This window comes from Motilimonas eburnea, assembly GCF_021295345.1.
Taxonomy (GTDB): Bacteria; Pseudomonadota; Gammaproteobacteria; order Enterobacterales; family CBDFNC01; genus Motilimonas; species Motilimonas eburnea.
Window position 1 is genome coordinate 173014 of sequence record NZ_JAIMJB010000007.1, and the last position, 40719, is coordinate 213732.

The 40719-nt window shown below is 45.6% G+C and carries 33 protein-coding genes, 6 tRNA genes and 1 rRNA gene (1 of these 40 only partly in view); 14 read left to right on the forward strand and 26 right to left on the reverse strand.

Annotated features, from left to right (window positions below):
• Both K6Y21_RS09105 and glgX read right to left on the reverse strand, forming a co-directional pair.
• Positions 1 to 2664, reverse strand: partial view of an EAL domain-containing protein gene (locus K6Y21_RS09105; protein WP_233071521.1) — the 5' portion only. The gene continues 249 nt to the left of window position 1, outside the view; only the first 2664 of its 2913 coding nucleotides appear in the window; it begins with the start codon at positions 2662 to 2664; its stop codon lies beyond the left edge, outside the window.
• A 29-nt stretch (positions 2665 to 2693) separates the two neighbouring features.
• On the reverse strand, positions 2694 to 4751 hold the full coding sequence (gene glgX, locus K6Y21_RS09110) for a glycogen debranching protein GlgX (RefSeq protein WP_233071522.1): 2058 nt from the start codon (positions 4749 to 4751) through the stop codon (positions 2694 to 2696).
• A 264-nt stretch (positions 4752 to 5015) separates the two neighbouring features.
• Between glgX and K6Y21_RS09115 the strand changes: the two genes are divergently transcribed.
• Complete coding sequence (locus K6Y21_RS09115) at positions 5016 to 5672, forward strand: HAD family hydrolase (protein WP_233071523.1); 657 nt, start codon at positions 5016 to 5018, stop codon at positions 5670 to 5672.
• A gap of 309 nt (positions 5673 to 5981) precedes the next feature.
• Here the strand turns inward: K6Y21_RS09115 and K6Y21_RS09120 are convergent.
• From K6Y21_RS09120 to K6Y21_RS09145, 6 genes are all read right to left on the reverse strand, one after another.
• Positions 5982 to 6058: transfer RNA gene (locus K6Y21_RS09120), tRNA-Pro, on the reverse strand.
• Positions 6059 to 6604: 546 nt separating this feature from the next.
• A tRNA-His gene (locus tag K6Y21_RS09125) sits at positions 6605 to 6680 on the reverse strand.
• Between the two features lie 127 nt (positions 6681 to 6807).
• A tRNA-Pro gene (locus K6Y21_RS09130) sits at positions 6808 to 6884 on the reverse strand.
• A 169-nt stretch (positions 6885 to 7053) separates the two neighbouring features.
• Positions 7054 to 7138, reverse strand: a tRNA-Leu gene (locus K6Y21_RS09135).
• Between the two features lie 22 nt (positions 7139 to 7160).
• Positions 7161 to 7236, reverse strand: a tRNA-His gene (locus K6Y21_RS09140).
• A gap of 49 nt (positions 7237 to 7285) precedes the next feature.
• Positions 7286 to 7362: transfer RNA gene (locus tag K6Y21_RS09145), tRNA-Arg, on the reverse strand.
• Positions 7363 to 7580: 218 nt separating this feature from the next.
• Between K6Y21_RS09145 and folD the strand changes: the two genes are divergently transcribed.
• A complete protein-coding gene (folD, locus tag K6Y21_RS09150; protein ID WP_233071524.1) occupies positions 7581 to 8432 on the forward strand; it encodes a bifunctional methylenetetrahydrofolate dehydrogenase/methenyltetrahydrofolate cyclohydrolase FolD in 852 nt (283 codons plus the stop codon).
• 77 nt (positions 8433 to 8509) lie between these two features.
• Here the strand turns inward: folD and cysS are convergent, their stop codons facing one another.
• A complete protein-coding gene (gene cysS, locus K6Y21_RS09155; protein WP_233071525.1) occupies positions 8510 to 9886 on the reverse strand; it encodes a cysteine--tRNA ligase in 1377 nt (458 codons plus the stop codon).
• A 180-nt stretch (positions 9887 to 10066) separates the two neighbouring features.
• Here cysS and K6Y21_RS09160 point away from each other — a divergent pair, with 180 nt between their 5' ends.
• The 3 genes from K6Y21_RS09160 to K6Y21_RS09170 all read left to right on the forward strand — a co-directional run bounded on the left by K6Y21_RS09160 (position 10067) and on the right by K6Y21_RS09170 (position 12125).
• Entirely contained in the window at positions 10067 to 10561 is a 495-nt protein-coding gene (locus K6Y21_RS09160; RefSeq protein ID WP_233071526.1) for a peptidylprolyl isomerase, read from the forward strand.
• 15 nt (positions 10562 to 10576) lie between these two features.
• The gene (gene lpxH, locus K6Y21_RS09165; protein ID WP_233071527.1) at positions 10577 to 11308 is read left to right on the forward strand and encodes a UDP-2,3-diacylglucosamine diphosphatase; all 732 of its coding nucleotides are present in this window, start codon (positions 10577 to 10579) and stop codon (positions 11306 to 11308) included.
• Between the two features lie 220 nt (positions 11309 to 11528).
• Entirely contained in the window at positions 11529 to 12125 is a 597-nt protein-coding gene (locus K6Y21_RS09170) for a Yip1 family protein (protein WP_233071528.1), read from the forward strand.
• A 130-nt stretch (positions 12126 to 12255) separates the two neighbouring features.
• On the opposite strand, the gene purF is transcribed toward K6Y21_RS09170, so the two are convergent.
• The 9 genes from purF to fabB all read right to left on the reverse strand — a co-directional run bounded on the left by purF (position 12256) and on the right by fabB (position 23627).
• Complete coding sequence (purF, locus tag K6Y21_RS09175) at positions 12256 to 13773, reverse strand: amidophosphoribosyltransferase (protein WP_233071529.1); 1518 nt, start codon at positions 13771 to 13773, stop codon at positions 12256 to 12258.
• An 18-nt stretch (positions 13774 to 13791) separates the two neighbouring features.
• Positions 13792 to 14280, reverse strand: coding sequence for a CvpA family protein (locus tag K6Y21_RS09180; RefSeq protein ID WP_233071530.1), 489 nt, complete (start codon positions 14278 to 14280; stop codon positions 13792 to 13794).
• Between the two features lie 124 nt (positions 14281 to 14404).
• Positions 14405 to 15217 (reverse strand): cell division protein DedD, encoded by an 813-nt coding sequence (gene dedD, locus K6Y21_RS09185; RefSeq protein WP_233071531.1) that lies wholly within the window; start codon positions 15215 to 15217, stop codon positions 14405 to 14407.
• 3 nt (positions 15218 to 15220) lie between these two features.
• Positions 15221 to 16459: a bifunctional tetrahydrofolate synthase/dihydrofolate synthase gene (gene folC / locus K6Y21_RS09190; protein WP_233071532.1), complete on the reverse strand. Its 1239-nt coding sequence runs from the start codon at positions 16457 to 16459 to the stop codon at positions 15221 to 15223.
• Positions 16460 to 16468: 9 nt separating this feature from the next.
• Complete coding sequence (gene truA / locus K6Y21_RS09195) at positions 16469 to 17257, reverse strand: tRNA pseudouridine(38-40) synthase TruA (protein ID WP_233071533.1); 789 nt, start codon at positions 17255 to 17257, stop codon at positions 16469 to 16471.
• A 127-nt stretch (positions 17258 to 17384) separates the two neighbouring features.
• Positions 17385 to 19877 (reverse strand): FimV/HubP family polar landmark protein, encoded by a 2493-nt coding sequence (locus K6Y21_RS09200; protein ID WP_233071534.1) that lies wholly within the window; start codon positions 19875 to 19877, stop codon positions 17385 to 17387.
• A gap of 242 nt (positions 19878 to 20119) precedes the next feature.
• Positions 20120 to 21136: an aspartate-semialdehyde dehydrogenase gene (locus tag K6Y21_RS09205; protein WP_233071535.1), complete on the reverse strand. Its 1017-nt coding sequence runs from the start codon at positions 21134 to 21136 to the stop codon at positions 20120 to 20122.
• Between the two features lie 21 nt (positions 21137 to 21157).
• The gene (locus K6Y21_RS09210) at positions 21158 to 22282 is read right to left on the reverse strand and encodes a 4-phosphoerythronate dehydrogenase (RefSeq protein ID WP_233071536.1); all 1125 of its coding nucleotides are present in this window, start codon (positions 22280 to 22282) and stop codon (positions 21158 to 21160) included.
• Positions 22283 to 22415: 133 nt separating this feature from the next.
• Positions 22416 to 23627, reverse strand: a complete 1212-nt coding sequence (gene fabB, locus K6Y21_RS09215; protein ID WP_233071537.1) for a beta-ketoacyl-ACP synthase I — start codon at positions 23625 to 23627, stop codon at positions 22416 to 22418.
• Between the two features lie 121 nt (positions 23628 to 23748).
• On the opposite strand from fabB, the gene mnmC reads away from it, so the two are divergent.
• Complete coding sequence (mnmC, locus tag K6Y21_RS09220; RefSeq protein ID WP_233071538.1) at positions 23749 to 25719, forward strand: bifunctional tRNA (5-methylaminomethyl-2-thiouridine)(34)-methyltransferase MnmC2/FAD-dependent 5-carboxymethylaminomethyl-2-thiouridine(34) oxidoreductase MnmC1; 1971 nt, start codon at positions 23749 to 23751, stop codon at positions 25717 to 25719.
• 34 nt (positions 25720 to 25753) lie between these two features.
• Here the strand turns inward: mnmC and K6Y21_RS09225 are convergent, their stop codons facing one another.
• Positions 25754 to 26353, reverse strand: coding sequence for a DUF922 domain-containing protein (locus K6Y21_RS09225; RefSeq protein WP_233071539.1), 600 nt, complete (start codon positions 26351 to 26353; stop codon positions 25754 to 25756).
• A 362-nt stretch (positions 26354 to 26715) separates the two neighbouring features.
• Between K6Y21_RS09225 and K6Y21_RS09230 the strand changes: the two genes are divergently transcribed.
• On the forward strand, positions 26716 to 27792 hold the full coding sequence (locus tag K6Y21_RS09230) for a response regulator (protein WP_233071540.1): 1077 nt from the start codon (positions 26716 to 26718) through the stop codon (positions 27790 to 27792).
• 2 nt (positions 27793 to 27794) lie between these two features.
• On the forward strand, positions 27795 to 28769 hold the full coding sequence (locus K6Y21_RS09235; RefSeq protein WP_233071541.1) for a sensor domain-containing diguanylate cyclase: 975 nt from the start codon (positions 27795 to 27797) through the stop codon (positions 28767 to 28769).
• A gap of 1 nt (position 28770) precedes the next feature.
• Here the strand turns inward: K6Y21_RS09235 and K6Y21_RS09240 are convergent, their stop codons facing one another.
• Together K6Y21_RS09240 and K6Y21_RS09245 are read right to left on the reverse strand one after the other, a co-directional pair.
• Positions 28771 to 29034, reverse strand: coding sequence for a YfcL family protein (locus K6Y21_RS09240; RefSeq protein ID WP_233071542.1), 264 nt, complete (start codon positions 29032 to 29034; stop codon positions 28771 to 28773).
• Between the two features lie 5 nt (positions 29035 to 29039).
• Positions 29040 to 29579 carry an elongation factor P hydroxylase gene (locus K6Y21_RS09245; protein ID WP_233071543.1) on the reverse strand — a complete coding sequence of 180 codons (540 nt, stop codon included), beginning with the start codon at positions 29577 to 29579 and terminating at the stop codon, positions 29040 to 29042.
• Between the two features lie 286 nt (positions 29580 to 29865).
• On the opposite strand from K6Y21_RS09245, the gene K6Y21_RS09250 reads away from it, so the two are divergent.
• Positions 29866 to 30921, forward strand: coding sequence for a 3-deoxy-7-phosphoheptulonate synthase (locus K6Y21_RS09250; protein ID WP_233071544.1), 1056 nt, complete (start codon positions 29866 to 29868; stop codon positions 30919 to 30921).
• On the opposite strand, the gene K6Y21_RS09255 is transcribed toward K6Y21_RS09250, so the two are convergent.
• The 4 genes from K6Y21_RS09255 to K6Y21_RS09270 form a co-directional block, all read right to left on the reverse strand.
• Positions 30912 to 31922: a succinylglutamate desuccinylase gene (locus K6Y21_RS09255; protein ID WP_233071545.1), complete on the reverse strand. Its 1011-nt coding sequence runs from the start codon at positions 31920 to 31922 to the stop codon at positions 30912 to 30914. The genes K6Y21_RS09250 and K6Y21_RS09255 overlap by 10 nt on opposite strands.
• Before the next feature lie 112 nt (positions 31923 to 32034).
• A complete protein-coding gene (locus K6Y21_RS09260) occupies positions 32035 to 34509 on the reverse strand; it encodes a glycogen/starch/alpha-glucan phosphorylase (RefSeq protein ID WP_233071546.1) in 2475 nt (824 codons plus the stop codon).
• A gap of 458 nt (positions 34510 to 34967) precedes the next feature.
• Positions 34968 to 36614: a phosphoglucomutase (alpha-D-glucose-1,6-bisphosphate-dependent) gene (pgm, locus tag K6Y21_RS09265; protein WP_233071547.1), complete on the reverse strand. Its 1647-nt coding sequence runs from the start codon at positions 36612 to 36614 to the stop codon at positions 34968 to 34970.
• A gap of 21 nt (positions 36615 to 36635) precedes the next feature.
• On the reverse strand, positions 36636 to 37289 hold the full coding sequence (locus K6Y21_RS09270; protein ID WP_233071548.1) for a replication initiation regulator SeqA: 654 nt from the start codon (positions 37287 to 37289) through the stop codon (positions 36636 to 36638).
• 245 nt (positions 37290 to 37534) lie between these two features.
• On the opposite strand from K6Y21_RS09270, the gene K6Y21_RS09275 reads away from it, so the two are divergent.
• The 5 genes from K6Y21_RS09275 (at position 37535) to fur (ending at position 40085) form a co-directional block, all read left to right on the forward strand.
• Positions 37535 to 38302, forward strand: coding sequence for an alpha/beta fold hydrolase (locus tag K6Y21_RS09275; RefSeq protein WP_233071549.1), 768 nt, complete (start codon positions 37535 to 37537; stop codon positions 38300 to 38302).
• Between the two features lie 72 nt (positions 38303 to 38374).
• Complete coding sequence (locus K6Y21_RS09280) at positions 38375 to 38596, forward strand: DUF2788 domain-containing protein (protein ID WP_233071550.1); 222 nt, start codon at positions 38375 to 38377, stop codon at positions 38594 to 38596.
• Positions 38597 to 38608: 12 nt separating this feature from the next.
• Positions 38609 to 38887 (forward strand): LexA regulated protein, encoded by a 279-nt coding sequence (gene ybfE / locus K6Y21_RS09285; protein ID WP_233071551.1) that lies wholly within the window; start codon positions 38609 to 38611, stop codon positions 38885 to 38887.
• A gap of 20 nt (positions 38888 to 38907) precedes the next feature.
• On the forward strand, positions 38908 to 39435 hold the full coding sequence (gene fldA / locus K6Y21_RS09290; protein WP_233071552.1) for a flavodoxin FldA: 528 nt from the start codon (positions 38908 to 38910) through the stop codon (positions 39433 to 39435).
• 227 nt (positions 39436 to 39662) lie between these two features.
• The gene (gene fur, locus K6Y21_RS09295) at positions 39663 to 40085 is read left to right on the forward strand and encodes a ferric iron uptake transcriptional regulator (RefSeq protein ID WP_233071553.1); all 423 of its coding nucleotides are present in this window, start codon (positions 39663 to 39665) and stop codon (positions 40083 to 40085) included.
• Between the two features lie 531 nt (positions 40086 to 40616).
• Here the strand turns inward: fur and rrf are convergent.
• Positions 40617 to 40719 (reverse strand): 5S ribosomal RNA (gene rrf, locus K6Y21_RS09300); the annotation flags it as partial.

Genomic DNA, 40719 nt, shown 5'->3' on the forward strand with positions numbered 1-40719 from the left:
TAGGGTATGGATTGGAAAGCGTTTGAGATAACTGAGCGAGGAATACCCTGTACCAAAGTCATCAAGGGAAATATTGATGCCTTGATGACTAAATTGTTGCATGACGTTAATGGCCGATTCGACATCTTCCATTAACATACTTTCTGTGATTTCCAGCTCTAAGTTGGCCGGCTTAACCCCAGCACGGACGATACTGTCTTGGATAATCTGAGCCAATCGCGCTGACACAAACTGCTTGGGCGACAAATTGATGGCCACCTTGATCTGCTCGTAGCCCATTGCAACCCACTTGGCCGCTTGATTGGCGGCCTCAAAAATAATCCATTCACCAAGGGGGTCAATTAACCCCGTTTCTTCTGCCAAAGGAATAAAGTCGGCGGGAGGAATAAAGCCTAGCTCATCATGTTGCCAACGGATCAAGGCTTCAAATCCCGTGACTTCCCCCGTATTAGGCAGAACCTTAGGTTGGTAATACAATTGCAGCTGATTTTCGGCAATCGCAACATTGAGGGCTTTAGTGAGCTTTTTCTTGTGCTCAATCGCCAAATTCATGTCTTTATGAAAATAGCTAAAGTCTTTGCCTTGAAATTTAGCCTGCTGTAAAGCAAATTGAGCGGCGTTAAGTAACCGCTCTACATTGTCAGCATCATCAGGAAACACGGCAACGCCAAAAGTAGCACCGATACGAATAGACTCCTGTTGGGCCTGAAACGGCTCTGAAAACACCGTTTTTAGCTCAGCGAGCTTTTGTGCTAAGGCAACTTGGCCAACATGAGGGGCTAACAAAGCAAACTCATCTCCGCCTAAACGGGCCAAGGTATCTTGGGCTGATAAGCTGGCGGTTAATCCACTGACCACTTGTTTCAGCAGGGTATCCCCCACCTCCAAACCAAACTGACTGTTAATCTCTTTAAAACGATTTAAATCAATAATAATCAGTGCCACACTCTGATCTGATTTAGCGGCACTGAGTAACCGGTTTTTTAGCCTTTTTTGAAACAAGCCGCGATTGGGGACCCCCGTTAAGGGATCGCGCATCGACAGAAACTTCACTTTTTGCTCAACTTCTTTTTGCTCAGATATGTCAAAGAAAGTAATCACATGGTGACTAATTTCAGCCTGATGTTTGATCACACTGACTTTCACCCACGCAGGAAAAAGTTCGCCATTTTCTCGTTTCGACCAAATTTCCCCTTGCCAGCTTCCTTCGCTGTATAAATGATGCCATAGGGTTTTATAAAACAAAGGGGTATGATGCGATGTAAAAATACAATCAGGCTCTTTTCCTAACACTTCATCCGACGTTAACCCCGTGATCAGGGTAAAAGCAGGGTTCACCTTGATGCAACGATTGCGCTTATCTGTCACCATAATGGCTTCCGACAAGGTATCAAACACCTGACCTGTCAGCTTTAGCTCCTGCTCCAAATTGAATTTACTACTGTAATCACGAAAGACCACGACCACACCGGCGAAGTCGCCATCTTGAAGTAACTCCGTGGCCTCATACTCGATATATAACACCATACCCGTCGGCGTATCTAATTTGGCCACGGTGCGCGGCGAAGCATCACAATGGCGGTAAATAATATCGTCAATCTGTTGATTTGCTTTGCTTGCTTTATCATCAAGATCAATAAACGACAACACTTGGTTGTAAGGCTTATGTAGCAACTGAGCTGGACTCACTCTGAGTAAGGTTAACGCCGCTTTGTTGATAAAACTGATTTGCCCCTGCGTGTCGAGGCCAAACATTGCATCGGCCATGCCGTTAAGTATGGTTTGATTAAAGTCCGATAAGCGTTTGCTGGTCAACTCAGATTGCTTACGCTGCTCGATTTCAAGGGTCATTTGCTGCTGTTTAGCGGCTATCTCCTGTGCTAAGAATGTTAAGGCTTCACTTAACTGATCAAATTCCTGACTCGGGTAACGGGCTGGTTTGGCTGCAAAGTTAAAGTTAGAAAGAGCCATGGCATAATCATTTAACTGTGCAATGGGCTTGGCCAAACGTTGGCTCGTCCTAAAAGACAGCACTAGGGTATAAATAATCAATAAGGAAAGGGCAATTAAAAATGCCTGCTGCGCATTAGCCAGTTTGCCTTGAAAGTCTTCACTGCTAAGACGGATAGCCTGAGTCGCCTGTTCAACCCGTTGCTGTAACGTATTTTGCAATGCTCTGGATTGGGTTAACCAAACTTGATAGGCCGCCGTAAAAGCGTCTTGCTCTTGCTCAAGGATGGACGCTTCTTGCTGCATTAAGGTAAGCAAGCGAAAAGTACCGTCGATAAATTGCCAAATGGGTTGTTGTAAGCTCGACTCGCCCTCTTCTTGTAAAGTGTGTTGGCTTAACGCAAGTTCATGTTGCCAATTTTGTTGCTGAAAGTGTAGTCGAGATAAAGCGTAGCGGACTTCGTCAGCGGCGTATTTCTTAGCTTTAAAGTCACGGCGCAGATGCTGTAACCGTGCCTCACGGGTATTTGATTTGGCTCGCTGCAACAACATATTAATGGCATGAGAGTGATTAATTTCAACAAGGTGATAATTAACCAAGCGGTCGGCATTGGCCTTTAAATCTAAAAAATAGTAAAAGCCCACCAAAAAAATCAATGATGCGAACACCACCACTGACAAGTAGGAAAGCATTAATCGATTTCTAAATTTCATGAAACCCTCACAACCAATACCGCCCTTGGCTAGCTAATCAAGATCACTACACTACGGGGCTCGGCAATATACTTTTCCTTTACCGTTCGCTTGCTGCTACTTAGGGACGAGATGTCATGGGGAGAGGGTAAAGAAGTATCGATAAAACGCGTCCAAAAACCGCGTTTAGGGATGGGCAATTCAAACTCAAGGGGCTCCCAATAGGCATTAAAAATAGCGTACATCCCATAATCTTGACCAAACGGGGTGGTTTCAATGGCGATACTGCGTGACGCAGGCCCCCAGTCAGGTTGATTAAGCCGAGTGCCGTGCCAACGAATGTCAGAACGATGCAACACCTCATTTAGTGGCAATCGATTGGCATTCGTAAAGTCCGTCCTCGCTTGTGCAACTCGTAAATTAATCAGGGCTTTTGAAAATTCAAATAACGCTTTATTGGTTTCAAGTAGCCCCCAATCAAACCAAAAATCCTCATTGTCTTGGCAATACCCGTTATTGTTTCCCTTTTGCGTACGCCCCACTTCGTCTCCCATTTGTAGCATAGGGGTGCCCAGCGATAACAAGGTAGTGGTTAATAAGTTCTTAATCTGTCTTAACCTTAGGCTGTTAATCTCCTCATTGTCCGTTTCACCTTCTTCACCGTGGTTCCACGAGTAATTATCATTGCTTCCGTCTCGATTTTCTTCACCATTCGCCCAGTTTTGTTTTTCGTTGTAACTGACAAGATCAAGTAAGGTAAAGCCATCATGACAAGTCACAAAGTTAATGGTTTTTTCCGGCTCCAGCAGGTGATGGCCATAAATATCAGGGCTGCCAATCAAACGGTTAGCAAACTTGTTGACCATGCCTTCATCGCCCCGAATAAAACGGCGAACGTCATCTCTAAACTGACCGTTCCATTCCCGCCAGCGTTGCCCAGCTAGGTTACCTACCTGATATAGGCCACCGGCATCCCAAGCTTCTGCTATCAACTTAGTCGACGATAGGGCCGGATCCGTGTCTATGCTGTAAAGGGTGGGAGGGCTAACCATGGGCATGCCTTCTTCATCACGAGACAAAATCGATGCAAGATCAAAACGAAAACCGTCAACATGCATCTCTTCAACCCAAAAATGTAAACTGTCGATAATCAAACGCCGACAAACGGAATGCGTCCCGTTAAAGGTATTACCACAACCACTAAAGTTCATATAATCTTGCTTGTTATTCGACAAGATATAATAGTTTTCATTATCAAAACCACGAAAACACAAAGTAGGCCCGCCTACGCCCCCTTCTGCGGTATGGTTATAAACCACATCCAAAATAACTTCGATATCAGCCTTGTGCATGGCCTTAACCATGTCGCGAAATTCATTAAGTGGACCTAACAACGACTGATCAGAGCTATATCCGCGATGCGGTGCGAAAAAGGAGATAGGGCTATAACCCCAATAGTTGGATAAGCCTGCATGATGTTCGTTCTCATCAAATTGATAAACCGGCAACAGTTCTACCGCCGTCACACCAAGCTCTTTGAGGTAAGGTATTTTTTCAATTAACCCAGCATACGTGCCCTTTTTATCCTCACTCACTCCCGAGCTAGGGTGACGAGTAAAGCCCGCCACATGCATCTCATAGATAACGGTTTTACTAAAACTATGGCGAGGGTGTTGATCGCCTTCCCAATCATAATCTTTGATATCGGCCACCACACTTTTCAAACAGTGTGCTTCATTACAACCAGGCTTTGCCGCTAAATGACGATCATAATTGGCTCCTTTAGCAACCAAAATACCATAAGGATCCAGCAGTATTTTCTCTTTATCAAAGGCCGTGCCTTCATAAGGACGATATGGCCCATGAACACGAAAACCATATAATTGGCCTGGTTTTACACCTTCAATAAAAATATGCCAATAATAAGCTGTCCTATTGTCCTCACTCGATAAGCGAAATACATGAGACGCTTCGGTGTCCTCTTCGTGATCAAAGAACAATAGCTCCACTTCGTAAGCTAAACGTGCATAAACACAAAAATTTGCACCGTTAGAGGTTAAAGTAACGCCAAGTTTTTCTGACCAACCAGCCTCAGTTCGAAAAAGCATGATATCTATCCCTTTTTAATGATCCCTTACCTACCCTAAGAACACCAATCAATCACTTACCATTGACTTTTTTAAGTATAAATAAATACAGGAAAAAAACAGTACTTCATCACGCATTTTCTGGCCCTTGCCAACCGCTTGATTCTGCAGGAAACGTTATACCGCTGAGAAACACCAAGGTTGAATTAATCAAGTATTCGTGCCAAGTTGAACACTTTAACGGATGGCAACGGGTGATCAAGCCCCCTAACCTGTGAGCACAAGATGGCGAACGCTTTATATGTCTTCGACTTAGATGACACCTTAATCAATGGTGACTGCGCCACGATCTGGAATGAGTTTCTGGTGGCAAAAGGGATCGTCATAGCACCAAATTTTCTTGAAGAAGACAAACGTTTAATGCACCTATATGCCATCGGCAAAATGGAGATGGACGACTACCTTAGCGTTAGCTTAGCGCCGCTGGCTAATATGCCCATTGAAACTGTAAATGGCTTAGTGACCGAGTGTGTCACTCACCGCATTCTGCCTAAACAATTCAGCCAAGCTAGTGCATTAATTGAGCAACTGCACCGCGATGATATGGACATGCTCATTATTTCCGCTAGCCCTGCTTTTTTGGTTAAACAAGTGGGCCAAGCCTTGGGCATCCCCCATGCGTTAGGTATCGACTTGGTTGAACAAAATGGCTGCTATACACCTAATATACGTGGCGTAGTCAGTTATCGCGCAGGTAAGGTAACCCGCTTAGCGCAATGGCTAGCTAGCCAAGATAAGTCCTACGCTACCATTCATTTTTACAGCGACTCCATAAACGACCTCCCCTTGTGTCAATATGCAGATTACACCTATTTGGTGAATCCATGCCCGCAACTGGCTAAACACGCCAATCAGCCTAATTGGACGGTGCTACAGTGGTGATACACGGATAGCGAGAAACGCCGGACACAGCCCCTGCTCGCTACAGAAAACGTAAAGGATATTTTAAACTTGGCCTCAGCTACACTCGTCATTATTTTAAATAGATAGTGCAAGCTGACTACGTATAGATAAATGCGAATTGAGCTTACTGATATAAGAAGAGGGCTTTAAAACCGAGGTGCCTAATATAGCAGACACAAAAAAACCGCTCATTGAGCGGCTTTTTCGTTTAATTGGTCTGTGATGAGCGCACTTTGAATTAGTGAACTACCGACCTCGAGCTTTGCATGTAAGCTAAACTTGGATAGGTGGTCGGTGATGAGAGATTCGAACTCCCGACCCTCTGGTCCCAAACCAGATGCGCTACCAGGCTGCGCTAATCACCGAACTAAAACCTTCGCTGGTATATTGTAGAGGGTCTAACCCTCTGGTCCCACTCTTTATGAGCTTCGCGACGATGCGCTACCAGGCTGCGCTAATCACCGAACTAAAACTTTCGCTGGTATATTGTAGAGGGTCGAACCCTCTGCTCCCACTCTTATGAGCTTCGCGACGATGCGCTACCAGGCTGCGCTAATCACCGAACTAAAATATTGCGCTGGTATATTGTTGAGGGTCGAACCCTCTGGTCCCACTCTTGTGAGCTTCGCGACGATGCGCTACCAGGCTGCGCTAATCACCGAACTAAAATATTGCGCTGGTATATTGTTGAGGGTCGAACCCTCTGGTCCCACTCTTTATGAGCTTCGCGACGATGCGCTACCAGGCTGCGCTAATCACCGAACTAAAATCTTGCGCTGGTATATTGTTGAGGGTCGAACCCTCTGGTCCCACTCTTATGAGCTTCGCGACGATGCGCTACCAGGCTGCGCTAATCACCGTTGTCTTTAATAACGAATTATCTGTGAGGATGGATCATTATCTAGGAAAGATGGGGCGAATGACGGGGATTGAACCCGCGACAACCGGAATCACAATCCGGGGCTCTACCAACTGAGCTACATCCGCCACTGGTTTCTTTATACTGTCGAGTATAAAAGGATTAATAACCCTTTAAAATTTGTCGGTGATTTGTGCACTTTGAATTAGTGAACTCCCGACACCAAGCTTCGCTTGAAAGCCAAACTTGAATAAGTGGTCGGTGATGAGAGATTCGAACTCCCGACCCTCTGGTCCCAAACCAGATGCGCTACCAGGCTGCGCTAATCACCGAACTAAAACTTTGCACTGGTATATTGTAAAGGGTCGTAACCCTCTGGTCCCACTCTTTATGAGCTTCGCGACGATGCGCTACCAGGCTGCGCTAATCACCGAACTAAATAATTGCTTGGAGGCTTGCTTATGGAGCAAGTTAACGCCTGTCCAACTCATTGACGTTAAATGGTGCGGAAGGAGAGACTTGAACTCTCACACCTTGCGGCACTAGAACCTAAATCTAGCGTGTCTACCAATTTCACCACTTCCGCATTGTATCTTCTTTAAAGAAGATGGGGCGAATGACGGGGATTGAACCCGCGACAACCGGAATCACAATCCGGGGCTCTACCAACTGAGCTACATCCGCCGCTATATCTTTACACTCACCATTTAAAAAGAATTTCATTCAAATTAAATGGCGCACCCTGAAGGATTCGAACCTTCGACCTACGGCTTAGAAGGCCGTTGCTCTATCCAGCTGAGCTAAGGGCGCACATTGTAAGCGCTAGGCTTTGCAACCGCTTAGTGCCTGACAACGGGGCGGGATATTACTGAGTTGAATCGAGTTGGTCAAACACTTTCTGTAAAAAATTTGCTGTTCGCTCAAATGTTGTTCGCCCTGCACAAGCCTTGTACTAATTGGCTGACAAGCTTTCTTTGTTCTGCCACAATATAAGCAGTTTTAATGACAATAAAAGAGTAGCAAAATCAATGTCTGCGCAAATAATTGACGGAACCGCCATCGCTAAACAAATAAGAACAAATGTTGCTGAAAAAGTACAACAGCGTTTAGCGCAAGGAAAAAGAGCCCCAGGATTAGCCGTTGTACTAGTTGGAATGGATCCAGCTTCTCAGGTGTATGTTGGCAGTAAACGCCGAGCCTGTGATGAGGTAGGGTTTGTCTCTAAATCATATGATCTTCCGGCCAGCACATCACAACAAGAGCTATTGTCATTAATTGATAGCTTGAATGACGATGCCGAAGTTGACGGTATCTTAGTCCAGCTACCTTTGCCTCAAGGACTTGATTCAACACAAATCATTGAACGCATCCGCCCTGATAAAGACGTTGATGGTTTCCATCCTTATAATGTAGGTCGCCTTGCTCAGCGCATTCCGCAATTACGTCCTTGCACACCAAAAGGCATCATGACGTTACTTGAAACCACCAAACAGGATCCACATGGCATGCATGCGGTCATTGTAGGCGCCTCTAACATCGTTGGTCGCCCTATGATGCTTGAGTTATTATTGGCTGGCTGTACCGTTACTTGTTGTCATCGATTCACTAAAGACTTAGAAAGTCATGTTCGCCAAGCTGATTTACTGGTTGTAGGTGTAGGCAAGCCGAACTTTATCCCTGGCGAATGGGTTAAGCAAGGCGCCACGGTGATCGATGTGGGTATAAACCGCCTTGAAAATGGCAAGCTGGTGGGTGATGTTGAATTTGAAGTGGCCAAACAACATGCTGACTTTATTACACCAGTACCGGGTGGCGTTGGTCCGATGACGGTTGCAACTTTGATTGAAAACACCTTAGAAGCCTGTGAGTCGTTTGACTAATATCAGTCTAACCAACCCAGACGAGTAACAAAAACGGAGGCCTAAGCCTCCGTTTTTTATTTAAAAGATGAATTATCTTACGCTTTACGCCAAGTGGTACCCGCCGCACTATCTTCTAACACGATATTCATCGCATTAAGCTTGTCACGTGCATCATCGGCACTAGCCCAATCTTTGGCCGCGCGGGCATCGTTACGCTGCTTGATCAAGGCTTCTATCATAGCCACTTCATCATTCGATTCACCGCCTTGCAAGAACTGCTCGGGATCTTGATAAAGTAAACCTAACACCTCTGCATACTTAACCAGCTCAGCAGCAAGGGCTTGTGCTTTATCGCTATCATTTTCTTTGGCTTTATTAATTTCTTTTGCCAATTCAAACAACACAGGCAAAGCTTCCGGCGTATTAAAGTCATCGTCCATGGCCTGTTTAAACTGCAATGCATACTCGCTGTCCACTGGCGCTTGTGATGGCGTCACACCGCGCAGCGCTGTGTATAAACGCTCAAGGGATGCCCTCGCCTGCTTTAAGTTATCTTCACTGTAATTTAACTGGCTACGATAGTGGCCAGACAGTAAGAAATAGCGCACCGACTCAGCGTCATATTCAGCAAGCACATCGCGAATGGTGAAGAAGTTATTCAGCGACTTGGACATCTTCACCTTGTCCACTTGTACCATGCCTGAGTGCATCCAAGTATTCACATACTGACCATTATGGGCACAGCAGGATTGGGCAATTTCATTTTCATGATGCGGAAAGGCTAAATCTGAACCACCGCCATGAATGTCAAACACTTCGCCTAATATTTTGTTGTTCATGGCGCTACATTCTATGTGCCAACCTGGGCGACCAGCGCCCCAAGGCGACGTCCAGCTTGGCTCACCTGGCTTAGACATCTTCCAAAGCACAAAATCAAGTGGGTTGTGTTTGCTTTGCTCGACTTCTACTCGCGCCCCCGCTTGTAACATGTCTAGGTTTTGCTGGCTTAACTTACCGTAATCGGCAAACGAGCCCACCGAGAATAAAACGTCTCCCGTTTCAGATACATAAGCATGCTCCTTGGCAATCAGCTTTTCGATCATCTCAATCACGTCATCCATATGATTGGTCACGCGCGGCTCAAAATCAGGGCGGCTAATGTTAAGGGCATCAAAATCATCGTGCATGGCTTGAGTAAAACGTGCGGTTAAGTCATCACAGCTTTCACCATTTTCATTAGCTCGCTTGATGATTTTATCGTCTACATCAGTAATGTTGCGCACGAAGGTTAAGTCATAACCGGCGTAGCGTAGGTAACGCGCCACTAAATCAAAGGCAACAAAAGTGCGACCATGGCCGATATGACAGTAATCATAAATGGTAACCCCACACACATACATGCCAACTTTGCCGGCGGTTAAAGGTTTAAATTCCTCTTTTTGACGTGTCAATGTGTTGTATATCTTGAGCATCTGTTCCTCGATACTTAATTGTGGGGGGATAAAAAGGGGCATTCTACCCCTTGCCACTGGGAAATTCACCTGTTACTGCTTAATTTACTGTCATTGCCAATCGCCGACGGTTTTCCCATCGCGTTGCTTAGGTTAGAATAGCCGCCACATTCAACTTGAAGCTAATTCCAAGGTAATATAATGATCACGTTAACAACCAACCACGGCGACATCAAAATTGAACTTGATTACGAAAATGCACCGGTGACAGCCGAAAACTTTGCGCAATACGTAAAAGAAGGCCACTACGATGGCACGATTTTTCACCGTGTAATTGATGGCTTTATGATCCAAGGCGGTGGCTTTGCATCAGGCATGGATGAAAAACAAACCCGCGCACCCATTAAAAATGAAGCAAACAACGGTTTATCAAACCAAACCGGTACCTTAGCCATGGCCCGCACGATGGATCCCCACTCTGCTTCTGCACAATTTTTTATTAATGTGAACAACAATACTTTCCTTGATTTCAAATCAGAAACCACGCAAGGCTGGGGTTACTGTGTGTTTGGTAAAGTCGTTGAAGGTATGGATGTCGTTGAGGCCATTAAAGGCGTATCTACGGGTAACTATGGCATGCATCAAGATGTACCACTCGAAGAAGTAGTGATCACCAAAGCCACTATCGCCGAATAAGCACATTACTCGATCATGGTCACTTATTTCATCGCTGATTTACATCTCACTGAAAACCGCCCTGACATTACGGCGCTGTTTTTGCGTTTTATTGCCAATGAGGCAAGAGAAGCAGATGCTTTGTATATCTTAGGTGACCTGTTTGAAATATGGTTAGGGGACGACATTCAGTCGCCCCTCACGCAATCCGTTGCAAAGGGGCTATCTGACCTCGTTGATTCAGGAGTGCCCTGTTTTTATATCCATGGTAACCGTGATTTCATGCTGGGTGAGCGCTATGCCCGACAATGTAAAATGCAAATATTACCTGAGTACAGCGTGATCCAGCTCTATGATGAGCCAGCTTTAATCTTACATGGTGATACCTTATGCACCCAAGATGAGGCTTATCAAAATTATCGAAAATGGGTTTATAAGCCTTGGCTGCGCTGGTTGTTTTTAGCCTTACCTAAGTTTGTTAGAGCGCGAATTGGCGAAAAAATACGCGCCAATAGCAAGGCGCAAAGTAAACTCAAGCAACAACACCGTAAGGAAATCATGGACGTTTGTCCTGAGCAGGTCATTGCCGACTGCCAAGAGCACAACGTAGCTTTGATGATCCATGGCCATACTCACCGCCCCGCCATACACCATTTTAATATTCAACAACAGAGCGCAACTCGCATTGTACTTGGTGACTGGTATGAGCAAGGCAGCATGCTGGTGGTCAACCCCGCCGGTAAACAGCTCATCACCCAAGATTTTTGAGTTCGCCCCGATCATTACACCGGTTATTTTTTATACTAATTTGGCTCAAGCTGAGATCCTCGACTAAAGTTAGCTCTATGTGAATGTTGCAAAAATGTAACTTTTACATTTGATCTACCTATATGGGTTATCACGTATTGCCTTGATGTTGACAAGCGCTTTACGGCGTTGAATTCAGTTATTGCAGTACGCACCGATTTACTTGCATGAGGGACGAATTATGATACTGAACCACATTTGGGGCTTATACGCTCATCCTAAAACGGAATGGCACACCATAGATCGCAACCATGAAAGCATCAGCGCGAGCTTAAGCCATATCTTACTGATCGCCTTTGTGCCCAGTGTCTGCATGTTTTACTCTACTGCATTTATTGGTTGGCGTATCGGTGTGGGTGATCCAATTTTCTTATCCACAAGCAGCGCTGCTTTGATGAGCATAGCCACTTACTTTGCATTAGTGATTGGGGTTTTTGCTTTGGCTTACTTAACTAATTGGATGAGCCGTACCTTTGGTGCTGAGCCCAACTTTATCCATGCCTTAGAATTAGCAGCCTATACCGCTACCCCCTTGTTCATGGTTGGCTTCTCTGCACTCTACCCGTCGCCATGGTTTATGATGTTAGTGGGGTTTGCTGGGTTAGCTTGGTCTATTTATTTACTCTACACGGGCGTGCCCATATTAATGCACATCCCTGAAGATCAAGGGTTTATTTTTGCCAGTTCGGTCGTTACCGTTGGCTTAGTGTTACTGGTTGGCATACTTGCCAGTACAGTGATTTTATGGTCTGTCGGCTTTGGCCCAAGCTTTATTTAGCCACGCTAACAACATCAGACAGCACCAATGATAACCACCTACTGAAGTAGGTGGTTTAGGCCTGAAAAGTAAAAGGGGTTGCTAATGCAACCCCTACTTATTTAACCCATCGCTATGCAACTAAATGGCTTTACGCGCCTTCATTGTGCATTTCTAGATTGGCAATTTCTTCCTTTTGCTCACGTAACTCCTTCGCATCATCACTACGCAAGTTATTCAGGTAATCTAAGTAATTTTGATCAATATCTTTGGTGACGTATTCACCGTTAAATACCGACGTTTCAAACTGTTTTATCTCAGGGTTTTGTACCGAGACCGCTTTTACCAAGTCTTTTAGATCTTGGAAAATCAGGCCATCGGCACCGATACTTTGACAAATTTGGTCAACGTCACGGCCATGGGCAATTAACTCATTTGCCGTTGGCATATCGATACCGTAAACGTTCGGGAAACGAATTTCAGGGGCAGCAGAAGCAAAGTAAACCTTTTTCGCACCCGCTTCACGCGCCATTTCAACAATCTGTTCACTGGTGGTACCACGAACAATAGAGTCATCCACCAGCAGCACATTTTTACCTGCAAATTCGGCATCAATCGCGTTTAATTTACGACGTACAGATTTACGACGCTGGGTTTGACCAGGCATGATAAAGGTACGGCCAATGTAACGGTTTTTCACAAATCCTTGGCGGTATGGCAGCTCTAACTGCAATGCGATTTGCAGCGCCACATCACATGATGTTTCTGGGATCGGAATCACTACGTCGATGTCTAGATCTTCCCATTCACGTTTGATCTTATCGCCCAAGGTTTTACCCATTTCTAAGCGAGCACCGTAAACAGAAATATTGTCTATGGTTGAATCTGGACGCGCAAAGTACACATATTCAAAAATACATGGGCAGTAGTTTGGAGCTTTGGCACATTGCTTGGTAAATAGTTCACCTTGCTCAGTCACAAAGATGGCTTCACCCGGTTGCACATCGCGGATGAATTCAAAACCAATGGCATCAAGCGCAACACTTTCAGAGGCGACCATGTATTCCATTTGGCCATCTTCAGCTTCGCGCTTACCTAGAACCAAAGGACGAATACCATTAGGATCACGAAAGGCAATAAGGCCGTGGCCATTTAAAATAGATACCACAGCATAAGCACCACGCGCCTGCTGATGAACTTTAGCAACAGCGGTAAAAATATCTTCGGAATTAAGCTGGTCTTTGTCGACACGGGCTAGCTCATGAGCCAGTACATTCAACAAGGTCTCAGAATCTGATGTTGTATTGATATGACGACGAGAACGAGTTGAAATTTGGGCTAATTCTGGCGCGTTAGTCAGGTTGCCGTTATGGGCGAGAGCCATGCCATAAGGAAAGTTAACGTAAAATGGCTGTGCTTCAGCGGCACTTGAGCTGCCAGCGGTAGGGTAACGCACATGACCGATACCGATATTACCTTTAAGGCGCTGCATATGTTTTGATTCAAACACATCTTTGACCAAACCATTGGCTTTACGTTGCTTAAAGTTACCTTCTGAAATAGTCACTATACCTGCTGCATCTTGGCCTCTGTGCTGTAGCACAGTAAGCGCATCATAGATACTTTGGTTAACAGGGGTAGATCCAACGATGCCGACAATACCACACATGTCTCTTGTCCTTGTATTTTAGGGGCGGTTTAAAAAACTGGATGATGCTTTTACATAGTCAAAGAACCATTCAATGACGATGCCAAATTCCGGTATTAGGATTGACGTTTGCCACCAAGGTGTCGATGGGAAGGCGGTAAACGAATCCATAAAAAACAATATCGCACTCACGATCAAGGCGCCACGAATGGCACCAAAACAAATACCCAACACACGATCGGTTCCTGATAGGCCCGTTTTTGAGACCAGTTGGCTAATAATATAATTGATCAATGCGCCTAAAATCAGAGTCACAATAAATAAAATAGCGATAGCGGCGGCATTGCGGATCAGGGGATCATTGATGTTGGGCAGAAATGTAGCAAGGTCGGTATAAAATTGGCTGGCAACAAAGAAGGCGGCAAACCAGCTGGCGAGAGAAAAAGCTTCTTTAACAAACCCTCGCACTAAGCTAATAATCGCTGACAAGCTGATAATGCCAAGTATGACGTAATCTATCCAGACCATTAATTTACCCAAACGTGGCTGCTCTGTTGCAGCAGCCTAGTTAAAAATCGCCGCGATTCTACCACTCTTGTTAACAAATTGCTTGCAAAAAATAGTATCAGATCACACTTAGAGTGTTTGTATATCACTGCGGATTGTAGGCCACTACTCGGCCATTTAGTTTGGTCAACTGTTTTAATGCAGGCAATTGCTTTTCTAACTTTTGCGCCGAGACATCAGGGCCCACATAGACTTTATTAATGCCCGTTTCGGTGACTACCGCTGGAATGGTGTAAACAGGATGACCAGCCTGACGTAGCTTTTTCACTAGGGCTTTTACATTCGCCGCGTTTCTGAACGCGCCCAGTTGTATCGTCCACGCAGCATCTTTAAACGCCACCTTAGTCACCGGGGCAACTGGCTTAATCACCCCAGCTTTAAGGGGCTCAGGGGTAGGTTTAGGGGCAGCCTTGGCCACATCAATCGGTTTAGGCGTTGGTTTAGGCGTCGCTTTAGGCTTATCGGCGACCTTCACAACGGGCGCAGGGGTCGCTTTTATGACCTCAACAGGCTTAGCCGTCACGACTTTGATCGGCGCAGCACTCGGTTCAGACATTGGCTCTGGAGTCGCTGATGGGGCCTCCTTTGCCGCAACTTCGACGGGCATCTCTTGACTAGACTCAGCTTCAGTGCTTTGAGCAGCCGGATCCTTGGCACTGATTATCACCGCATCGGGAATCGTTTCAATGCTAAATTGAGTGTCCTGCTCCGTCACATCGGCTGGCACTTGGAGTGCTTGCTGCGGCGATTGTTCAACCATTTCAGGTGCGATCGGGATTGCAACGAATTCTTCCCGATAGGTCTCTTTCTGACCATCCAATAAGCTCGGTAAAAACAGCACCGCTAACGCGACAAGAATAATGGTTCCAACTAACCGATTTTGAAACTGAGTGGCCACACGCTAACCTTTTTGTTGTCTATCGATAATTTCCGCTACAGTGTAAAACGAGCCGAATACAATTACCACCGCCTGTGCCTCACTGTCAGCAATCGCCTGTTGATAAGCAAGTTCAACGTTTTTAAACACTTGGGTTGTTTCTGCTGGGGTATATTGGGCAAGAAGCTGCGCACTCGCCGCGCGTGGCCCAGATAAATCAGCTAAGTACCATTGGCTTACAACGCCGTCAAACTTGGCCAATGTCGCTTTAATATCCTTGTCTTTGAGCATGCCAACCACGGCAAGAATAGGGCCGTTTGTCTTAGCTTTGAGCTGCTCAACAAGGTAGCCCGCTGAGTGAGGGTTATGGGCCACATCTAATATCACCGTTGGCGATGTCTGTATCACTTGCATGCGACCTGCTAACTTCGCCTCAAGCACGCCTTGCTTTATATGGGCCTCGCTCACATTCAAATCCAATTGCGCGATAGTGGCTAATGCCGTTGCGGCATTTTGCAGAGGCAGGGAAATCAAAGGTAACCCCGTTAACTGCTTATCCCCCATTTGCCAATCCCAACTCTTAGCCTGAAGGCTCATTGTAAAGGCTTGGTTTGCCAGTAATAATTTGGCACCTATGTGATCAGCATGAGCGATTAACCGCTGTGGTGTATCATAATCACCACAAATAGCTGGCTTATTAGTGCGGAAAATTCCCGCCTTTTCATAACTCACGTCTTCACGATTGTTACCCAGCCATTCAACATGGTCGATGTCGATGGTCGTCACAACTGACACATCGGGCTCGACAATATTGGTCGCATCAAGGCGACCACCCAGCCCCACTTCAAGCAAGATCACATCACATTGCGCCTGCTTTAATAACTGCAATGCAGCCAAGGTGCCAAATTCAAAATAGGTTAGCGCAATATCCCCGCGCCCTTGCTCTATGATGGCAAAAGCATCACAGTGTTGTTGCTCTAATAACTCTTGACCATCCACACGCACCCGTTCGGTATAACGAATCAGATGTGGTGAGCTATACACACCCACACGGTATCCCGCTTGCATTAAGATTGACTCTAACATGGCGCAGGTGGTGCCCTTACCATTAGTGCCGCCCACCAAGACCACTTTAGCGTTGTCAAATTCAGTTAAACCAAGTTGCTCTGCAACCCGTTTCACTCGAGTCAATCCCAACTCAATGTCGCTAGGGTGTAACTGTTCAAGGTGCGATAGCCAGGCTGATAGGGAATTAGGGATCATAAAATGCTCTTATGGGTTATCAATAAACAAAGGACCAATATGGTGGCGAGGTAGCGCAAATTCAGCAGGGTAGTCAACATCGACTAAATATAAGCCACCTGCTTTTGCGGTTGCCGCAGCAATGCTACGATCTTTTTGAGCTAATAAATAGGTTAACCATTCAACTGGTTGCTTACCCTTGCCTATCTCAATCAAGCTACCTGTTATATTTCTAACCATATGGTGTAAAAAGGCGTTCGCCTTAATATCAATAATGATATACGGCCCTTGACGAGTAATTTGAATATGATGGACCTGCCTAACAGGTGAATGGGCCTGACAATGCTTGGCTCGAAATGAAGTGAAATCATGTTCACCAACCAAGGCCTGCGCGGCTTGGTGCATCAGTTTATCATCCAGTGGCTCGTGATAATGACTCAAGCCCTGACTTAAAATGGCGCTGCGCAAATTTGAGTTATCGATAATATAGCGATATCGACGGGCTGTGGCCGAAAAGCGAGCATGAAAAGTATCGGGCACTTCTTTTACCCAGGCCACCGCGATATCATCAGGTAAGTTGGCGTTAACACCTAGGGTCCATGCCCGCGCGTTGCGCTTGGCATTGGTCACAAAATGCACCACCTGCCCGGTTGCATGAACACCCGCATCGGTACGACCCGCACAAAAAGTATCAATTTTTTCATTGGCCACCAAGCTCAAAGCCGCTTCTAGTCGGTCTTGTACCGTATCGACTTCAATTTGCTTTTGCCAGCCATAATAAGCAGCACCATTGTACTCGATACCTAATGCAACATGCATAATGCCTAATGCCCTTCATAAAAAGGGGCAATTATACCCAAACCGATTAAAGATGGAATCTGTCTTGGCCATAAAAAAGGGAGCCACTGGCTCCCTATTTGAACATGACGCCTTAATCGAGCGACGGCTAGCCGAGTCGATTAAGTAGCTTGGTGATTTCAGCGATTTGTTGTTCAGAGCCTTGGCCTTGAATTTCCTCAAGGATGCTCTTAGCGCCTTCTTTATCGTCAATCTCAAGGTAAGCACGCGCAAGATCAAGCTTTTGCCCTATACCACCTTCGTCAATATCAACATCAATTCCGCCGCTTTCAGGCAGTACATCCGGGAACTCATCTAAACCGATATCGAGGTTTGCGCCTTGATAAGCTTCTTCATTAGACTCTTCGCCGCTTTCCTCAAGTAGACGTTCGATATCTATGTAATCTTCTGAGACATCACCCGCGTTAGGAACTTCCACAGGCTCAGTAGGCTCATTAAAGGCAATTTCACCTAGCTGACTCGCCAACAGGTCTGTGTCTTCGATGTCATCGACCTCGGTGATCTCGGTCGCGTCTACTGGCTCATCAACCGTATCAATTTCCGCAAAATCCCACTCTAGATCGTCAATACTTGCGTCATCTTGGCTCGATTCTTCAGTATCAAGACTAAGATCAGCAATGTCATCAACTTTGTCTTCTACTACTTCGGTATTAGCATCAAATTCAAGGGCAGGCTCTGGCTCCTCAGTAGATTCCTCAGACATGTTAAAGTCAAATTCTTCTAGATCCGTTGCGCCCTTGGTTTCTGCTGGGGTGTCGGCCACTTCAGGCTCAGCCGTGGATGCCAAGTCAGCCACTAAGTCATCATCCATTGCCCCAGGTGATAGCTCGTCAAGCAAAATATCATCTTCATCATTAAGCTCAACGATCATCTCATCATCTTGAACTAACTGATTATCTTCTTGTAGTTCAAATAGCGAGTCATCGGCTTCTTCAAATTCGATGTTGGCTAAATCCTCTGCACTGAGAATGTCATCTGGGTTTGTCTCGGCAACTGGCTCTGCCACTGGCTCAACAATGGCTTCTGGCTCATCGATTGCTTCAACAATCGCTTCGTCAGTCGCCTCGGCAATTGCCTCAACCTCAGGCTGCTCAGCCGCCATGTCAAGATCCGAGCCTTGCAGTTCACTCACATCACCCAGATCCAAATCAGCTGACGTTTCGCTGCTAGCAAATAAATCGTCAGCTTCTGCCTCTGTTGCCTCTTCGCTGACCGCTTCGGCTTCATTAAAGTCAAAATCAAAGCTGTCGCTGGCATCCGTTGATTGCTCAGCCAGCATGTCTAATTCTGCACTGATGTCGGCTTCGTTGTCTTTGTTATCTAAATCTAAATCCAGTGCACTGTCACGGTTATCATCGTCACCACTGTCTAGATCGATTTCGCTCATCAAATCGATATCATCAGAAGCCAGATTTGCATTCGTTAGCTCATCCGCTTTCAGATCATCTTCTATCGAGAACTGTGATGCTTCTGGCTGAGTGGCCACTTCCTCATCACCTTGATCACCAGCTAAAAGATCATCATATTCACTCTTTTCTTCCATCAAGGTGCTGGTAGACGTGGCGATTTCTTGTTCTTGCTCTTCCGCTTCACGTTTTGTTTTAGCGCGTAGCCAGAATGAGAGGATCACCAGAATGATAAGAATAGGCAGTGCAATCACCGCCCCAAGATAAAGCCAACTAGAGGTAAGCAGTTTCAGTAAATCGTCAGATTCACCTTGGGCTTCTTGTTGTGGTTGTGCTGGCGCAGAGTTAGCCAGTTGCTGTGATAGTAACGCCTTTATTTCGTGTTGAACTTTTGAATCTTCTTGAAGCTGGTTTTTCAAGCTATCGAGGTCACTTGATAACGCTTCTAACTTCATCTTCATGCGTTGATTTGACTCGGCAACTTGCAGTAATTGCTGGTTAGAGTCGTCAAGCTGAGTTTTCAGTTCATCTAACTCTGCTGAGCCAACATTATTAACAACCTGTGTTGATGCATTGTCAGTGCTAGGCGTAGTTTCCGCTTCAGGTGTCTGCTCAGCCACATCGGGTGCTTCAACCGGTTTAGCCGTCGGCTCGACGGTTGGCTCAGGTGTTGGTGCTTTAGTTGGCGCAGGGGTGGCTTTTGGTGTTTCCTTGGGAGCAACCTTGGCAGCTTGCGTCTCGGCTATAAATTTTTGCTTAGCTGCGTCTTTATCAATGCCTTGAATTTCAGCTAAGGTTGGGATGGTCAGAACCGCACCATTAACCAGCCTGTTGATATCATTATTGAGAAAGGCTTGCGGGTTTTTATTGAAGATGGCCGTCATCATTTGATGCACAGACACACTGCGATTTGGGCGCGTTTTACTGGCGATGGACCACATGGTGTCAGATGACTTCAATGGGCCGTATGTTCCTGAATTAGCACCCGTGCTAGCCGTATTGACAACGGCGGCCTTAGGTACATTACGAATCTCTTGTTTCGTTTCGCCTTTTGGTCCTGTTAGTTCAACATAAAAACCGGGGGCATCTTTAAATACATCTTCTTCAGCAACAATATTGCTCGCAGCAAGCACGAGCGGTAACGCTATTACTGCGCGGGAAATAGAACGTCCCATGTTTAATCCTTTATTTTGATTTGCTCAAAAACCCAGCAAATATAACGCACATGGCGCATATACTTATTCAATAACTCATCACTATAAACCAGCATTGCGGGCTAATCTAGTTACAAAAGAATGGGGAGAGGATACAGGGGCTAGAATTGAGATCCAGCCCCCTATTTTGCTAAGTTTTGACTTAGTCAATAGCGGGTATTTCTAGAAAAACGAGTGCGTTAGCAACTTTTTGCTGCAAAAGCCTACAAATAATACTGACCAAGATGCTCTGCGATTTGCACCATGTTAGTCGCACTGCCTTTTCGCACATTGTCGATGGCAAACCAAAGCGCCAGACCGTTTTCATTGTTAATATCTTTGCGAACGCGATCAACATGCACTAAATCTTGACCAACAGCATGGCTCACACACGTCACCATTTCGTCACCAGGCTCGGCAAGTTCAACCCCCTGTGCATCACGGATCATGGATGTGATTTCATTTATTTCAAGGGGGTAACGGGTTTCAACGTGTAACACGCCAGCTAGGCCATGAAACACCGGCACAATAACGCAGCTCGCTGTCACGCCCACCTCTTGATCATTTAACACCAAAGGTAACTGGTTAGTGATGAGTAACTCATCTTGACTATAACCATTTTCAAGGGCTTGACCCGCCAAAGGTAAGCAGTTAAATGCAATTTGCTGCGCAAAGAAGTTCGGCTCAATGGGTTTAGCATTGAGTAACTTGGCTGTTTGCTCGGCTAGAGCAGCAACGCCTTGCTTGCCGGCTGATGATACTGACTGGTAGCTAGCCATATTAACCTTGTTCAACCCAACTTCGTCCTGTAAGGGTTTTAGCACTAGGCTCGCAGCAATTACCGCACTTGATGGGCTCACCGCAATTCGAGACTGGTGAATATTTGCCAAAGCTCCGGCGTTGATTTCGGGGACAACTTGCACCACATCTGGATCATCCATAAATGCCATTGAACTATCGATAATCAAACACCCTGCCGCTTTCGCCTCCTCTGCATAAGCTAACGCCGCTTCCGTACCGGCACAAAATAAGGCTATTTCAACTTGTGACCAATCAAACTTATCGGCTAATTGCACCCGGTGACGCTTGCCTTTAAACATCAGGGTTTCACCATCGCTGTTGTCAGAGCCAAGTAAAAACAATTGGTTAATTGGGTATTCACGCTCTTCTAGCTGTTCAACAACTGCATTTCCAACGGTGCCTGTGGCGCCTAGTACTGCAATATTAATTAAACGTTCCATTTTATCTCTTCTATTAAAAGTTCAGTCTGCAATGGTAAACCCAAGGGCCGCAAGTAAGCGGGCATCTTGGTTTGCGCCTAAGGAGACCGAAAGGGTCGAAAATTCACGTCGCTCGCGGTAATGCTTGCGCATCAAATCAAAGCCATTTGGCTCATTAATCTCTGCTCGCATGATATGGTCATCACGGCGTACATCGTAGACTAAATGTACCAAAGACTTGATCAGGTTTTGATTAAGCTCAGCATTAATCTGAATGTTATCAACGACTGCCTTAGGTAAATAATCGGCCACTCTTTTCTTACCACTGATGCCTAAATGTTGGCACAGCGCCTGGTACAAAACATCTGTGCCATTGGCTTTCCCTTCTAAGCTATAGCCAGCAATATGTGGGGTAGCAATCGCGGTGTAAGGCAGTAACTCGGTTTCGATATCCGGCTCATTTTCCCAAACATCTAAGATAAGTGTCGGTAAGCAACCTGTTTCAACGCGAGCAAGTAAGGCTTGATTATCAATCACCCCACCTCTTGAGGTATTAATGAGTACTTGTTCGTGGTTAAGTTGACGTAAGCGCTGTTGGTCGAACAAATGCTGTGTTGCGAACTCCCCCTCAGTTGTCAAAGGAACATGTAAGCTAATGAAATCACAATCCATGATGGCCTTCATATCAACAAACTGGCGATTGTCACCGGCTTGTTCAAGTAAGGGATCGCATAATAAACACTTCATGTCTAAGGCGGTGAGTTTTTGCCAAACCGCACTCCCGGTGTTGCCCGCTCCAACAATGCCAACTGTTTTACCTTGTAAGTTTATCAGGTGCTTTTCCGCGTGCACTAATATCGCACTCACTACATATTGAGCAACCGATTCCTTATTACAACCCGGCGCACTGACAAAGGGCACGTTACGGGCAGCCAAATACGCTTTATCTATGTGATCCATGCCAATGGTTGCGGTGCCAACGAAAGTGAGCCCCTTGTTGTTTGACAATAAATCTTGGTTGACTTGCGTAATAGAACGAACCAAAAGCACATCAGCATCAGCAACCTGATCCGGGGTAACCCTTCTCCCCTCAAAAAAGTGTAACTCACCAAGTTCACTGAACATTTCTCTAGCAAAGGGAATATTTGAATCGAGGAATATTTTCATCTTAGAAATCATTTTGCCTAAACAAACTTAAGTTTCGATATCGGCGATCACAGACCTGTTCATTGCCAATCACCAGAAACAAAAAAGAGCAGAGATAACTCCCTGCTCTCGTTATTCACCCTGAGGGGGCCCCTTATAATTTTTGGAAAACTAAGGTCGCGTTGGTACCACCAAAACCAAAGCTGTTAGACATAACCGTCTTCAATTGGGCTTTTTCTGCTTGGTTTTTAACAATCGGTAAGCCTTCCGCTTTCTCATCGGCTTGGTCAATATTAATGCTTGGCGCAACAAACTGGTTCTCTACCATTAGCAAGCTGTAAATCGCTTCGTGCACACCTGCCGCGCCTAATGCGTGACCTGTCATGGCTTTAGTTGCACTGATTTTCGGTGCATTATCACCAAACACTTCGCGAATGGCTTCCAGCTCGCGTACGTCACCCACTGGTGTAGATGTACCGTGAGTATTAAGATAATCAATCTCGCCGTTAACGGTCGCCATCGCTTGTTTCATACAACGCACCGCACCTTCACCTGACGGAGCAACCATGTCGTAACCGTCTGAAGTAGCGCCATAGCCTACAATTTCAGCGTAGATTTTAGCACCACGTGCCACAGCGTGTTCGTATTCTTCGACAACCACCATACCGCCGCCACCGGAAATAACAAAACCGTCGCGGTTTGCGTCATAGGTGCGTGAGGCTTTTTCAGGTGTTTCATTGTATTTAGTTGATAACGCCCCCATGGCATCGAACTCCATCGCCAGTGTCCAGTGCAGCTCTTCGCCACCACCAGCAAATACGATGTCTTGCTTACCAAGTTGAATTAATTCAAGTGCATTACCAATACAGTGGGCACTGGTAGCACAGGCTGAGCTGATTGAGTAGTTCACGCCTTTGATCTTGAATGGCGTGGCCAAACATGCCGAGGTCGTGCTAGCCATGGTTCGCGGTACCATGTAAGGACCTACACGCTTAACCCCTTTGCTGCGTAAGATATCGGCTGCTGCAACTTGGTTTTCTGATGAACCGCCGCCCGAGCCGACGACTAAACCGGTGCGCTCATTAGATACGTCGGTATCCGCTAGGTTTGCATCAGCAATGGCTTGCTCCATTGCAAGGTAGGCATAACCTGCGGCATCACCCATAAAACGCATGACTTTACGGTCAATATGATCTTTTGGCTCAATATTTAATGCGCCCCATACCTGACTGCGTAAGTTAAACTCGGCAAATTGCTCAGAAAAACGAATACCGGACTTGCCATTTTGCAATGAAGCAAGGACTTCCTCTTTATTGTTACCAATACTGGAAATAACACCGATACCTGTGATGACTGCTCTTCTCATTTATAGACCCTGTGGTTCTCTCGTTGCCGCCATTGTATCATTTTAACTATGACAACTGGTCGGCTTTCGACAATATAAGGTAAAATCGGCGCTATCATGCCACAAAATAGCGAAACTTTCTTTGATAAATCATAAACTCGAGAATGCCCAACTAGAATGGAATGCCAACGGCACCCCAATATCCAGTCAGTTTGACGACATATACTTTTCAAATATCAATGGTTTAGAAGAAACTCAACACGTCTTCATTAAAGCTAACGGGCTACCGAGTAGATGGCATAATTTTGCTCGAGATCACTTTGTTATCGCTGAAACTGGCTTCGGCACCGGATTAAATTTCCTGGTTGCTTGGCATACCTTCAATGAATTTAAGCAAGCCTATCCCAATCAAGGCCCGCAACGTCTTTATTTTACGAGCTTTGAGAAGTTCCCTCTCACGCAGCAAGATTTACAATTAGCCCTGGCACAATGGCCTGAATTGGCGCCTTTGGCGGAGCAATTGGTGCAAAACTATCCTAACTGCGTCGCTGGCAGTCATCGAGTAAGCTTACAACAAGGACAAGTGATCCTCGATCTTTGGTTTGGCGATCTCCATGATTCACTGCCGCAATTATACAGCACAACAGAAGGCCTCGTTGACTGCTGGTTTTTAGATGGCTTTGCACCCAGTAAAAATCCGGATATGTGGTCACCTGCCTTGTTCAACGCCATGGGCCGATTAGCCAAGCCTGGAGCAACGGTCGCCACGTTTACCGCTGCCGGTTTTGTTCGCCGCGGTTTAGGTGATGCTGGCTTTGTCATGACTAAGCCTAAAGGTTTTGGCCGCAAGCGCGAAATGCTCGCGGGCCACTACCCCATGACGCCTAAATGCCTCCCTGTGACGAAAGGCGAGAACCGAGAGCCTAGCGCATCAAACGACGCGTCCATCACCCTTGTTGGAGGAGGCATAGCCTCTGCGGCCACTGCGTTAGCCTTGGTCAGAAAAGGGCGAAAAGTCACCCTGTATTGTCAAGATAAGCAGCTGGCTCAACAGGCCTCGGGCAATCGCCAAGGCGCACTCTACCCACTACTTAGCCCGAATAACCCCATCAACACAGAGCTATTCATTCATGCTTTTGATTACAGTCGTCAATTATTAAAGCACGTCTCACACCATGGTCTTCGCCACCAATTTTGTGGTGTGATGGAGCTGAGTTACGACGACAAATCGGCGAAAAAAATTAACCTTATTGAGCAGCAAGGTTATCCCAGCACGCTAGTGAGTCCCCTAACCTCGGAGCAAGCAAATCAAGTCGCTAATCTAGCGATTGACACCCATGGGCTTTACTACCCACAAGGGGGCTGGCTTAATCCGGGAGATTATACGCTCGCCTTGATAGCACAAGCGCTAGAAAGCGGACGACTGACGCTCCATCTTGACAGTGAAGTTGGCGATATTTCGGCTTCATGTGAAGGCTGGCAGTTTAGCGTAAATGGCCAATTACAACACACTGACATTTTGCTACTGTGTATGGGCTCAAACCTACAGCCTTCCGTGTTTTCCGGTTTGCCTATCTTCCCTGTTCGCGGGCAAGTGAGCCATGTTAATGCCACGCCAACCAGCCAACAGTTAAATACCGTACTCTGTTATCAAGGCTATATGACCCCTGCCCATGAACAATCACACTGCATTGGCGCCAGTTATGGACGCAATCAAGACTCACTCGAGTTTAGCCAGGCAGAGCAACAACAAAACCATGACAAGTTGTTAAACTCCCTCCCTCAAGTAAGCTGGCCGCAAGGGCTTAATATGGACACAGATGAGGCCAGAGTCAGTGTGCGTTGTGGCACCCGAGATAATTTACCTTTTGTCGGTAAAATCCCGGTCCACCAAGGGTATGTGAACTTTAATCAAACTGAACAACTCGATCACTGCGGCTTATATATGCTAAGTGCATTGGGCTCACGAGGACTTTGCACTGCGCCTTTGATGGCCGAATTACTCGCATGTGAAATCGTGGGTGAGCCACTGCCTGTTGGAAAAACACTGCTTACTCGGTTACACCCTAACCGTTATTGGCTACGCAGCATAAAAAAAGGAAGACCGCTATAAGCGGCCTTCCTTTTGTATCAATAGCGTAGTTAGCTTATTTAAATGACAGCTTCATTTTTTTGTCATAGTCGCTACTTTCGACCTTCGCCTTAGCAAGGTAGCGATATCCCGCTTTATCTACGCGCTGTTGCAGTTGAGCACAATTTAAATTGGTTGGCGCAACTTTTATGCTTTCAATCAATTGCTCTGCCGCGTTAACCACAATGTCCTTATGACCGCTTTCATGATCGAGCAAGCCTCCGAGGTAGATCTGCCATTGTGCTTGGGCTTTTTCGGATTGTTCATCTACGTTTAACCATCTCGGTACCACAATATCGATTTCAATATCAACACCAGCGTCACCCACTCGGCATTGATTACCCTTTTGTTCAAAAGCAAGCTGCCAGTTCATATTGTAGCTAGCCTTACCTGCAGCCTTGTTACCCGCTTGCCCAGCAGGGCCAACAATACGGATCTTTTGAAACAGTTCATACATGCTCTGGGCTTCAAGATCGTAGAACTTGAAATTGACATTCACGTTTGGCGATAAGGTATCCAATTTACTAGACGTTTGCCAATCAGAGGCCGCCATAGCAGAGTTTGCACCTAGACTTAACGCACAACATAGCATTGAGAGTAGAGATAAGCTTTTCATTATTAATTATTATTTTCCCTGTGATTGGCTCACATATGAGATTTAGCAGCCCGACAAAAAACCGCTTCAAGCTATCACTTAGACAGAAATTGAGCAAGTTTCAAGATGATAGTTTTGTTCTTTTACTGATGTTTCTCACAAAACGTTGGTCTTGGTGGTTTTTTCATACTGCCGTTGCTCGATGCCATCGGCTATCTTGCCGTGAATATTCGGCCAGAAAGAAATCACGTGCCAATAAACGATTTTCTCAACAAGCAAAGGGATGAAGTAAATCGAACTAAAATAAACAGAACTCGACAAGCTTGATGGCAATAATGAGATTATTGCCATAAGATAGAATAAAGCATAGATAGGAACACCGCATGTCACTACCCATTCTCATTTGTGATGACTCAGCACTCGCCCGCAAACAGATGGCCAGAAGCTTGCCGGATAACTGGAATGTAGACATCACGTTTGCAACCCACGGAGGTGAAGGCTTAGAGGCAATCAAAAAGGGGTTAGGTAATGTTGTCTTTCTTGATTTGAACATGCCTGTTATGGATGGCTACGAAGTACTGGAAGCCATTTGCAAACAAGATTTAAACGCGTTAGTCATTGTCGTTTCAGGCGATATTCAACCGGAGGCGAGAGAGAAAGTACTGGGGTTTGGTGCCCTCGACTTTATCAAAAAACCGGTCAGCAAAGAAAAAATTGCCGATATCCTCAGTCAATACGGCGTCATCAATGAGGCCGATTTACTGCCCACCCCTGAGCCAGTCGATTCGCCTCCTCCACAAGCTGATGAAGTGGTGGCGGAGCTCGCGAAAGACGATATCAATGAATATGCCGGACCTAAAATTGAGTTACCTAATGATGCCCGAGATGCTTATCAAGAGGTCGCTAACGTCGCCATGGGGCAAGCCGCAGATCTGCTAGCGCGATTACTTAATGTATTCGTGCTACTCCCTATCCCCACAGTGAACCTGTTAGAAGTCAGTGAATTGACTATGGCGTTAGAAGCAGCAGAATCTAACGATACGATTTCAGCTGTTTGCCAGGGCTACATCGGAGCCGGGATCGCTGGTGAAGCGTTAATCCTGTTTCACGACTCCAGCTTTAAAGATATGGCCAGCCTGATGAACTTTCAGGGAGATCTCAACGAGCAAGCTGAAATTGAGGTCATGATGGACATTGCCAACATCTTGATCGGGGCATTTCTCAAAGGCTTCGCCGAACAACTCGATATGTCATTTAGCCAAGGTCACCCCGTTGTATTAGGCCAGCATTGTAAAATCAAAGATTTAGTTAACGAAAACCAGACTCGCTGGAAGCAAACCCTAGCGATTGAAATAAACTACGTTATTGAAAATCAAAATATTCATTGCGACTTGTTGATGTTATTCACCGAAGATTCCATCACAACCCTTAACAATAAACTCACTTATTTGTTGAATTAATTATGCAAAATAGCGCTTTCGATTTAAAAGAATTTCATTGGATGGTTGAGATGGTGCAGACCATCGATGTTGGCCTGGTGGTGCTGGATCGCGACTATAAAGTGCAAGCCTGGAATGGGTTTATGGAAAATCACAGCGGCAAGGGCGGCAGCCAAGTTCAAAACCAAGTCATGTTTGATTTGTTTTCAGAGATCCCCAAAGAGTGGTTAAGCCAAAAAATTGAATCCGTATTTTTACTCAAAAACCGAGCCTTCACGACTTGGGAGCAACGGCCTTATATCTTTCGCTTTAAGAACTATCGCCCGATTACTGGCACCGCTGAGTTTATGTATCAAAATATGACCATTATCCCGTTAATGAGTCTTACTGGCGAAGTCACCCATGTTAGTTTAATCATCTACGACGTCACTGACAGCGCGGTCAACAAATTACAGTTAAAAGAGCTTAATAATCAACTACAAGATCTCAGCCGGATTGATGCGTTAACCCAGCTGTATAATCGGGGGTACTGGGAAGAGCAATTTCATCATGAGTTTGCGCGCTACAAACGTACGCAAGCAAATGCTTGTTTGATCATGTTTGATATTGATCACTTTAAACGCGTTAATGATACCTATGGGCACCAGGCCGGAGATAAAGTCATTCAAGCTGTGAGTGCGACCCTGAAACAAAACCTACGCGAAACCGACATTGCAGGCCGTTATGGCGGAGAAGAATTTGCGGTGCTGTTGATTGACACCGAAGCTGAAAAAGCCCTTTTCTTTGCCGAGCGCTTACGCAAAAGCATTGAAGCGTTACACGTCTATCATGATGAACACGATATTTGCTTTACCATTAGCCTAGGCATCGCTCAGACATACGCGCAGTTACCTTCGGCCAGTGAGTGGTTAAAGTTGTCAGACAGCGCGCTATACCGAGCAAAAGAATCTGGGCGAAATAAAACCTGTGCCGCTGCGCTACCTGATCCAGATGCTTAAATTAGCCTTGCGTTAAGTGACGCCACATGGCCTCAACTAACACTTGGTCGGCAGGACTCAGTTCACGCGCAGCAAACGCTTGCGCTAATTCCTGCTCAACCTGAACGATAAAATCATCTGCTGAGTGTTTTTGCGCTTGTTCACAATGCGCCAAAGCTAGGCTTAAGTGACCGCTGAGATAACCAGACGCAAATAACTCATCACTGTCACCCTGCTCTAAAATATGGGCAATTTTCTGTTCCATGTCCTGATACAACTGATACATAATCTTTACCTTAAATACATGCCGCGATAGTCAAATGCAGCGGGCGTTAGGGCACTAACACGATAAAATTTCGCTAACGCCTGCATCAAAATGTGCGCGCGTGGGGGAAAGCCCTGCTGCAGATAAACCCGAACTTGGTCATACACCTTATGCTGAAACCCAAGTCGGTCAATCTCAATACCTGAAAGATTGTCACAACTCACCGAAAAAGCAAAGCCACAACTTGCAGCCAGCCCCCACTCAACGGCTTGGGGTTTGATTTCTACCTTTTCAAATTCAGCTTGTTGTTGCGCCGTGCGACCGTCAGGCTCATACCAATAACCAAAGTCAACTTGTTGTCGACGGGCCTGACCTGCAATGCACCAATGGGATATTTCATGCAAAGCACTGGCAAAAAAGCCATGAGCAAAAATAATTCGATGATGAGGGTGTTGCTGATCAGCGGGTAAATAAATAGGTTCGCTGTCGCCTGCGATAAGTTGCGTGTTTTCTGTTTGTAAAAAGCAATCTTCAAATACTTTGATTAAATCTTGATAGCGATGCAATTTAATCCCCCCTATAACGGCGCTTTAAAGCGCTGCATTCTACCCGTAGTGGATGTTTTCGACAAACATCACTAGCCGAGCTGGAATTTTTTAGCTTAACCGATGCGTTTTACTTTAAAGGTTTGGTTTTTTTAGCTAAGGTGATGGCATTTACTGATACGACTTAACGCGGGTGCCCTTGTGGTGAAGCGAATTCCAATGCCTGAGCTCAGCGCTATACACGGCTTTGCTCTAAGGCGGAGGCTCTCCCACAAGTGAATCGCACCGTTAACAAGGATGCGGCCTGATGCCATTAAAAACTGACGAGTTACGTACCGAAAAACAAGATTTCTTAATCACTCCTGCCGAACTCAACGATGATCGCCCCCTCAGCGATGCCGCTGCGGGTGTGGTAACCCGTGCCAGACGAGAAGTTGAGGCGATTATCTCAGGTGAAGATAAACGCTTATTGGTTGTCGTTGGCCCTTGCTCCATACACGATCCTAATGCGGGAATTGAATATGCCAAGCGCTTAGTGAAGCTAAAAGACGAACTAGGCGATGATTTATGCATCGTGATGCGAACCTATTTTGAAAAGCCACGTACTATCGTTGGCTGGAAAGGCCTGATTAACGATCCCGACCTCGATGGCAGCTACAATGTCAATAAGGGCATCGCCCTTGCTCGTAACTTACTGCTTGATATCAATGAACTCGGGTTAGCAACGGCGACCGAATTTTTAGATATGGTAACAGGCCAATACCTTGCCGATTTAATCACTTGGGGCGCTATTGGTGCACGTACCACCGAAAGCCAAATCCACCGTGAAATGGCGTCAGCTTTATCTTGTCCTGTGGGTTTTAAAAATGGGACCGATGGTAACTTACAAATTGCCATGGATGCGGTTCGTGCAGCCAAGGCGCGCCATATCTTTTACTCTCCAGATAAACACGGCCGGATGACCATCTACAAAACGGCGGGTAACCCTTATGGCCATATTATTTTGCGTGGTGGCAAAGAGCCCAACTACAGTGAACAACATGTTCAAGCTGCTGCGGCACAATTAGCGGATATCGGCTTAACGCCGCGGGTAATTGTCGACTTCAGCCACGGTAACAGCTTGAAGCAATATAAAAAACAATGGGACGTCGCCAAGGATATCATGGCACAGATGCGCAATGGCTCTAGAGCGATCGCCGGTGTGATGATTGAGAGCTTTTTAGAAGAAGGCAACCAAGCAGTTGAAGATGGCAAAGAATTAGTCTTTGGCAAAAGCATCACGGATGCCTGTATAAACTGGCAAGACACCGAAGACATGCTAAGAGAACTGGCGCAAGCTAGCCGAGATAGCCGTCAGTCATAAAGGCCTTTGTCATGATACGGGGTAAGGGTCAACAACGCCCTTGCTCCTCTTTCTACCTTAGCATTTGGGAACAAGACCATCTCTTGCTTTTCTTTAACGCGATATTCTCTTCCCGTTTCATAAGCCAATAACTCACCTTGCCCAAAACAGCTGAAATTGGCCATGTCTGCGGCAAAAGCCAAAGTAAAATCATCGCGACTTTTAATCATTTGCTGCGCAACACTAAATAGTCTCAACCTTGAGTGAGTTTCTCCCCTTGCATCATGCGTATTGGATGTGATTAGAGAAATGAGGTAATCCTGAAAGTATTGATGATCGAGCATGTTATTTTGCGCCCATGGCAGTGCCTTTCCGAGTTCAAGGGTTGCCGCTTGAGCGCCATATTGAATATATGAAGCATAGCTAAAGGTATGGGTAGCGAGCTTACTTAATACAACGGCTTGGATCCCAGCCTGTTGTAACATAGATAAATGTGATGCCATCGACCGCTGGCAATGATGCATGTCCTGCTCTTGCGCAACAGGAACCACAGCAAAGCGCGGATAGATAGCATCTCGAATAGCACAATGACAATCCCAATGCTGCTTTTTATGAGTATCATGTAACTGAAAAAAGCGTTTCACACTCTGCTCTAATAAAGCCGCTCTGTTTGCTTCGATACAAGGTTTAACCTTTTGGTGATATCCACAAAACAAACGATTAAGGTTAGTATCACAATAACGCCTTGCTTCAAGCAATGCTTGTGGATGCCCTAGGATAAATAAACAGGCATATTTTGGCACTATTTGCCGGCGACAAATTTGCTTGACTATCTCATCAAGCACCAACACAGGTGCCGTTTCATTACCGTGGATCCCAGCCGATAAAACCAAGCTAACGGGGCCTTCTCCTGGCAAATACAATACCCCTGGCGCCCAGCATTCAAACGCAAGATGCTTCGGAAGTTGGGCGACAAACTCCGCTTTAGTTAACTTGCCTAGGGTAAATTCGATAAAGCTCATCGCTGCCCCCGCTGTTGCCATCATCTTTTCAGTATAAGCCGATTAGGGAAAAGGCAACAACGGCGCATAAAAAAGGGAGGCAATGCCTCCCTTGTCAATCATTATATTTCATTTAGCCTAAAGGACATGGCTCTAAATGCCAGATGGTATCAACATAGTCCTGAATTGAACGGTCAGAGTTAAACTTACCCATACTGGCAGAGTTAATGATGGCCATTTGCGCCCATTTAGCTTGATCTCGGTAAGCCACATCAATGCGCTCGTGCGCATCTAGGTAGCTTTGATAATCCGCCAGACATAGGTAGTTATCACCCCAATCAAGTAAGCTTCGCTTCACATCAGACAATTCACCAGGATGGCCTGGCGTAAAGTAATCACTGTCTAACCAATCCAATACCGCTTTGAGCTCATCGTTTTTGTAGTAGTAATCAAACGGGTTATAGCCCGCTTTCTTGATCGCTTCAACCTCGTCAACATTGAGACCAAAGATAAAGATATTGTCTTCTCCGACTTCTTCGGCAATTTCAATGTTAGCGCCGTCAAGGGTACCGATAGTCAGCGCACCGTTTAGCGCTAGCTTCATGTTACCTGTCCCTGACGCTTCTAAACCAGCTGTTGAGATTTGCTCAGATACATCTGCCGCAGGGATCAACTTCTCAGCCAATGAAACGCGGTAGTTAGGCATAAACACCACTTTTAATTTGCCCTTAATCCGCTCATCATTATTCACTTTATCGGCGACTTTATTGATGGCATAGATGATCTTCTTCGCCATGTGGTAGCCAGGCGCCGCTTTGGCACCAAAGATAAAGACACGCGGTACCATATCAAGTGCGGGGTTGGCTAATAAACGACGATACAAGGTTAAAATGTGCAACAGGTTGAGCTGCTGTCGCTTGTATTCATGCAAACGCTTAATCTGAATATCAAAAATGGCATCGGCACTCACCTCTACCCCGGTTAATGCCTTAATTTCATCCACCAGTTTAAGTTTGTTATCGCGCTTGATTGCCATAAAGGCTTGCTGGAATTTCTTGTCTTTCGCTTTAGGTAACGCGTCTTTAAGCAAGTGTAATTGCGTTGGCCACCCTGCCCCTACGGTTTTATCGTATAACTGCGCGAGCTCAGGGTTAGCCGATTTTAGCCAGCGACGCGGGGTGACACCATTAGTCACATTAACTATTTTTCCTGGGTATAAGGCGTCAAACTCTGGGAACAGATCTTTTTTCACCAGACGTGTATGAATAGCGGCTACGCCATTCACCTTATAGGATGAAACCACACTTAGATAGGCCATCCGCACCATACGCCCGCCCTCTTCATTGATAATAGAGAGTTTGCGCTTCATCTCATCATTACCTGGCCACTTGGCTTCCACTTCTTGCTCTAAGAAACGACGGTTAATTTCATAGATGATTTCTAAATGACGTGGCAATACCCGCTCAAATAAGGCAACAGACCAATTCTCTAGTGCTTCAGGAAGGAGGGTATGGTTAGTATAAGCAAAAGTATGTCGAGAGACTTCCCAAGCCTCATTCCAGGCCAGGCCTTCTTCATCCATTAAGATCCGCATTAATTCAGGCACTGAGATAGCTGGGTGGGTATCATTCAGTTGAATGGCCACTTTGTCGGCAAAAATAGACCATTTATCACCATTGGCTCGTTTAAATCGGCGGATGATGTCTTTAATCGAACACGCACAGAAGAAGTACTGTTGGATCAAGCGCAATTCTTTACCTTGCTCGGTTTCATCATTGGGGTACAGTACTTTAGATACGGTTTCGGCTTGCGCTTTTTCCGCTTGGGCATCCACGTAACCACCCGCATTAAATACATCCCAATCAAAAGCTTCACCTGGCTTACTTTCCCATAAGCGCAGCACGTTAACTAGGTTGGCTCCGTAACCCACAATCGGGATATCCCATGGTACCCCCTTTAATTTACGCCCAGCATGCCATACCTTGCGCATGGAGCCGTCCGCTTCAAAAACACTTTCGACATAGCCGTATAAAGGAACTTCTTGAACCGACTCAGGGCGACAGATTTCCCACGGGTTTCCATACTCACGCCAGCTATCTGGACGTTCAATTTGGTGCCCATCGCGAAATTCTTGACGAAACAGTCCATGCTCATAGTGGATGCCATAGCCGATGGCGGGATAGCCTAAGGTCGCTAATGAATCGATGTAACATGCCGCAAGACGACCTAAACCACCATTACCGAGGGCCATGTCCGGCTCTTCTTCACAGACTTGATAAATGTCCTTACCAAGTGATTGCAATGCTTGTTGTGCCTCTGAAAAGAGCTCTAGGTTATGTAAATTGTTCGAAAGGAGTCGCCCCATTAAAAACTCAAGGGATAAATAATTAACCGCACGCGTATCTTTTTTCGCATGAGTCGATTGCGTCTCGGTCAGTTTTTCAAATACAAGTTCATTAATTGCTGCACAGGTTGCGTTCCACCAAGCCTTATCATTGGCTTTTTTTTCATGAGTACCTAAGGTAGAACGAAGGTGATGAACGATACGCTGCTTAAGCTTGTCAGCGCTGATATCAAAAGGCTTAACCTGTGTTTTCTTTGTCGCCATGGTAGGTTCCTTAACAAGTGTGCGGGAGAGCGTGTAAACGTCACAGCTTAAGACGGTTAAACACAAAAAAATTGCTAATTAAAAGTAAACTATCCATTGTTGATTTACCAGTAAATAAGCTAGAAGTGTGATTAACTTTTGTTACAGTTCAATGATCTACACTACCTTGACAGACAAATCAGCGCTCAAAGCCCATGGCCGTTGTCAATGTCTCAACATAAATAAAATTAACATCCTAATTAAGCGAAATGATGCTGATAAAGCCTTGGCTTTTTGAATTGAACCCTGCTTAGGGTGAAGCGAGATGGTAAGCACTCATAAAGCGAGCAGTTTAAAAAGCCCGTGGGGCAGGGATGGCAAATCGTCTATAAAAAACAACGCCACGCTAAAGCTGCGTGGCGTTGGTTATCAAAATGATAATCTGAAGTCGACAGGGTTAGTCAGTAAAACAGAGCATACTATAAACCCGCTTTTGCAAACGCTGCAGCCACGATTTGCTGAGCTTCGCTTTGGATCTGGCTTAGATGCTGCTCATCAACAAACGACTCGGCATAAATTTTATAGATGTTTTCGGTTCCGGATGGACGCGCCGCAAACCAACCTTTTTCGGTCACGACTTTTAGGCCGCCAATGGCCGCATCATTGCCCGGGGCACGGGTGAGTTTAGCCGTGATTTTGTCGTCAGCTAGCGTGCTGGCTTCAACCATGTCCGGATTAAGTTCATTTAGCACCGCTTTTTGTTCTGGTGACGCGGGCGCATCAATACGCTGGTATAGAGGAGCGCCAAATTCAGCTGCCAGCGCTTGATAGTGCACGCCAGGATCTTGTTTTGTGACAGCAATAATCTCCGCGGCTAATAACGCCAAGATAATACCGTCTTTATCCGTACTCCAAACGCCACCATCGCGGCGTAAAAAAGAGGCGCCGGCACTTTCCTCACCACCAAAGCCAAATTCGCTGTTAAACAGTCCATCTACAAACCATTTAAAACCGACAGGTACCTCACATAACGGCTTATCCAGCTTCTCGGCAACACGGTCAATCATTGAACTCGAGACAAGGGTTTTACCAATCTTAGCTTCTGTTGGCCAATCAGGGCGATGACCAAATAAATACTGTATCGCCACCGCTAAGTAATGATTTGGGTTCATGAGGCCAACTGAAGGGGCAACAATACCATGGCGATCGTAATCAGGATCATTGGCTACCGCGATATCAAACTTATCTTTTAGCTCAATAAGACTGGCCATGGCATAGGGAGACGAGCAGTCCATGCGTATCTTGCCGTCTTTGTCTAGGGTCATGAATGAGAAAGTAGGATCAACACGGTCGTTTACCACTGTGATATCCAGACCATAGTGCTTAGCGATGACAGGCCAAAACGCAACCCCAGAGCCGCCTAAGGTGTCGACACCGATTTTGACTCCCGCATTAGCTATCGCCTTCATATCGATAACATTTTCTAAATCAGCAACATACGGCATAACATAGTCGTAATGCTCGGCCTGTGCCAGGGCGCTTTGAAAATCCATTCGCTTAACGGCAGTCAGCCCTTGCGCCAAAATTTCATTAGCGCGATCTTGGATCATTTTGGTCACTCCACCGTCAGCAGGGCCGCCATTGGGTGGGTTATATTTAAACCCACCATCGCGTGGTGGATTATGTGATGGCGTAATCACAATACCGTCAGCAAGTGGCTTATCGCCACTGCGGTTGTGCGCCAAGATTGCATGGGAAATGACAGGGGTTGGGGTATATCCAAGCCCTTTTTGAACCACAACATGCACCCCATTGGCCACCAACACTTCAATCGCACTGGCAAAGGCAGGCTCGGATAAAGCATGAGTATCTTTACCTAGAAACAACGGCCCTTGATAACCCTGCTGTTGACGATATTCCGCGATGGCTTGGCTAATCGCCAAAATATGATCCTCATTAAAAGCAGAATCAAAAGAGCAACCACGATGACCAGATGTACCAAACGCAACTTGCTGTTCGCGCACGTCGACATTAGGTTTATTGGTGTAATAAGCCGCGACCAAGGTCGGAATATTGGTAAGATCTTGCTGTTGAGCAGGTAAGCCTGCACGAGGGTGAAGTGACATAATAATCCTTTAAGGTTGATGTTAAATTGTTGCGCATGCCTTCTCTATCACATGATGTGCATACCCCATACTTGCCATCAACTGCGCGATAATGATTCGTTTTCTTCCGTTATTTGCGTTTGTAATCACCCAAAATGGTGTGTCCGCAATCGCTCGGGGCTTACAGGTTTTCCCCCCTTCTTCCAACGCGATTTCGGATTGAGCAAAATAGAGCCTTTTCCTGCCTCTTGTAGATTCACTCGCTCTAGCAAATGCAGCGGGAGAGTCATGATACATGGCCGATAACAAGGTTAAAAAACGCTCCACTGAATGCTCGATATTGTTGAGTTCGTTCCCCTCAAGAAGCGTCAGTAAACTCGATGAATCAACTGACGGGGTCTGACCGCCTTCAGCGTATGTTTTTGCTTCACTGATAACATTGTGAGTTGATGACGGAGTCGGCTCCTTATCATCAAGCTGGGCTGAATCGGCTAAATTGTCATGCTGTTCCTGCGTCGTTTCACTAGCCGCTTGTTGATTATTGCTTTTGCTGGACGGCGCAGTCGCTCGGTCATTATTTGGCAAGGGCGGTAAAGACAATAAGCGACGTAGTATTTGTGACGCACTTTCACCTATATTTTGGGTTTGAGCTGCTATGTATTGGTACAACTCATCATCTAGCTCTATTTTTTTCATTTCTTACAAACATTTCCGGCAAAACATATGGGGATTATACCCAGACTAAAGACGACACTCCAATGACTTTAAGCCAATCTATCGTTACACTTGGTCAGGTTATTCTGTTTTGGCCAAAGCTTCCCCTACAAAGCGTTGGCCGACGTTGGAGTGCCCAGCATAGGTGTATCCCTTTTTCCCCAATAAAAACGGAATCGACATTTAATTGCATATATATGACAACAAAATTAATAAAGAGTAAATAAATGCAGCTTAATTACAAAATCAGTGGCCAAGGCGATGCTGTTTTTTTGATCCATGGCTTGTTTGGTAGCCTGTCTAACTTTGGTTTATTGCAGCAAGCCTTAAGCCCCCATTACCGAGTCATCAGTGTGGATGTGAGAAACCATGGTGAATCGCCTCATCACCCTAGCATGCACTACCAAGATATGGCCCACGATATTTTAGAGCTAGCCAAGTTACTAGATATCAAAACATTTTCTCTCGTTGGCCACTCAATGGGCGGAAAAATTGCGATGAAAGTTGCTTTGCTCGCGCCGGATCGGGTTAACAAGTTGATCGTAGCCGATATGTCGCCTGTGAATTACGAGCCAAGACATCAAAGTGTGTTTGCTGGGTTACAGGCTGTAGCCGAGGCGGACTTTAAAACCCGTGGACAAGCCCAAACCTGCCTAAGTCAATACATAGAAGAAGTCGGTGTCATTCAGTTCCTGCTAAAGTCGCTCTATAAATTCAAAGACAAAATGATCTGGCGTTACAATCTAGCCGCCCTCGTTAATGGATACCGCGATATAATTGACTGGCCAGACACATCCGCAACTTTTCAAGGCCCGACCTTATTTATCAAGGGCGAACTGTCTGACTACATCATCAAGGAATATTGGCCAAGTGGAGCCAAGCATTTCCCTGACGCAAAGATAAAAATGATCATGGGGACGGGCCATTGGCTACACGCTGAAAAGCCAGCGGTGTTTAACAAAATAGTGGCAAATTTTTTGGCCGCAACAAGTTAGCGAATGATGGGGAGATATGGTATATTCCCGCCGTTTATAAATTAGCCTTAACGAACTCATGTTGATTAACTTATGTTAAGTGAATACACAGAACAGATTGAAACCTTCGGCCTTTATGGTTTTTACGTCATTTTATTTTTGCTGATCGGGCTGTCCATCAATGATGTATTAAAACGCAGTAACGTGCCAACCTATGGCCGTGCCATTGTCTGGATGGTGTTGTTTTTGGGCTGTGCTGGATTCATTTCAAAAGGCATTATTGAAGTATTTTGGGAGTCCAACGGGCTTGGTTAAGCAGTATATACAATGGCAAAAGAGCTAACTGATAGAACGACGATAGATCTTTTCTGTGATGAAAAACGGCCAGGTAGGCCAAAAACAAACCCGCTATCGCGTGAGCAGCAATTAAAGATCAATAAACGTAATCAAATCAAACGCGACAAAGCGAAAGGTTTGAGAAGAGTAGAATTAAAGGTCGAACAACCCTTGTTCGAGCAGCTAAACAATTTGGCACTGCAGCACAATATGAGCCGTAGCGAACTGATTGTTTACATGCTTGAGCAACAACTTAGACCTCAACAGTAACGATATAATGGGTAGAAAATATGGCAAGTGTAGGGATATTTTTTGGTAGTGACACGGGCAATACCGAAGCTGTAGCAAAAATGATCCAAAAACAACTTGGAAAAAAACTAGTTGAAGTAAAAGACATCGCTAAAAGCACACAAGCTGAAATTGATGAGTTCAGCTTGCTTCTATTTGGTATACCAACTTGGTACTACGGCGAAGCCCAATGTGACTGGGATGATTTCTTCCCTGAACTTGAAGAAATCGATTTTAGTGAAAAATTAGTCGCTATCTTTGGTTGTGGTGACCAAGAAGACTACGCCGAATACTTCCTAGATGCGATGGGAACATTAAAAGACATAGTGGAAGCGAAAGGCGCTACCATCATAGGTCATTGGCCAACTCAAGGCTATGAATTTGAAGCGTCTAAGGCACTCGTTGACGACAATCACTTCGTTGGCCTTGGCATAGATGAAGACCGTCAACCAGAGCTGACAGCAGAGCGTGTGGATGCTTGGGTTAAACAAATCTATGACGAAATGTGTTTAGCCGAGTTAGAAGACTAATCAATTATAAAGCGCAGATCCTAACATGAGAGAGACATGTCGATCTGCGTAAACTTCAGAAATGAGCTACCCTTGTCATAATAGAAATACAATTGAATGTTATTTTTGTTAAGGCGTACCTTGCTCAACTCAACAAAAGCATTGTAAGCTTTTATAAATACACCTTGGAATGTTTCTTTTGACGCATTCTATCTTAAACCAACTATTATCAGGACAACTACCCTACCATGGCCGATAACAATAAAGCACTGAAACAGGCGGGTTTAAAAGTCACCTTACCTAGGCTCAAAATCCTCGAGCTATTAAGACAGCCTGATAGCCAACATATTAGTGCAGAAGACTTGTACAAAAAGCTCATCGAAATGGGTGAAGAAATTGGCTTAGCAACTGTTTACCGCGTACTTAACCAATTTGATGACGCCGGTATCGTTACCCGCCATCACTTCGAAGGCGGAAAATCTGTGTTTGAACTCTCAACAACAGAGCATCATGATCACCTAGTGTGCTTAGACTGTGGTGAAGTAATTGAATTTACTGATGAGCTTATTGAAGACCGACAAGAAAAAATTGCAGCACAGCACGGTATTGAATTAACTAACCACAGTTTGTACTTATATGGTCGTTCTGTGGATGGTAAATGTAAGCACTAAACGCAATATCAACAAGTGGTGAGACCCAGCGTCTCACTCACTTTATTCCCTCTCCAGCTGCCACACCATAATAATCCGCCAACCGCTTTTCTGTTATTTCCCGACTGAATTCAATGCACGCAGCCTACGTACTAGGCATCTAGCTCAAACTCCCCCATTGACGTGCTTAGCCTATGATAGTGTTTAAAAATAGCCTCAACGAGGTTATTTTCTCATTTATACAAGGGCATAAGACAGGGGCAAGCCTGCTTTTTCTGCAGACGTAAACAGCCCAAATCACTCTACTCAGGCTCAGTGTGAGGATAATGAGAGGGGTGTCCTACTCTGCTTTGTTGCTGGTCTTTAAGGAGGGATGTTGTTTTCAGCAGACGTAAAAAAGCCCAAGTCATTCGACTCAGGTTTAGTGTGGGAGCATGATAAGAGGGGTGCCCTACTCTGCTTTGTTGCTGGTCTTTAAGGAGGGATGTTGTTTTCTGTTTTCTGCAGACGTAAAAAAGCCCAAGTCGCTAGACTCGGGCTTTCTTGTTTGGAGCTTGGCGGTGTCCTACTCTCACATGGGGAAGCCCCACACTACCATCGGCGCTGCTGCGTTTCACTTCTGAGTTCGGCATGGAATCAGGTGGGTCCACAGCGC

Bases quoted from the DNA above. Each gene is read 5' to 3' on its own strand.
- K6Y21_RS09170 (WP_233071528.1), top strand. From the start codon at position 11,529: ATGATACTGAACCACATTTGGGGCTTATACGCTCATCCTAAAACGGAA.
- K6Y21_RS09250 (WP_233071544.1), top strand. From the start codon at position 29,866: ATGCCATTAAAAACTGACGAGTTACGTACCGAAAAACAAGATTTCTTA.
- fur (WP_233071553.1), top strand. From the start codon at position 39,663: ATGGCCGATAACAATAAAGCACTGAAACAGGCGGGTTTAAAAGTCACC.
- pgm (WP_233071547.1), bottom strand. From the start codon at position 36,614: ATGTCACTTCACCCTCGTGCAGGCTTACCTGCTCAACAGCAAGATCTT.
- cysS (WP_233071525.1), bottom strand. From the start codon at position 9,886: ATGCTCAAGATATACAACACATTGACACGTCAAAAAGAGGAATTTAAA.
- fldA (WP_233071552.1), top strand. From the start codon at position 38,908: ATGGCAAGTGTAGGGATATTTTTTGGTAGTGACACGGGCAATACCGAA.
- lpxH (WP_233071527.1), top strand. From the start codon at position 10,577: ATGGTCACTTATTTCATCGCTGATTTACATCTCACTGAAAACCGCCCT.
- folC (WP_233071532.1), bottom strand. From the start codon at position 16,459: ATGATCCCTAATTCCCTATCAGCCTGGCTATCGCACCTTGAACAGTTA.
- K6Y21_RS09160 (WP_233071526.1), top strand. From the start codon at position 10,067: ATGATCACGTTAACAACCAACCACGGCGACATCAAAATTGAACTTGAT.
- fabB (WP_233071537.1), bottom strand. From the start codon at position 23,627: ATGAGAAGAGCAGTCATCACAGGTATCGGTGTTATTTCCAGTATTGGT.
- ybfE (WP_233071551.1), top strand. From the start codon at position 38,609: ATGGCAAAAGAGCTAACTGATAGAACGACGATAGATCTTTTCTGTGAT.
- K6Y21_RS09275 (WP_233071549.1), top strand. From the start codon at position 37,535: ATGCAGCTTAATTACAAAATCAGTGGCCAAGGCGATGCTGTTTTTTTG.
- K6Y21_RS09210 (WP_233071536.1), bottom strand. From the start codon at position 22,282: ATGAAAATATTCCTCGATTCAAATATTCCCTTTGCTAGAGAAATGTTC.
- K6Y21_RS09180 (WP_233071530.1), bottom strand. From the start codon at position 14,280: ATGGTCTGGATAGATTACGTCATACTTGGCATTATCAGCTTGTCAGCG.
- K6Y21_RS09200 (WP_233071534.1), bottom strand. From the start codon at position 19,877: ATGGGACGTTCTATTTCCCGCGCAGTAATAGCGTTACCGCTCGTGCTT.
- K6Y21_RS09205 (WP_233071535.1), bottom strand. From the start codon at position 21,136: ATGGAACGTTTAATTAATATTGCAGTACTAGGCGCCACAGGCACCGTT.
- purF (WP_233071529.1), bottom strand. From the start codon at position 13,773: ATGTGTGGTATTGTCGGCATCGTTGGATCTACCCCTGTTAACCAAAGT.
- K6Y21_RS09260 (WP_233071546.1), bottom strand. From the start codon at position 34,509: ATGGCGACAAAGAAAACACAGGTTAAGCCTTTTGATATCAGCGCTGAC.
- K6Y21_RS09255 (WP_233071545.1), bottom strand. From the start codon at position 31,922: ATGAGCTTTATCGAATTTACCCTAGGCAAGTTAACTAAAGCGGAGTTT.
- folD (WP_233071524.1), top strand. From the start codon at position 7,581: ATGTCTGCGCAAATAATTGACGGAACCGCCATCGCTAAACAAATAAGA.
- K6Y21_RS09240 (WP_233071542.1), bottom strand. From the start codon at position 29,034: ATGTATCAGTTGTATCAGGACATGGAACAGAAAATTGCCCATATTTTA.
- K6Y21_RS09115 (WP_233071523.1), top strand. From the start codon at position 5,016: ATGGCGAACGCTTTATATGTCTTCGACTTAGATGACACCTTAATCAAT.
- K6Y21_RS09280 (WP_233071550.1), top strand. From the start codon at position 38,375: ATGTTAAGTGAATACACAGAACAGATTGAAACCTTCGGCCTTTATGGT.
- K6Y21_RS09270 (WP_233071548.1), bottom strand. From the start codon at position 37,289: ATGAAAAAAATAGAGCTAGATGATGAGTTGTACCAATACATAGCAGCT.
- K6Y21_RS09230 (WP_233071540.1), top strand. From the start codon at position 26,716: ATGTCACTACCCATTCTCATTTGTGATGACTCAGCACTCGCCCGCAAA.
- K6Y21_RS09225 (WP_233071539.1), bottom strand. From the start codon at position 26,353: ATGAAAAGCTTATCTCTACTCTCAATGCTATGTTGTGCGTTAAGTCTA.
- glgX (WP_233071522.1), bottom strand. From the start codon at position 4,751: ATGCTTTTTCGAACTGAGGCTGGTTGGTCAGAAAAACTTGGCGTTACT.
- K6Y21_RS09235 (WP_233071541.1), top strand. From the start codon at position 27,795: ATGCAAAATAGCGCTTTCGATTTAAAAGAATTTCATTGGATGGTTGAG.
- truA (WP_233071533.1), bottom strand. From the start codon at position 17,257: ATGCATGTTGCATTAGGTATCGAGTACAATGGTGCTGCTTATTATGGC.